The following is a 43,150-nucleotide window of genomic DNA, read 5'->3' on the forward strand; positions in this document are numbered from 1 at the left end:
GGGGGCGCCCCGGCGATGGGCCGCGAGAGCGGCCCCGCTCAACGAATGCCGAGCACTACTGATGCCTTAGAAACTATCACCGGGCACGCGCACCCAGCCCTCCATCAGCACCCGAGCACTTCGGCTCATGATTGCCTTGGTCACGGTCCATTGCCCGTCCACTCGACGCGCCTCGGCCCCGACCCGCAACGTCCCGGACGGATGACCGAAACGCACGGCACTTCGTTCGCCGCCACCGGCGGCAAGGTTGACCAGCGTACCCGGGATCGCCGCGGCGGTGCCGATGGCGACCGCCGCGGTGCCCATCATCGCGTGGTGCAGCTTGCCCATCGACAGCGCCCGCACCAGCAGGTCGACGTCCTCGGCGGCGACAACCTTGCCACTGGAGGAGGCATAGCCGGTCGGCGCCGCGACGAACGCCACCTTCGGCGTGTGCTGGCGCCCAGCGGCCTGGTCGATGTGCTCGATCAGCCCCATGCGCACCGCGCCATGGGCACGAATGGTCTCGAAACGCTGCAATGCCGCGGCATCGCCGTTGATGGCGTCCTGCAGCTCGGTACCGGTATAGCCGATATCGGCGGCATTGACGAAGATGGTCGGGATGCCGGCGTTGATCAGGGTCGCCTTGAAGGTGCCGACACCCGGTACCTCGAGGTCGTCGACCAGGTTGCCGGTGGGGAACATCGCTCCGCCGTCACCGTCCTCGTCGGCGGCCGGATCGAGGAATTCCAGCTGCACCTCGGCGGCCGGGAAGGTCACGCCGTCGAGCTCGAAATCGCCGGTTTCCTGCACCTCGCCGTCGGTGATCGGCACATGGGCGATGATGGTCTTGCCGATGTTGGCCTGCCAGATCCGCACGGTGGCGATGCCATTGCGCGGGATGCGGCTGGCATCGACCAGCCCGCCACTGATGGCGAACGAGCCGACCGCGGCGGACAGGTTGCCGCAGTTGCCGCTCCAGTCGACGAAGGCCTTGTCGATCGACACCTGGCCGAACAGGTAGTCGACGTCGTGGTCGGCCTTGATGCTTTTCGACAGGATCACCGTCTTGCTGGTGCTGGAGGTGGCGCCGCCCATGCCGTCGATCTGCTTGCCGTACGGGTCGGGGCTGCCGATCACCCGCAGCAGCAGGGCGTCACGGGCCGGGCCCGGGACCTGGGCGCGCTCGGGCAGGTCCTGGAGGCGGAAGAACACGCCTTTGCTGGTGCCGCCGCGCAGGTAGGTGGCGGGGATTTTGATCTGGGGTACATGAGCCATTGTCTTGGGCATCCTGATAGTCCGGTGAAGTACCCTGGGGCTGCCCTGCAGCCCTTTCGCGACACAAGGCCGCTCCCACAGGTACTGCGCCGCTCTTTGTGGGAGCGGCCTTGTGTCGCGAAAGGGCCGCAAAGCGGCCCCCGTTTCATGCTCAGGCCGCGCCTTCCAGGAAGTCCTGGGCAAAGCGCTGCAGCACGCCACCCGCCTCGTAGATCGACACCTCTTCGGCGGTATCCAGGCGGCAGGTCACCGGCACCTCGACACGTTCGCCATTGCGCCGCGTCACCACCAGGGTCAGCGTCGCCCGTGGCGTGCGCTCGCCGAGCACGTCGTAGGTCTCGCTGCCGTCCAGGCCCAGGGTCTTGCGGTCGGTGCCCGGCTTGAACTCCAGCGGCAGCACGCCCATGCCCACCAGGTTGGTGCGGTGGATACGCTCGAAGCCTTCGGCGACGATGGCCTCGACACCGGCCAGGCGCACGCCCTTGGCCGCCCAGTCACGGGACGAGCCCTGGCCGTAGTCGGCACCGGCGACGATGATCAGCGGCTGCTTGCGCTCCATGTAGGTCTCGATGGCTTCCCACATGCGGGTCACCTTGCCTTCCGGCTCGAGGCGCGCCAGCGAACCCTGCTTCACGCTGCCGTCGTCCTTGCGCACCATCTCGTTGAACAGCTTGGGGTTGGCGAAGGTGGCGCGCTGGGCGGTCAGGTGGTCACCGCGGTGGGTGGCGTAGGAGTTGAAGTCCTCCTCCGGCAGGCCCATCTTCGCCAGGTACTCGCCGGCGGCGCTGTCGAGCATGATGGCATTGGACGGTGACAGGTGGTCGGTGGTGATGTTGTCCGGCAGCACCGCCAGCGGGCGCATGCCACGCAGGGTGCGCTCACCGGCCAGGGCGCCTTCCCAGTACGGCGGGCGACGGATGTAGGTGCTCATCGGGCGCCATTCATACAGCGGCGCGACCTTAGGCCCCTTGTCTTCCTCGATGGTGAACATCGGGATGTACACCTGGCGGAACTGCTCCGGCTTGACCGAGGCACGCACCACGGCGTCGATCTCTTCATCGCTCGGCCAGATGTCCTTCAGGCGGATCTCCTTGCCGTCGACCACGCCCAGCACATCCTTCTCGATATCGAAGCGGATGGTGCCGGCAATGGCGTAGGCCACCACCAGCGGCGGCGAAGCCAGGAACGCCTGCTTGGCGTACGGGTGGATGCGCCCGTCGAAGTTGCGGTTACCCGACAGCACGGCGGTGGCGTACAGGTCGCGGTCGATGATCTCCTGCTGGATCACCGGGTCCAGCGCGCCGGACATGCCGTTGCAGGTGGTGCAGGCGAAAGCGACGATGCCAAAGCCCAGTTGCTCCAGTTCCTGCTCCAGCCCTGCTTCCTTGAGGTACAGCTGCACGGCCTTGGAGCCCGGCGCCAGCGACGACTTGACCCACGGTTTGCGGACCAGGCCGAGCTTGTTGGCGTTGCGCGCCAGCAGGCCGGCGGCGATCACGTTGCGCGGGTTGCTGGTGTTGGTGCAGCTGGTGATGGCGGCGATGATCACCGCGCCATCCGGCATCTGCCCCGGCACTTCTTGCCACTGGCCGGCGATGCCCTTGGCCGCCAGGTCGCTGGTGGCCACCCGGGCGTGCGGGTTGGACGGGCCGGCCATGTTGCGCACCACGCTCGACAGGTCGAAGCTCAGGGTGCGCTCGTACTCGGCCTTGGCCAGGCTGTCGGCCCACAGGCCGGTGGCCTTGGCGTAGGTCTCGACCAGTTGCACCTGCTGGTCGTCGCGACCGGTGAGCTTGAGGTAGTCGATGGTCTGCTGGTCGATGGCGAACATCGCCGCGGTGGCGCCGTATTCCGGGGCCATGTTGGAGATGGTGGCGCGGTCGCCCAGGGTCAGCGCGCTGGCGCCGGCACCGTGGAACTCCAGGTAGGCGCCGACCACTTTCTGCTTGCGCAGGAACTCGGTGAGCGCCAGCACCAGGTCGGTGGCGGTGATGTTCGGCGCCAGGCGACCGGTCAGCTCGACGCCGACGATCTCCGGCAGGCGCATCCACGAGGCGCGGCCGAGCATCACGTTCTCCGCCTCCAGGCCGCCGACGCCGATGGCGATCACACCCAGGGCATCCACGTGCGGGGTGTGGCTGTCGGTGCCGACACAGGTGTCCGGGTAGGCCACGCCGCGATCGTTGTGGATCACCGGCGACATCTTCTCCAGGTTGATCTGGTGCATGATGCCGTTGCCCGGCTGGATCACGTCGACGTTCTTGAACGCCTGCTTGGTCCAGTTGATGAAGTGGAAACGGTCTTCGTTGCGGCGGTCCTCGATGGCGCGGTTCTTCTCGAACGCCTGCGGGTCGAAGCCGCCGCATTCGACGGCCAGCGAGTGGTCGACGATCAGCTGCACCGGCACCACCGGGTTGACCTGGGCCGGATCGCCGCCCTTGTCGGCGATGGCGTCGCGCAGGCCGGCCAGGTCGACCAGGGCGGTCTGGCCGAGGATGTCGTGGCAGACCACGCGGGCCGGGAACCAGGGGAAGTCGAGGTCGCGCTTGCGCTCGATCAGCTGTTCCAGCGAGGCGTTGAGGGTGGCCGGGTCACAGCGGCGCACCAGGTTTTCGGCGAGCACGCGGGAGGTGTACGGCAGGCCGTCGTAGGCGCCGGGCTTGATCGCCTCGACCGCGGCACGGGCGTCGAAGTAGTCCAGGGCGGTGCCTGGCAGGTTCTTGCGGAATGCGGTGTTCATATCGTTATCGGGCTCGGTCACGGTTTACCTGGGCAGGCATCGGCAGATTCGTGGGAGCGGGCTTGCCCCGCGATTGCGTCGCATGCGCCAGCGAGGTTGAACCTGCTGGCGCAATCGCGGGGCAAGCCCGCTCCCACAACAGACCTACAGCCTGTCTCTTCTAATCAACGCTGCTCGATCGGCACGAACTGGCGCTGCTCGACGCCGACATACTCGGCGCTCGGGCGGATGATGCGGTTGTTGGCGCGCTGTTCGAACACGTGCGCGGCCCAGCCGGTCAGGCGCGAGCAGACGAAGATCGGGGTGAACAGCTTGGTCGGGATGCCCATGAAGTGGTACGCCGAGGCATGGTAGAAGTCGGCGTTGGGGAACAGGCGCTTCTGCTCCCACATGGTCTTGTCGATGGCCTCGGAGACCGGGTACAGGACCTTGTCACCCACTTCATCGGCGAGCTGCTTCGCCCAACCCTTGATCACCTCGTTGCGTGGATCGGACTCTTTATAGATGGCGTGGCCGAAGCCCATGATCTTGTCCTTGCGCTCGAGCATGCGCAGCAGCTCGGCGGTGGCTTCCTGCGGAGTCTGGAAACGTTCGATCAGTTCCATCGCCGCTTCGTTGGCGCCGCCGTGCAGCGGGCCGCGCAGCGAGCCAATGGCGGCGGTTACGCAGGAGTACAGGTCGGACAGGGTCGAGGCGCAGACCCGGGCGGTGAAGGTCGAGGCGTTGAACTCGTGCTCGGCGTAGAGGATCAGCGAGACGTTCATCACCTTGACGTGCAGCGCGCTCGGCTTCTTGCCGTGCAGCAGGTGCAGGAAGTGGCCGCCGAGGGTGTCCTCGTCGCTGGTGCAATCGATACGCACGCCGTGGTGAGTGAAGCGGTACCAGTAGCACATCACCGCCGGGAACAGCGCCAGCAGGCGGTCGGTCTTCTCGCGCTGGGCGTCGAAGGTCAGTTCCGGCTCCAGGGTGCCGAGCACCGAGCAGCCGGTGCGCATCACGTCCATCGGGTGGGCATCGCGCGGGATGCGCTCGAGCACTTCCTTCAGCGCTTGCGGCAGGTCGCGCAGGCCCTTGAGCTTGCGCTTGTAGTCGGCAAGCTCAGCCTTGCTCGGCAGCTCGCCGTACAGCAGCAGGTAGGCCACTTCCTCGAACTCGGCGCCGGCGGCCAGGTCGCGCACGTCATAGCCGCGGTAGGTCAGGCCGGCCCCGGCCTGGCCGACGGTCGACAGCGCGGTCTGGCCGGCCACCTGGCCACGCAGGCCCGCGCCACTGAGTACTTTTGCTTCGGCCATGGTGTTTCTCCTTTCTTGAATTTGTTATCGAAGTCTTGCTGGCTAATCCTGGTGACTTGTACCGGCCCTATCGCGGGGCAAGCCCGCTCCCACGAAGCCGCTACAGGTGTTCGCTTACCCTTTCTTCTGGGCGAACAACGCATCGAGGCTCTGCTCGAAGGCGTGGTAGCCGATGGCATCGTAGAGCTCCATGCGGGTCTGCATGGTGTCGATCACGTTCTTCTGGGTGCCGTCGCGGCGCAGCGCGGTGTAGACGTTCTCGGCCGCCTTGTTCATGGCGCGGAAGGCTGACAGCGGGTACAGCACCAGCGACACGTCGACCGAGGCCAGTTCCTCGGTGGTGTACAGCGGCGTGGCGCCGAACTCGGTGATATTGGCCAGGATCGGCGCCTTCACCCGGTCGGCGAAGGTCTTGTACATCGAAAGCTCGGTGATGGCTTCCGGGAAGATCATGTCGGCGCCGGCCTCGATGCAGGCCGCGGCGCGGTCCAGGGCGGCATTCAGGCCCTCGACAGCCAGGGCGTCGGTGCGCGCCATGATCACGAAGCTGTCGTCGCTGCGGGCATCCACGGCGGCCTTGATGCGGTCGACCATCTCCTGCTGCGAGACGATCTCCTTGTTCGGGCGATGACCGCAGCGCTTGGCGCCGACCTGGTCCTCGATATGGATCGCGGCGGCGCCGAACTTGCTCATCGACTTGACGGTGCGGGCGACGTTGAAGGCCGAGGCGCCGAAGCCGGTGTCGACATCCACCAGCAGCGGCAGGTCGCACACGTCGGTGATGCGCCGTACGTCGGTGAGCACGTCGTCCAGGCCGCTGATGCCCAGGTCCGGCAGGCCCAGGGAGCCGGCGGCGACACCGCCGCCGGAAAGGTAGATGGCCTTGAAGCCGGCGCGCTTGGCCAGCAGGGCGTGGTTGGCGTTGATGGTCCCGACCACCTGCAGCGGATGTTCGGCGGCGACCGCGTCACGGAAACGCTGGCCGGGCGTGCTCTTCACTGTCATGACTCACCTCGTGGGCTATTGTTGTCGGCACCTTGGTAGTGGCGCTCGATATTGCGTTTGGATGCGCCGATGTGGCGACGCATCAGGAGTTCTGCCAGTTCGCCGTCGCGAGCTTCGATGGCATCGAGGATGCGGTGGTGCTCGGCGAAGGCCTGGCGCGGGCGGTTGGGCGTGCTGGAGAACTGGATGCGGTACATGCGCACCAGCTGGTACAGCTCGCCGCAGAGCATCTTGTACAGGGTCTGGTTGCCGCTGCCCTGAATGATCCGGTAGTGGAAGTCGTAGTCGCCTTCCTGCTGGTAGTAGCCCTGGCCGGCCTGGAACGCGGCGTCGCGCTCATGGGTGTCGAGCACATGGCGCAGCTCGTCGATGGCCGCCTGGCTCATGCGCTCGGCGGCCAGGCGGCAGGCCATGCCTTCAAGGGATTCGCGGATTTCGTACAGCTCGATCAGCTCGGCATGGCTCAGCGACACCACCCGGGCGCCGACATGGGGCACTCGCACCAGCAGGCGCTGGCCCTCCAGGCGGTGGATCGCCTCGCGCAGCGGGCCGCGGCTGATGCCGTAGGTGCGCGCCAGCTCCGGCTCGGAGATCTTGCTGCCGGGCGCGATGTCGCCCTTGACGATGGCGGCCTGGATGCAGCGGAAGACGTGCTCCGAGAGGGTCTCGGTCTCGTCCTGGGGCAATGTGGTGGCCGGGGCTGTGTCCAGCATGATTGTCGACACCTTCAAAATCAGTGACGCCAAAACTAGCCAAATAGAGGCATGGAGTCAAAGACAAAAAGAATATTGTCGACAATCGTCTAATAACGAACTTACCCCGCCTTCATGGGGTCTGATCGCGGGCGCGCTGGCGTCAAGACATCGGCGTGATAGAATGCCGCGCTCCCCCGGGAGCATGGATAGTGTGACTGTCATCATTTCATGTTGTTGACAGACCAATGAGGACGCTTGGCCAGTCGCCTTGCCCTGAAACCTGCACAGCACCGCGCCAGGATTATGAGACTCATACCCGTTTCACTGTTGCTCTGCCTGACCCTGCTGCCGGCGCTCGCGCCCGCGGCCGAGAAGACCGTGTACGGTCTGAACGAATACGCCCGCCTGGGCGACCTTGACCTGGAAGTGGCGGCCAAGCTCGACACCGGCGCCAAGACCGCCTCGCTCAGCGCCCGCGACATCAAGCGTTTCAAGCGCGACGGCGAGAGCTGGGTGCGCTTCTACCTGGCCATCGACGCCGCGCACAAGCACCCCATTGAACGCCCCCTGGCCCGCGTCAGCAAGATCAAGCGCCGCGCCGGGGACTATGATGCCGAATCCGGCAAGGCCTACACCGCCCGTCCGGTCATCGAACTCGAGATTTGCATGGGCCAGACGCAACGCACCATCGAGGTCAACCTCACCGACCGCAGCGCCTTCCAATTCCCGCTGCTGATCGGTTCCGAGGCCCTCAAGCACTTCGGTGCGCTGGTCGACCCAAGCCTTAAATACGCGGCCGGCAAACCTGCCTGCGCCACCGAAGCTCCCAAAGCAGAGTAATTCCGATGCGCTCTCTTACCCTCCATCTGAAAGTCCTGATCACCGTCCTGGTAGTGCTGGGCATCGCGATCACGGCCTACCAGATCTTCGCCCTCGGCATCCCGGTGACCGAGGACGAGACCGACGACCTGTGGAACATCGACGCCAAGGTCGAGTTCGTCGCCAGCGCCAAGGATCCGGTCAAGGTGCAGATGTTCGTGCCCCCGCTGAACCGTGACTACGTGAGCCTCAACGAGAGCTTCATCTCCAACAACTACGGGGTCAGCGTCAACCGCGCCGACGGCAACCGCAAGGTGACCTGGTCGGCCCGTCGCGCCAGCGGCAACCAGACCCTCTACTACCGCCTGGTGCTGACCAAGCGCTACAGCAACGAAAAAACCAAGATCAAGGGCCCGACCTTCCGCGACAGCCTGGCCGTCGAGGGCCCGGAGAAGATCGCCGCCGAAGCGCTGATGGCACCGATCCGCCAGCACTCGGCCGACGTCGAGACCTTCGTCAGCGAGACCATCAAGCGGGTCAACAATGTCAACGACGACAACGCCAAGCTGCTGCTGGCCGGCGACAACTCGCCGCTGAAAAAAGCCCAGGTCATCGACCTGCTGCTGTCCATCGCCCACGTGCCACTGGAGAAGGTCCACACCATCCGCCTGGTGGCCGACACCCCGCAGAGCCCCGAACTGTGGCTGCGCAGCTTCAACGGCAACGACTGGCTGTACTTCAACCCGGAGACCGGCGAGCAGGGCCTGCCCAGCGACCGCCTGCTGTGGTGGACCGGTGACGACAACCTGATCACCGTCGATGGCGGCAAGAAGGCCACCGTCACCTTCAGCATGAACAACAGCGAGATGAACGCCATCCGCCTGGCCAAGCTGACCGACGAGAACACCGACGCCGACTTCCTCGAATACTCGCTGTACGGCCTGCCGCTGCAGACCCAGCAGACCTTCATGATCATGGTGATGATCCCGATCGGCGTGCTGGTGATCCTGGTGCTGCGCAACCTGATCGGCATCCAGACCCTCGGTACCTTCACCCCGGTGCTGATCGCCCTGGCCTTCCGCGAGACCCAACTGGGCTTCGGCATCATCCTGTTCACGGTGATCACAGCCCTGGGCCTGTCGCTGCGCTCGTACCTTGAGCACCTCAAGCTGCAGATGCTGCCGCGCCTGTCGGTGGTACTGACCTTCGTCGTGGTGCTGATCGCCGCCATCAGCCTGTTCAGCCACAAGCTGGGCCTGGAGCGCGGGCTGTCGGTGGCGCTGTTCCCGATGGTGATCCTGACCATGACCATCGAACGCCTGTCGATCACCTGGGAAGAGCGTGGCGGCGGCCATGCCATGAAAGTGGCGGTCGGCACCCTGTTCGCCGCCTCCATCGCACACCTGCTGATGACCGTGCCGGAAGCGGTGTACTTCGTCTTCACCTTCCCGGCGGTATTGCTGATCCTGGTGGGCTTCATGCTGGCGATGGGTCGCTACCGCGGCTACCGCCTGACCGAGCTCGTGCGCTTCAAGGCATTCCTGAAGAAGGCTGACGCCTGATGTTTGGCCTGATCAAGACGTGGAAAGCCCTGGAGGCCCGGGGCATCATGGGTATCAACCGGCGCAACGCGGACTACGTGTTGAAGTACAACAAGCGCCACCTGTACCCGATCGTCGACGACAAGATCATCACCAAGGAGCGCGCCCTGGCGGCCGGCATCCATGTGCCGGAGATGTACGGCATCATCGAGACCGAGAAGCAGATCGAGAAACTCGACGAAATCATCGGCGGGCGCAGCGACTTCGTCATCAAGCCGGCCCAGGGCGCCGGCGGTGACGGTATCCTGGTGATCGCCGACCGCTTCGAGGACCGCTACCGCACGGTGTCGGGCAAGATCATCAGCCACGAGGAGATCGAGCACCAGATCTCCAGCATCCTCACCGGCCTGTACTCGCTGGGCGGGCACCGCGATCGCGCGCTGATCGAGTACCGGGTCACCCCGGACCAGATCTTCAAGAGCATCAGCTACGAAGGCGTGCCGGACATCCGCATCATCGTGCTGATGGGCTACCCAGTGATGGCCATGCTGCGCCTGCCGACCCGCCAGTCCGGCGGCAAGGCCAACCTGCACCAGGGCGCCATCGGCGTGGGCGTGGACCTGGCCACCGGCCTCACCCTGCGCGGCACCTGGCTGAACAAGATCATCAGCAAGCACCCGGACACCACCAACGCGGTGGACGGCGTGCAACTGCCGAACTGGGACGGTTTCATGAAGCTCGCCGCCAGCTGCTACGAGTTGTGCGGCCTGGGCTACATCGGCGTGGACATGGTCCTGGACCAGGACAAGGGCCCGCTGATCCTCGAGCTCAACGCACGTCCCGGCCTGAACATCCAGATCGCCAACGACTGCGGCCTGACCCAGCGCACCCACGCCATCGAGGCGCACCTGGAGATGCTGGCCAAGGAAGGTCGCAGCGAGGATGCCGAGCAGCGCGTGAAGGTCTCGCAAGGGCTGTTCGGGCACGTCAATCCGCTGTAACCCAGGCCCTGCGCAATCCCTGTATGAGCGGCCTTGCGTCGCGAAGCGGCCCCAGCAATCTCCGCATCAACGCTGAAACCCCGGGGCCGCTTTGCGGCCCTTTCCGACCGGTCCGACGCCTCGGCAAGGCCGCTCCTACAGGGGAACTGCGCAGAACTGGACGATGAATGTCGTCGCCAGCGCTAGGCGCATTCCCCCCGTAGGTCTACAATCGCCCACCTCGCTTGTTCATCGCCGTCCATCCTGATGCCGACCTGTACGCTCCACCCCCTGCCCTACCAGCCCGACCCCGCCTTCTACTTCGAACGCCTGCGCCGCGCGCCCGGTGCGATCCTGCTCGACAGCGCCCGCCCAGGCGCCGAACGCGGCCGCTACGACCTGCTCAGCGCCTGGCCGCTGCAGCAGTTGCAGGCACACCCCGAGGAAGACGGTCGCGACTACCTGCAGCGTCTGCGCCAGGCCCTGGCCGACCTGGGGACGGCACAACTGCCCGAGGGCATCGAGCTGCCGTTTGCCGGCGGCCTGATCGGCTACCTGAGCTACGACTTCGGCCGGCGCCTGGAGCAGCTGCCGACGCACGCGGTCGACGACCTCGGCCTGCCCGACGCCCGGTTGGGGCTGTATGCCTGGGCACTGGTGTCCGACCATCGGCTGTGCAGCAGCCAGCTGGTGTTCCATCCAAGCCTGCCCGAGGCCGAGCAACAACGGCTCATTGCGTTGTTCGAGGCCAGCACCCCGGGCGATACCGGTGACTTCCACCTGCTCGCGCCCATGACCGGTGATCTTCGCCCCGAGCAGTACCGGGCGGCGTTCGACCAGGTGCAGCGCTACATCCAGGCTGGCGACTGCTACCAGATCAACCTCACCCAGCGCTTTCGCGCACCCTGCCAGGGCGACCCGTGGCGCGCCTACCAGGCCCTGCGCGCCGCCTGCCCGACACCGTTCTCCGGTTACCAGCAGCTGGATGAAGGCACGGCGCTGCTGAGCTTCTCCCCCGAACGCTTCATCCGTGTCAGCCAGGGCGCGGTCGAGACCCGCCCGATCAAGGGCACCCGCCCACGCGCCGCCGACCCGGTCGAGGATGCGCGCAACGCCGCCGAGCTGCTGGCCAGCCCCAAGGACCGCTCGGAAAACCTGATGATCGTCGACCTGCTGCGCAACGACATCGGCCGCACCTGCCAGACCGGCTCGGTGAAGGTGCCGGAGCTGTTCAGCCTGGAGAGCTACCCCAACGTTCATCACCTGGTCAGCAGCGTGGTCGGCCGCCTGGCCGCCGACAAGGACGCCCTGGACCTGATCGCCGGCAGCTTCCCCGGCGGCTCGATCACCGGCGCCCCGAAGATCCGCGCCATGCAGATCATCGACGAGCTGGAGCCGGCGCGCCGGGCGCTGTACTGCGGCTCGCTGCTGTATGTCGATGTGCGCGGCGAGATGGACAGCTCCATCGCCATCCGCAGCCTGCTGGTCAAGGATGGCCAGGTCAGTTGCTGGGGCGGCGGCGCGGTGGTGGCCGACTCGGACTGGCAGGCCGAGTACGAAGAGTCGATCGCCAAGGTGCGGGTGCTGATGGAAACGCTTCAGGCCCTGTAAGACTCCGTGGGAGCGGGCTTGCTCCGCGATCGCCAGGCGTCTACCCCGCCATTTTTTGTTACCATCTGACCACTACGAGCGCACAGCGCCACTCAACCGATGGAAACCGCCTGATGAGCCAACCCTTCGACGTCGCCGCCCTGGCCGCGACCTACGCCAGCAAGTCCCCGCAGGAGATCCTCAAGCTCGCCTTCGAGCATTTTGGCGATGACCTGTGGATCTCCTTCAGCGGCGCCGAGGATGTGGTGCTGGTGGACATGGCCTGGAAGCTGAACAAGCATGTCAAGGTGTTCAGCCTCGACACCGGCCGCCTGCATCCGGAGACCTACCGGTTCATCGACCAGGTGCGCGAGCAGTACAACCTGCCCATCGAGATCCTCAGCCCGGATCGCGACAAGCTCGACCCGTTCGTCAAGGAAAAAGGCCTGTTCAGTTTCTACAAGGACGGCCACGGCGAGTGCTGCGGCATCCGCAAGATCGAGCCGCTGCGCCGCAAGCTGGCCACCGTCAGCGCCTGGGCCACCGGCCAGCGCCGCGACCAGAGCCCCGGCACCCGCAGCCAGGTGGCGGCGCTGGAGATCGACAGCGCCTTCTCCACCCCGGAGCGCACCCTGTACAAGTTCAACCCGCTGGCGCAGATGACCAGCGAGGAAGTCTGGGGCTACATCCGCATGCTCGAGCTGCCCTACAACAGCCTGCACGAGCGCGGCTTCATCAGCATCGGCTGCGAGCCGTGCACCCGCCCGGTACTGCCGAACCAGCACGAGCGCGAAGGGCGTTGGTGGTGGGAAGAGTCGACCCAGAAGGAATGCGGGTTGCACGCCGGCAACCTGATCAGCAAGGCTTGAAATAGCTGGGGCCGCTTCGCGGCCCCAGCTATTTCAGATCAGTGCACCGGCAGTTCAACACCCTCGAACAGCTCTTCCAGCTCCTGCTTGTTATGGCACTGAATCGCCTTGGCCATCACCTCACGGGTCAGGTGCGGCGCGAACTTCTCGATGAAGTCGCACATGAAGCCACGCAGGAAGGTGCCGCGACGGAAGCCGATCTTGGTGATGCTGGCCTCGAACAGCTCGCTGGCATCCAGGCACACCAGGTCGCTGTCGAGCTTCGGGTCCACCGCCATCTTGGCCACGATACCCACGCCCAGGCCCAGGCGCACATAGGTCTTGATCACGTCGGCGTCGGCGGCGGTGAACACCACCTTCGGCGTCAGGCCTCGGTGATTGAACGCTTCGTCGAGCTTGGAACGGCCAGTGAAGCCGAACACGTAGGTGACGATCGGATACTCGGCCACCGCTTCCAGGGTCAGCTTCGGCAGCTTGGTCAGTGGGTGGCCCTGGGGCACCACCACGCAGCGGTTCCACTTGTAGCACGGCATCATGATCAGGTCGCCGAACAGCTCCAGGGCCTCGGTGGCGATGGCGAAGTCGACGGTGCCGTCGGCCGCCATCTCGGCGATCTGCATCGGCGAGCCCTGGTGCATGTGCAGGGCGACTTCCGGGTACTGCTTGATGAAGTTGCTGATCACCGGCGGCAGCGCGTAGCGCGCCTGGGTGTGGGTGGTGGCGATCGACAGGGTGCCCTTTTTCTCGTTGGAGAATTCCTGGGCAATCTGCTTGATGCTTTCGACCTTGCGCAGGATCTCGCCGGCGGTATTGATGATGCGCTCGCCCGCCGGGGTGACACGGGTCAGGTGCTTGCCGCTGCGGGCGAAGACCTCGACGCCCAGCTCGTCCTCGAGCAGGCGGATCTGCTTGCTGATGCCCGGTTGGGAGGTGTACAGGCTCTGCGCCGTCGCGGAAACGTTGAGGTCATGGTGCGCCACTTCCCAGATGTAGCGCAGTTGCTGAAGCTTCATAGATATCCCTCAAAGGCGGTAGGTCACCGGCGCGCCGGCAGCGACGAGTTATAACTATATTAGTGGCTTGAGAAATAAATCTAGAACTATTTTGTTACGTTCGCTGGAAAAAGTCCTACCGCTAGGTTCACGATTTCCTACGTCCAAGATGGTGAGCCAACGGCACCATGTACACCGGCACCGGTGACAGTTGCAGCAGCCGCACCGCCGTGCGACCGATCGGCACATCCACTCCCGCGCCGGCGCTGTGGCTGCCGAAGATCAGCAGGTCGACCGACAACCGCTGGGCCTGCTCGAGGATCACCTGGGCCGGGTCGCCCTGGCGCACCCGCACCGCGCGGATCAATGCCAGGTCGGCCGGCTCGGTCATCTCGTCGCGAAAGTTCTCCAGCACGCGCTGCTCGATATTGGCCATGACCGTGTTGACGCCCTCGCTGTGCAGCGCATCGAGGGTCTGCTCATCGAGGTAGCTCTGCAGCAACGATTCGGCGAACTGGCCCATGGGCTCCACGGCATGGATCACATACAGCTCTGCGTTGAAGGTCCGCGCCAGGGCCAGGGCGTGCTGCATGACAAAGGGCGCATAGACACCGAGGTCAGTGGCAAACAGCATGGAACGGATCATTCGACCTCCTCGACTGCCGCGACGGCAGAGCAAGCTTGAGCTTAGCAGCGCCATCGGCGGTCGCCTGGCCGTCCGGCGCACAGCCGTCGCGGGCTTCAGGCCTGCCGACTGCGCCGGTCGATGAACGCCAGGGCCTGGTACAACGCCTCCATGCGCGGCAACGCGCAACCGGCCGCACGGGCCCGGGCCAGGGGCTCGGCATAGATCGCCTGCAGCTCCAGCGGCCTCTGCTGGACATGGTCGTGGTACATGCTCGGCCAGTAGTCCGGCATCTTCTCGGTGATGCGGAACAGGTGCTCGGCGTAGCCCGCCGGCAGCTCGCGGCCACAGGCCTTGGCGCCAGCCACCACTTCGGCCATCAGCGCCTGGATCAGCGCGCGGCTGTCGGCATCGCCCATCAAGGGCGTGGTGCTGGCCTGCAGTAACACCGAGAGGCCGTTGTAGGGCACGTTCCACACCAGCTTCTGCCAGCGCGCCTGGTCGAGGTCGGCCATGGCCTGGGAATCGATGCCCGCGGCCCGGAACAGCCCGGCGCCCTCCTCCACCACGGCGGCCCCACCGTCCTGCGCCGGGCCACTGTGATAGCCCAGGTTTACCGCGCCCAGCGACTGGTGACGGATCTCGCCGGGGCCCTCGCGGTTGACGCAGATGAAGCACAGGCCGCCGAGCAGGTGCAGGTCCGGGCGCAAGGCCGGGCGCAACTGCTCCTCGACGCCAAGGCCGTTCTGCAGCAACACCACCCGGGCGTCGGGCGCCGCGGCCTGCACGATCAAGGGCGCCAGCTCCGCGTTGCTGGTGGCCTTGGCGCCTACCAGCAGCCAGTCGCAGGGCGGCATGTCGGCGGCACGAGCGTACGCCTGCACCGGCATGTGCACCTGGCCATGCACCGCGCTGTCCAGGCGCAGCCCCTGCTGGCGCACAACCTCGTATTCGCTGCGCAGCAGAAAGTGCACGTCGAAGCCGGCGCGAGCCAGCATCAGGCCGTAGAAGCCACCGATTGCGCCGCTGCCGATGATGCCGATGCGGGGATTGCCAATGCGAGGGTCGAGGGACGCCATGCCGTGCTCCTGGTCGAGAGTCATTGTTGTTGGACAGCCACTATACCTGCGTGCCTGCCCGCATTTGCCAGCCGATGGGCAAAAACCCCGTATCGACGGGCCCCAGCCCATTGTCGCGCCCCCGCTAACGCGCTAAGGTTCGGCCTCCCCGCTGCGAATAATCTGCTGCTGGGCCGCACGGGGAACGCTGGCGGCCGGCACCCGTGACCTGACGAGTAACACGATGGCTGATTTACCGATCGATGACCTTAACGTTGCCTCCAACGAGACCTTGATCACCCCCGATCAGCTCAAGAAGGAAATCCCCCTCAGCGCCAAGGCCCTGCAGACCGTGACTGCCGGCCGCGAAGTGGTGCGCAACATCCTCGACGGCAAGGACCATCGCCTGTTCGTGGTGGTCGGCCCCTGCTCGATCCACGACATCAAGGCCGCCCACGAGTATGCCGAGCGCCTGAAGGTGCTGGCCGAGGAAGTCTCCGACACCCTGTACCTGGTCATGCGCGTGTACTTCGAGAAGCCGCGGACCACCGTCGGCTGGAAAGGCCTGATCAACGACCCGTACCTGGACGACTCGTTCAAGATCCAGGACGGCCTGCACATCGGTCGCCAACTGCTGCTGGACCTGGCCGAGAAAGGCCTGCCCACCGCCACCGAAGCGCTCGACCCGATCTCCCCGCAGTACCTGCAGGACCTGATCAGCTGGTCGGCCATCGGCGCCCGCACTACCGAATCCCAGACCCACCGCGAGATGGCCTCGGGCCTGTCCTCGGCGGTCGGCTTCAAGAACGGCACCGATGGCGGCCTGACCGTGGCCATCAACGCCCTGCAGTCGGTGTCCAAGCCGCACCGCTTCCTGGGCATCAACCAGGAAGGCGGCGTGTCCATCGTCACCACCAAGGGCAATGCCTATGGCCACGTGGTGCTGCGCGGCGGCAATGGCAAGCCCAACTATGACTCGGTCAGCGTCGCCCTGTGCGAGCAGGACCTGGTCAAGGCCAAGATCAAACCCAACATCATGGTCGACTGCAGCCACGCCAACTCCAACAAGGACCCGGCCCTGCAGCCGCTGGTCATGGAGAACGTCGCCAACCAGATCCTCGAAGGCAACCAGTCGATCATCGGCCTGATGGTCGAGAGCCACCTGAACTGGGGCTGCCAGGCCATTCCGAAGAATCTCGACGAGCTGCAGTACGGCGTGTCCGTCACCGATGCCTGCATCGACTGGGCAGCCACCGAGAAGACCTTGCGCAGCATGCACGCCAAGCTCAAGGACGTGCTGCCCAAGCGTCAGCGCGGCTGACTTCTTGCGCAAACGAAAACGCCGGGCAATGCCCGGCGTTTTCATGTGTGGGTAGCTTAGACCTTGCTTGAATGGCGCTGCTGGCGCTCCATGTAGCGCTCGACGTAGGAGCACGACGGAATCACGGTGTAGCCCATCTGCTCGGCATAGGCCAGGGCCTGCTCGGTGAGCGCCGCAGCGATCCCGCGACCGCGCAGGGCGTTGGGCACGAAGGTGCGATAGATGTCCAGCGTCTGCTTGCCCAGGTCCATGTACGTCAGATAGGCCCGGTGACCGTCCACGGTGGTCTCAAACTGATGACCGGCCTGGTCATGGTGGATGGTCAGCGTTTCGCTCATCACTACTCCTCGCAGGTCTTGTCGGCAGACCCTTACCTTACCGATGTGGTTTATCCGGCGGAGGAACCTCTACGCCACCTGTTGCCCGTTGGACAGCAACACGACCGGGATCGTTCTGCGTCGATGGCCCCCTCAAATAGTAGGCGGCACCAGCGAGAATGCTCAAGCTGCACAGCATGAAAATGCTGACGGCCACCCGCCCGAGGCCCGGCAACAGCAACCGGATGTTCTTGGGCTATGACGCCCGCCGACAGTTAAAGTCACCCTTAGTTCAACAAAAAAGTTCCTGTACTACAATCGCTTGCGAACGCTGGCCAGGATTTTCACACTTTGTTTACAAACCCCGTCGCCGGAGGCCTGCGCAGCATTTTTTTTGCAGTTCTTGCGCTCAGTCAGTTTACTTACTACAAGTAATGGGTACTATGTACGCCGGCCAGTTTCTCTTTTCCGAGAGATGGCTATTTAATAGAAAGTCCTTGAAGGGGAACACGATGAACAACGTTCTGAAATTCTCTGCTCTGGCTCTGGCCGCAGTTCTGGCTACCGGTTGCAGCAGCGTATCCAAAGAAACCGAAGCTCGCCTGACTGCTACCGAAGACGCAGCAGCTCGCGCCCAGGCTCGTGCAGACGAAGCCTACCGCAAAGCTGACGACGCCCTGGCAGCTGCTCAGAAGGCTCAGCAGACCGCTGACGAAGCCAACGAGCGCGCTCTGCGTATGCTGGACAAAGCCAGCCGCAAATAATAATCCTCACGGATTGTTATGGAGCCGACCCACTTGTGGGTCGGCTTTTTTATTGCCTGGGAAAAAGCCGGGCGATGCCGACCAAACAACTGGGGCCGCCTGGCGCCCCATCGCGTGACAAGCTTGCTCCTAAAGGCATGGCGTTCACCGTACCTGTAGGAGCGGGCTTGTCCCGCGATGGGCCGCAAGGCGGCCCCAAAGTGCCCCGCTAGTTGCCAGCGGGCAATCGCTTACTGCAGTTCTGGCGGAATGCTCGACACCATAGGCGCGCTTGCACCATTGGTTGGCACCGCGATCTCGACCGGCATGCCGTCTTCGGCCGCCACCACATCGCGAACCATGTCCCAGTTCATGCGCAAGTTGTTGGCCAGGTCTTCACGCTTGAGCAAGGCGTTGATGACCGCGGTGTGCTTGTCGACCACCGATGGGTTGCCATGATCGTCCAGCGGCGTGTGCGCCTCGAGGTAGACCTTGCCGGCACTGATGCCGAACTTGTACGGTTCGTTGATGATGCGCACCGGAGTACCCACCGGGACCATCTTCGACAAGGTCAGCACGTTGTTGTTGAGCATGCGGAAGCAGCCGTGGCTGGTGCGCATGCCGATGCCGAACTTCTTGTTCGAGCCATGGATCAGGTAACCCGGCACACCCAGGGTGAACTTGAATGGCCCCAGTGGGTTGTCCGGCCCGGCCGGCACCACGGCCGGCAGGATGTCGCCATCAGCGGCATGCTCGGCGCGGATCGAGGCCGGCGGTGTCCAGGTCGGGTTCGGCGTCTTGGCGGTGATCTTGGTGTTGGCGATCGGCGAACCCCAACCCTCGCGGCCGATACCCAGCGGGAAGGTGTGCACCACGTTCTGCCCTTTCGGGTAGTAGTACAGGCGGTACTCGGCCAGGTTGATGACGATGCCTTCACGCGGGCCCGGCGGCAGGATGTAGCGAGTCGGCAGGACGATCTCGGTGCCCGCGCCCGGCAGCCAGGGGTCGACGCCCGGGTTGGCGGCGATCATCTCGAGGTAGCCAAGGTCGTTGGCGGTGCCGATGTCGGCAAAGGTGTCTTCGTACTTGGCCTTGATGGTGTGAACCTGGCCGACGACGTCTTCACCGGGAGGTGGCAACGGCAGTTCCAGCGCAACAGCGGGGCCTGTCGCCAGCATGGCGGCCAGGGTCAGGCTACGGGTGACGGCGGGAAAGCGCGGCAACATCCGGGAAATCCTTCGAAAGATCAGTCAAGACAACGATTGTACACCCGCGCCGAAACGAGCGGGAGACGCATGCGTTTCAGATGATGAAAGGCGCTCAGAGTTCCGGCCACACCGGGCGCATGCCACGCCGCTGGGCATCGAGGATCGCCCGGCACAGCGGGCACAGGCGCTCGTCGCGGTAGATCGCCCGCTCCACCCCCGACCAGCGCGGCTGCGCCGGCAGCAGGCCGCCGCACAAGGTACGGTCGACCGGCACGCCCAACTCGAGCTGGCGGGCGGCCAGGTGGATGCGCACTTCCTGGCAGGCAAACAGGTCGAGCTGCTCATCGGGCTCGATCAGTTGGTAGGCGTACAGGGACCAGGCGGGGCGCGGCATCGGGGGCACTCGAAACGGGGGGCGCAACATTAGCCGAAAGCGGCCCCCGATAAAAGCGTCACAGCAAGGGTTTTATCGTCGGCCAGGCATTTTCCAGCAGGCGTGGCTGGGCGGCTGCCGCCGGGTGGATGCCATCGGCCTGCATCAACTCCGGCACCCCGCCCACGCCTTCGAGGAAGAACGGCACCAGCGGCACCTTCTTATCGGCGGCCAGCTGTTCATAGACCTGGGCGAACGCCGTGGTGTAGCGCACGCCATAGTTCGGCGGCAGGCGCATGCCCAGCAGCACCACCTTGGCACCGGCCTGGCGGGACTGGTCGATCATCGCGGCAAGATTCTGTTGCAATTGTTGCGGCGGCTGTCCGCGCAGGCCGTCGTTGCCTCCCAGCTCCAGCACCACCAGGTCCGGCTTGTGCGCCGCAAGCAGCGCCGGCAGCCGCGCCTGGCCACCTGCGCTGGTATCGCCGCTGATCGAGGCATTGACCACCTGATCGTCGAAACCCTCCTTCTTCAACTGCTGTTGCAGCAGGCTGACCCACCCCTGGCGGGTATCCAGGCCAAAACCGGCGCTGATACTATCGCCGACGACCAGCAGCGTTCCCGCCGCCGCGCCCTGGGCCAGGCAACACAGGGCCAGGCCGGCACTCAACCACCACATTCGCATCGGATTCTCCATGGGCCCCAGCATTCTCATTGCGCAGAACCTTAGCAAAGTGGTCCCCAGCGCGGAAGGCGACCTGACCATCCTCCACGCCCTCTCCCTCGACCTCGCCCAAGGCGACAGCCTGGCCATCGTCGGTGCCTCCGGTTCCGGCAAGTCCACGCTGCTGGGCTTGCTCGCCGGGCTCGACCGGCCCAGCGCCGGCAAGGTAATCCTCGCCGGCCACGACCTCGGCCCGCTGGACGAGGACCAGCGCGCCCGGGTGCGCGCCGAGCACGTGGGCTTCGTGTTCCAGTCGTTCCAGTTGCTCGACAGCCTCAACGCCCTGGAGAACGTCATGCTGCCACTGGAACTCGACGGTCGGCGCGATGCCCGCGAACACGCCCGCGATCTGCTCGAGCGGGTCGGCCTGGGCAAGCGCCTGAGCCACACCCCGCGCCAGCTCTCCGGCGGCGAGCAGCAGCGAGTGGCGATCGCCCGCGCCTTCGCCGCGCAGCCGGCGGTGCTGTTCGCCGACGAGCCCACCGGCAACCTCGACAGCCACACCGGCGAGCGCATCAGCGACCTGTTGTTCGAACTGAACCAGGAGCGCGGCACCACCCTGGTGCTGGTGACCCACGACGAGCGCCTGGCCAAGCGCTGTCGCCGCCTGATCCGCCTGGATGCCGGTCGCCTGGTGGCGCCCCTGGAGCCCTGATGACTCGCCTATCGTTCCCGCGACTGTGTGTCCTGGCCCTGCGCCAGTTGCTGCGCGACACCCGCGCCAGCGAAGTGCGCGTGCTGTTCTTCGCCCTGCTGGTGGCGGTGGCGGCCAGTACCGCCATCGGTTATTTCGGCGCCCGCCTCAACGGTGCCATGCAGTTGCGCGCCAGCGAGTTCCTCGGCGCCGACCTGGTCCTGCAGGGCAGCGCCCCGCCCAGCGCACAGCAGATCACCGATGGCACGGTGCTGGGCCTGGGGCATGCGCGGGTGGTGGAATTCACCAGCGTGGTCGGCGGCGACAGCGGCATCCAGCTGTCCAGCATCAAGGCCGCCGACCCCGCCTATCCCTTGCGTGGCCAGCTGCGCAGCGCGGCGGCGCCCTACGCCGAGGAGACGCCCGGCGGCGGCCCCGCGCCGGGCGAGGCCTGGGTCGAGCCGCGCCTGCTCGCGGCGCTCGGCCTGGCCATCGGCGACAGCATCGACGTGGGCATGAAGACGCTGCGCATGAGCCGCGTGCTGACCTACGAGCCCGACCGCGCCAACAATTTCTACAGCCTGACCCCACGGGTGCTGATGAACCTCGCCGACCTAGACGCCACCGGGGTGATCCAGCCCGGCAGCCGGGTCAGCTACCGCGACTTGTGGCGCGGCGATATCGATGCCCTGCAACAGTACCGGCAGACGGCGGAAAAAAGCCTGGCCGCCAACCAGCGCCTGCTCGACACCCGCGACGGCAACCGGCAGATCGGCGGCGCCCTGGGCAAGGCCGAGCGCTACCTGAACATGGCGAGCCTGGTTGCGGTGCTGCTGGCCGGCGTCGCCGTGGCCCTGTCGGCCAGCCGCTACGCCGCGCGGCGCCTGGACGCCAGCGCCCTGCTGCGCTGCCTGGGACTGTCCCGCCATCAGGCCCTCGGTCTCTTCAGCCTGCAACTGGCCATGCTCGGCGGCGTCGCCGCGCTGGCCGGCGCCCTGCTCGGCTGGCTGGCGCAGCTGGGGCTGTTCCGTCTGCTCGAAGGCCTGCTGCCCAGCCAGGTGCCACCCGGCGGCCTCACCCCGGCGCTGGCCGGCATCGGCACAGGGCTGGTGGCCCTGGCCGGCTTCGCCCTGCCGCCGCTGGCGGCCCTGGGTCGCGTGCCACCGCTGCGCGTGCTGCGCCGCGACCTGCTGCCGCTGCCACCGAGCAGCTGGCTGGTATACGGTGCGGCCCTGCTCGCCCTGGGCCTGATCATGTGGCGCCTGAGCCTGGACCTGCTGCTGACCTTCGCCCTGCTCGGTGGCGGGCTGATCACCGCCTTGCTGCTGGGCGGGTTGCTGTTGCTCGGTCTGCGCAGCCTGCGCCGGTTGCTGGCTGGCGCGCCACTGGCCTGGCGCCTGGGGCTCGGGCAGTTGCTGCGCCACCCGCTGGCCGCCGCCGGCCAAGCCCTGGCCTTCGGCCTGATCCTCCTGGCGATGGGCCTGGTCGCCCTGTTGCGGGCGGAACTGCTCGACGCCTGGCAGGCGCAGTTGCCCAAGGACGCGCCCAACCATTTCGCCCTGAACATCCTGCCCGACGAGCGCCAGCCGTTCGCCGAGCGCCTGGCCCAGATCAACGCCAACGCCGCGCCGCTGTACCCGGTGATCCCCGGCCGCCTGACCCATATCAACAAGCAGCCGGTGCGCCAGCTGGTCAGCAAGGAGTCCACCGGCGAGCGCGCCATCCAGCGTGACCTCAGTCTGACCTGGGCCGCCGAACTGCCCCAGGGCAACGCCCTGAGCGCCGGCCAGTGGTGGCAACAGGCGCCCGCCGGCGATGAAGTCCCCGGAGTGTCCGTGGAGGCGGAGCTGGCGCAGAGCCTGCACCTGCAACTGGGCGACCTGCTGACCTTCGACATCGGCGGGCAGCAACGCCAGGCCCGGGTCAGCAGCCTGCGCAGCGTGCACTGGGACAGCTTCCAGCCCAACTTCTACATGATCTTCCAGCCAGGCACCCTGCAAGGCCTGCCCACCACCTACCTCACCAGCTTCTATCTGGCGCCAGGCCACGACCAGGAGATTGTCGCGCTGTCCCGGGCCTTCCCGGCGGTGACCGTGCTGCAGGTCGACGCGTTGCTGGCGCAGCTGCGCAGCATCCTCGCCCAGGTCACCCTGGCGGTGGAGTACGTGCTGTTGTTCGTGCTGGCGGCGGGGCTGGCGGTGCTGTTCGCCGGCCTGCAGGCGACCCTCGACGAGCGCATCCGCCAGGGCGCCCTGCTGCGGGCGCTGGGGGCGGCGCGCCCGTTGCTGGTCAAGGCGCGGCGCATCGAGTTCGGCCTGCTCGGCGCGGCCAGCGGCGTGCTGGCCGCGCTGGGTTGCGAGCTGATCACCTGGGCGCTGTACCGCTACGCCTTCGACCTGCACTGGGCACCCCATCCGTGGCTGCTGGCGCTGCCGCTGGCCGGGGCGGTGCTGGTGGGCGGGGCCGGGGTGATCGGCACGCGTCGCGCGCTCAATGCAAGTCCGTTGGCGGTGTTGCGCGAGGGATAATCCGCCATCATGGGTGAGCACCGAATTTTCGCGGCGCAGTGGCTTCTGGCAATAGCAGCGGATGAGCTGTTTCAGACACCTCGCACGGACGAAGGAAATCTGGTCAGCATCATCCGGCGGCTCTTGCCGGACACCACACATCTGGACACTCTGGATGCCGAAGACTACCCCGAGACATTCAAGTTTGAATTTGAAGGCCCCCTTCAGTTCGATGTCTATGTCGGTCCGATCAAGGTGTGGCTCGATATTTCAGACAACCGGCCCGGCCGTGGGGGATCAGCCGTCTATTCAGGGGTGGCAAGCTTTGCAAGAAACAGTCGACGCGTCTTCATCGGTGATCCGGATGGCTTGTCGGATCTCGCACTGCGTCGACGCACGGATGCCATGCTATCATCGGCCATCAAGTACGGTACCACCGACCATCTGGCGCCCCACCAATATCAGCGCGAGGGGAACTCGACTCTGGGTGTTCCTCCGCTACCCTGGACGCACGGACATACGCTGGACAACATCCAATCCATGATCGAAACTGGTGTCGCATCCTTAGCCTCCTGTGTTCCGGAGATATGCAATGCAATCTATGAATTCGAGTCAAAGACCTTCGTCGACGCTGAGGGCCGACCACTACTGGAAACAGTTCTGGGAGGCTGGAGTGATAAGCTTGCAAGAAGCGGAGAGGCGCGCGCTGGGCTCGCAACGCTTAAAAGAAACATACTCCTCCGATCCCTGGTATGCCAAACAGCAGAATCGCGATCCGCACTTCTGGAGCAAGCTCTACGCGAGCCGCATCAACTCCTAGAGGGTAGCGACCTGTTCGGTATCTTCTATTAGACCGAGGCTCCTGTTAAGGGGCCTTGGCATTTCAGGACACCTAAGACCCAGTCTCATAGCGGATGCTGTTCACATACCAGGTCGCCTCGCCCGTGGGCGTGTGCACCAGCACTTCGTCGCCCTCCCCCTTCTTGAGCAGGGCCCGGGCCATGGGCGAGTCGATGGAGATGTAGTCGTTGCGCCCGTGGATCTCGTCATAACCGACGATGCGAAAGCGCAGCTGCTCGCCGTCATCGTTCTCGATCTCCACCCAGGCACCGAAGAACACCTTGCCTTCCTGCTGGGGCGAGTACTCGACCACCTTGACGTCTTCCAGGCGCTTGCGCAGGTAGCGCACGCGGCGGTCGATCTCGCGCAGCAGCTTCTTGTTGTACTGGTAGTCGGCGTTCTCGCTGCGATCGCCCAGCGAGGCCGCCCAGGTGACCTTCTGGGTGATTTCCGGGCGATAGACCCGCCACAGGTGATCAAGCTCCTGCTTCAGCGCTGCATGGCCTTCTACGGTGATGATGTTGGTGCTCAACGACTGTCTCCTCAGTACATCCACGGCCAGCGCCATGCGCCTACCGGGAGACCGAGCTTAACGAAAAACGACTGGACGCGACACGCCCTCAACGGCGGGTGATCAGGCCCTGGCGAGCGATGCGGGTGAGCTGGCCGATGACCTCGGCGGCCTCTTCTGCCGCAGGCGCCTGGATCACGGCCAGATCGAAGCGATCATTGCCATACTGGTCGAGCTGTTCACAGCTGTCGGAGAACTGGATAAGGAAGGCACAGGCCTGGCCCTTGCGCCGGGAAAAGCCGTCGAGATTGCGCAAAAGCGTGGGTTGATGCTGGCCGCCGAGCAGGATGCGCGGGGTACGGGAAGCCTGGTTCTTGGCCAGGGGGGTCAAGCAGACACTGGTACGTGGGCAACTCATGGAGTCTCTCTCCGCCTCGCTGTTCCCGCTGGGCAGCGGTGGGAGGCGTCACCGAACCAGCGCTTTAGCGGTATTTCGGATGACCCGTCGGGGCCTCTCCTGCGCCCCGCAAGTAGCTGTTTAAATCGGCGCAATCGGTATGCTAGAGGCTGACGCATGAAGTTACAAGCGCTTGTGCAAGCGCAATCGCGGGTCCAGCCCGCTCCCACACGTTTCGTGGGAGCGGGCTGGACCCGCGATCGATGATCAGCGTGCGATCAGGCGGTCCAGCGACAGGCGGCCCGCGCCCTCGATCAGCACCGCCACGGTACCGGCCATCAGCGCCAGGGCGAACTCGTAACCGTTGTTGGACATGAACAGCCCGTTGCCGATATGCACCGAGAATATCGCCACCACCAGGGTCACGCTCAGCGCCAGCGCCGCCGGGCGGGCCAGCAGGCCGACCACCAGGGCCAGGCCGCCGAAGAACTCGGCGCTGCCGGACAGCAGGGCCATCAGGTAGCCCGGGGCCAGGCCGATGCTTTCCATCCACTGGCCGGTGCCTTCCAGGCCGTAGCCACCGAACAGGCCGAACAGTTTCTGCGCGCCGTGGGCCATGAAGATGACGCCGACCAGGATACGCACGACGCTCAGGCCATAACCGGCGCGGGTGGTGAACAGGGCTTTGAGGGAGTTGTTCATGTTTGCTTCCTTGTTTGAGCAGGTGTGTGTTGGATGAGCGCTATCTTAATCAAATCACCGAATAAGAAAATCGCAATAATCACGTAGATTCTATCGAATAATTAGATTTATCTAGCGCTTCGCCACACGCTCCAGGGAAGCCCGCTCACGGTTGAACGCGAGGAAGTACTTGTTGACGCTGTTGACGAAGTTCACCGGCCCCATGCCCACCTGCTCCATGGCGATGCGCTCGGTCTGGAAGAACCACTGGTTGCCATTGAGCCCACGCCGCCGGGCCTCGGCACGCATGGCCTGGACCCGCTCCGGGCCGAGGTTGTAGGCGGCCAGGATGAAGGCCATGCGCTCACGCTCGTTGAGCTGCGGGCTGGCGAAGAACTTGCGGCGGATCAGCGCCAGGTAGCGGGCGCTGGCCTGGACATTGCCGTCCACCGTGGCGGTGTTGCTCACCCCCACCCGCTGGGCCGCCGACGGGGTGATCTGCATCAGCCCGTGAGCGCCACCGGTACCACGCGCCTTGGGATCGAGGGTCGACTCCTTGAACGCCAGGGCGGCCAGGTTGAGCCAGTCGAACTGTTGGTCGCCACCGTGCTTCTGCAGCACCGGGCGCACCGACTCCAGGCGCTGGCGATCCTGGCGGGCCAGCGGGTTGTGCACCCGGTACTGGCGCCGGTAGATGCGCTCGAAGGCCGCGTCCTGGTTGTCCGGCGCGCGGTAGGTGGCGAGGAAGCGATCCACCGCTGCCTGCAGCATCGGCGCGTCCTGGCGCACATACCAGCGCATGGCCTGGGGCGGGGCCAGCTGCAGCTTGCTGTCCACCCGCAGGCGCGGCATCACCCGCGCCCAGCGTTGGGCGATCGGCCGCTCCACCACGGTCAGCGGGTAGATGCCGGCCTGGACCATCTCCAGCACATCCTCCACCGCCAGCGTCGGGTCGACCCATTCCACCTTGATCGGCGCCCGCTTGCGCAAGGCCAGCTGCTGGTTGATCGCCTGGATCGCTGCGCCCGCGGCACTGGCGGTGGTCAGCGCGACGGTGCGCCCGGACAGCTGCTCGGGGCGGTTGTAGCCGCGCTCGCCCTTGCGCCCGACCAGTTGCAGCGGCACCTGGTCGACCACCGGGGCACTGGCGCCGACACCGCGCACCACGCTCGGATCGAGCAGTTCGCCGGGGGCGGCGAGATCGCCCTCGCCGCGCTGCAAGGCCGCGAGCAGTTGCTCCTTGGCACGGGGGATGATCTTCAGGGTGATTTCCTGGCCGTCGGCGACCCGGGCATTGAGGGCGTGCTCCAGGGCGCGCAAACGGTAGTACTCGACGCCCACCGGCTCGCCCTTGACCTCGCCGGAGCTGTTGCGGCTCTGGTTGACCAGCACCCGCAGCACCTTGCTCGAGCGGATCTGCGCCAGGTCGCGCGCCTGGCTGGCCGGTACATGTTGCTGCGGCCCGGCATCAGCGGCAGCGGCAGGCCCGCCGGCCAGCAGCCCGGACAGCAACAGGCAAGTGAAAAAGGTACGCAACATGGGGATAAGGGTCCGAGAGCGGTTGGCGGGCACCATGTGCTGTGATCGATCCGTGATAAATGACCGCAACAGACCACGGCAAACGTTTGAAGTTCTTGGTTTTTTCTCGATATCCCGGTTTTTGCTATGCTGGCCGCCCCGCGGCACGAGGTAGCACCATGCAACTGATCGATATCGGCGTCAACCTGACCAACAGCAGTTTCCACGACCAGCAGGCCGCCATCGTCGAGCGCGCCGTGGAAGCCGGCGTGGCGCAGATGGTCCTCACCGGCACCAGCCTGGACGTCAGCGCCGAGGCCCTGGAGCTGTGCCAGCGCCTGGACGAGCCCGGCCAGCGCCTGTTCAGCACCGCCGGCGTGCACCCTCACGACGCCAGCCACTGGAACAGCGGCAGCGAACGCCAGCTGCGCGAACTGCTCGCCCAGCCACGGGTGGTGGCCGTGGGCGAATGCGGCCTGGACTTCAATCGCGACTTTTCCCCGCGCCCAGCCCAGGAAAAGGCCCTGGAAGCGCAGCTGGCGCTGGCGGTCGAGCTGCGCCTGCCGGTGTTCCTCCACGAGCGTGAGGCCAGCGAGCGCCTGCTGGCAATCCTCAAGGACTACCGCGACCAGTTGCCCGCCGCCGTGGTGCACTGCTTCACCGGCGAGCGCCAGGCACTGTTCGCCTACCTCGACCTGGACCTGCACATCGGCATCACTGGCTGGATCTGCGACGAGCGCCGCGGCACCCACCTGCATCCATTGGTTGGCAACATCCCCGAGGGCCGCCTGATGCTCGAAAGCGACGCGCCCTACCTGCTGCCCCGCAGCCTGCGGCCCAAGCCGAAGAACGGCCGCAACGAGCCGGCCTTCCTGCCCGAGGTGCTGCGCGAAGTGGCGTTACACCGCAATGAATCCGCAGCGCACACCGCCGCCCACACCAGCGCCTGCGCCCGCGCGTTCTTTGGCCTGCCTGAGGTTTCTTGACGCATATCAACAAGGCCCCTGGCCTTGGCGGGCACAATGATGGCACCTTGCCAATAATGTTTCCGCCAACTCAGAGAAGACCTACCATGGGTGCCTGGCTTAGCAACGTTTCCCTCAAATACAAGTTCTGGGCCGTCAATGCCGTGGCCTTCGTCACCACCCTGATGCTGGTGCTCTACGCGGTATACCTGGAGCAGCAGGCCCGCGCCACCGGCGCCCAGGCACAAGTCCAGGCCCAGGCCGAACTGCTGGCGGCCTGGCCCGCCGGGCAGGCCCTGCCCGCCCAGGCCAACCTGATCACCTGGCGCAATGGCCAAACGCCGCAATTCGCCGGCGAACCCCTCGAAGCCCTGCGCGACGGCCAGGGCTGGGTCGAGCTGCCCGGTGCCTGGATCCTCGGCGACAACCCGCTGCGCGGCGCTCAGGTACTGCGCCGGGGCGACCAGCAGCTCGCGCTGATCGCCCAGTCGCCGAGCCTGCGCCAGGTCTATTTCGACCGCTTCAGCAACTACGCCGTGTGCGTGCTGATCCTGATGCTGGCGATGCTCTGCGCCTCGCAGCTGTTGATCCGCTTCCTGCTCAGCCAGCTCAATACCCTCAAGGACGTGATGCTGCACGTGGAGAAGACCGGCGACCTCTCGGCCCGGGTGCCACTGGCCTGCGGTGACGAAGTCGGGCAGATGGCCGGCGCGTTCAACGCCATGCAGACCACCTACCACCGCGTGGTCAGCACCGTGGCGCGCACCGCCGCGCAGCTGGACTCGGGCGCTGCGCGCCTGGCCGGCAGCATGGACGAGGTGCGCCACGGCATGATCGGCCAGCAGAGCGAGACCGACCAGGCCGCCACCGCGATCAACGAGATGACCGCCACCGTCCACCACATCGCCCAGCATGCCGGTGCCACCCGCGACCTGTCGCAGACCGCCGACACCCTGGCCGGCAGCGGCCAGGCCGTGGTCAGCCGGGTGCAGGACTCGATTGCCGGGCTCTCCAGCGGCGTGCAGCAGACCGCCGAGATGATCCGCCAGCTGGCCGACGACAGCCAGAAGATCAACGGCGTGGTCGGGGTCATCCACAGCATCGCCGAACAGACCAACCTGCTCGCCCTCAACGCCGCCATCGAGGCGGCCCGCGCCGGTGACCTGGGCCGCGGTTTCGCCGTGGTCGCCGACGAGGTGCGCAACCTGGCCAAGCGCGTGCAGACCTCCACCGACGAGATCACCACCATGGTCGCCGACCTGCAGGCCGGCACTCGCGATGCGGTGGATTTCATGCAGGAAAGCTCGTACAAGGCCGACGATTGCGTCAAGCAGGCCCGCGAGGCCGGCGAGGCCCTGGCCGAGATCACCAGCGCCGTGGCGCAGATGCGCGAAAGCAACACCCAGATCGCCGTCGCTGCCGAGCAGCAGAGCCAGGTGGCCGAAGAGATGAACCGCGCCGTGGTCAGTATCCGCGACGTGACCGAGGAAACCGTGCAGCAGACCGTGGGCTCGGCCACCACCAGCAGCGAACTGGCGACCCTCGCCGGCGAGCTGAACAAGGCGATCGGCCAACTCAAGCTGTGACCCGCACCGGCTATGATCACCATAGCCAGCCTCGATTGGCCCCCGCCCGGGGGCCGCACTAAGCTTTGGACAGGCCCCCGAGGATCTGTCCATGAGCAAACGACTGCCCAACCTGCCCGCCTGGCAATGGCGCGGCTACCATCATAACCATCGGCACCCCGCCAACCTGGTGCTGCACCTGATCGCCGTGCCGCTGTTCATCCTCGGCGCGCTGCTGGTGCTGTCGGGGTTGTTCGCGCTGGACCTGTCGCAGATCGCCGTGGGCATCATCGCCCTGGCGGCCGGGCTGGGCCTGCAACGCCAGGGGCACCGCCTGGAAGCCGAGCAACCCGAGCCGTTCACCGACCGCAAGGACGCCGTGCAGCGCCTGCTCACCGAGCAGTTCATCACCTTCCCGCGCTTCGTACTGAGCGGCGCCTGGTGGCGAGCTTGGCGCGAGCGTCACAAGCACCGCCACTGACTGAAAACATCACCCGGCGCGGGAGCGGGCTTGCCCCGCGATCGACTTGAAGAAGATGGTTCAGGCGAACACGGTCACCGTCTGCCGGCTCAACGCCAGCAGCTCCCCTTCAGCCGTCCACAATGCGGCGGCCGCATGACCATAGCCATCACGGGCATACTCTGTCTCGACCACATAGCGGCACCAGTCGAGGGTCGACAGCTGCGGCGTGGGCTGCACGAACTCGATGGTCCAGGTCAGCGTGCTGCCGGCAGCGGGCTGCTTGAGGTACGGCAGCAGGCTGGGCGGCCAGGCATCGACCAACGCCAGCAGGTGCGCCACCCCGACCGGCTCCTCGGCGACATCGCGCAGGCGTACCCAACCCCCCATATGGCGCGAGTCGTTGCCACTGAACGGCAGGCCGCCCACCGCCCAGCGAAACGCCACGTGCTGCATGAACTGCGGTGTAATGCCCTTGATGAAGGGCAACTCCGGCGCCGCCTCCTGCAGCGGCTTCATCGGCATCGCGGCGGGCGCATCGACCGCCACCACCGAAGGGCGGCCGGCACCGAAACTGCCCTGCACCAGGGTCACCACCTGGCCATCCTGCACGGCGCGCCCCAGCAAGGTGCTGACCGCCTTGCCCTCGCGCAGCACCTCGACCTCCAGGCTGATCGGCACATCCGGCGCCGCCGGACCGACGAAGGTGATGGCCAGCGAACGCACCGGGCGGTCGTCGCCCAGCTTCTGGCGCATCGCTTCGTGCACCATCGCTGCCATCAGGCCGCCGAATACCGCGCGCCCCTGGGCCCAGCCGGCGGGCACGCTGATGGCCTCAGGGTGCGCGCGGGCGGCTGTCAGCAATTCTGTGAAGTTCATGTGCCAGGGCTCCTGCGGGAAAAGAACCGATAGTAACCAGCGATCACGCCAGCCACAGCCCGCATATCGGTCATTTGCCGGGACTAACGGCGCGCCAGAGCCTTTTGCAGCGCTTCGAGGGTGAGGTCGGAACGCGCCTCGGCGGCATGCAGCTCATGCTCCCAGGCCACCTTGCAGCCGAGCAGGTCGCTGTGCTCGCGCACCTGGAGCAACCACTGCACGCGGTCGTGCCAGTCGCCCAGGTCGCCCTGGGCCGCCTTGAGCAGACGCTGCAGCTTGTTGCCGGCGTGTTCGAGCTGTGGGTAGGCCTGGTCGCCATAGCGCACCCGCTTGATCAGCAGGCGCAGGCGGTGGCGGTCGTGGGCAGGGTCCGCCAGGGCTGCCTGCAGCCCGCGCCATTGCTTGTGCAGGCGCCTGTCGATGCGCTGCCCCAGCTTCGCCGCCAACCCTTCACGGCCGGCGGCACGCAGGAACATCGGAAACGCATCGAGAATCGCCAGCACGCGGTTTAGCTGGGCGCTGGCCGCGACACCGGCATAGGTGCGCGCCCTGCCCTCCTGGCGTCGCTCGCCTGCCTGCACGTGTCCACGGCCGACCAGCTGCGCCGCCAGCACCTCGCGGTCACGCAGCGGCGTGGTCAGCGTGCCCAGCGCCCCGGCCGCCTGCTCGAGCTGTTCGACGCCTGGCAAGCCACGCAACGGTCGCAGCAGGCTGCGCAGACGCCGCAAGGTGATGCGCAGGTCGTGCAACGCCTCGCGGTCGGTGTCGGCGGCCAGGCGTTCGCGGCAGGCCAGCAGACGCACCTGCAGCGTCAGGATCTGGCCGACCACATGATCGAGCATGGCGGACATGGGCAGCTCCTCGGTCAACGCCCGGCGCGGGATTCACGAATGTAGAAACGGGCCTTCTCGGCCTTGCGGGTACAACCCTCGAAGCCCTCGAACTGCTGCTGGGTCTTGGCGCCGGTCAACAGCGACAGCGCCTTGGAGTAACTCACGGTGCCGGCAAAGCCTTCGGCCTTGGCCAGGTCCAGTTCCTTCCAGGCGGCATCGAGCTGGGTCGCGCAACTGTCGCGATAGGCCGTCTTGCCCGCGCAGCCGGCCAGGGCCAGGGCAATCAGAGGAAGGGTGATCCAGGCTTTCATCGGTAATACCTCGAGGGTGAAAAACAAAGGTGGCCGTTCGACGGCAAAGCAAACGAAAAGTGCCCTGCTCAGCGTAGTCCAGCGCGGACTACATTGAAGCACAGGTGGTAATGGGTGCATTGTTGGACCATGGTGGCACAGCGGCGGGGGAAAAGGTCATGGGCAAACGCGTGGCATTGGTGCTGGGCTCCGGTGGTGCCCGGGGGTACGCGCACATCGGCGTGATCGAGGAGATCGAACGGCGCGGCTATGAGATCGGCTGCATCGCCGGCTGCTCGATGGGCGCGGTGATCGGCGGTATCTACGCCGCCGGCAAACTCGACGAATACCGCAGCTGGATCGAGAGCCTGGACTACCTCGACGTGCTGCGCCTGGTGGATGTCAGCTTCCGCCTTGGGGCGATCCGTGGCGACAAGGTGTTCGGGCAGATCCGCAAGATCGTTGGCGAGATCAACATCGAGCAGTTGCGCATCCCCTACACGGCGGTCGCCACCGACCTCACCAACCAGCAGGAGATCTGGTTCCAGGAGGGCTGCCTGCACCAGGCCATGCGCGCCTCGGCAGCCATTCCCAGCCTGTTCACCCCGGTGGTGCAAGGCAACCGCACGCTGGTCGATGGCGGTATTCTCAACCCGCTGCCGATCGTGCCGGTGGTGTCCAGCCATTGCGACCTGATCATCGCCGTCAACCTCAACGCCACCAACCAGAAGCAGTACCAACTGCCGGTGATCGAGCGCCCGGCGGCGTTCAAGATGCGCTTCGATGCCTTGATCAGTTCGCTCGGCTCGCGCCTGCCGTTTCGCCGCAAGCCGGCCGAGCAACTGATCCGCCTGGAGCAGGAAATCACCGCCGAGGGGCTGGCCAGCCCCAATCCGTGGCTCGCTGAAAGCGCCGCCCCCGAGGGCCAGCAGCCGGCCGCCGCGCCGCAGAGCGAGGGGGCGCCGAAATCGGCTACCGGATCCTTCATCGTCGACAACGTCGGCCCCGCTTCCCTGCTCGACCTGATCAACCAGAGCTTCGAGGTGATGCAGACGTCACTGGCGCAGTACAAGATCGCCGGCTACCCGCCGGACGTGCTGATCAACGTGCCCAAGCGCGTGTGCCGGTTCTTCGAGTTCTACAAGGCGCCGGAGCTGATCGCCCTGGGGCGGGAGGTTGCACGGGATACGCTGGACAATCATGAGGGGGTTCGGCGGTAGGCCCGCGGCTGTGCGCGGTCCTTGTAGGAGCGGCCTTGTGTCGCGAAAGGGGTGCGCAGCGCCCCCAGGATTTCGGCATCATACGAGATTGTCGGGGCTGCTACGCAGCCCTTTCGCGACACAAGGCCGCTCCTACACAGGGGATATGCGAAGGTCTTGATCATCGGAAACAAAACAGGCCGCTTACGCGGCCTGTTTCGTGATCAGCGCACTACTCAGTAGCGCGTGATGTCGGCACTGCCTTCAAGCAGCTTGCGATAGGCCGCGAAGTCCTGCGAGCCGGCACGCGAAGCGAGGTAGCGACGGATCTGCGCCTTCTCTTCGTCGGTGGCGGCGGCGCCTTCGTTGACGCCCTTGAGCTGCAGGACCACCAGGCTGCCGTCGCCCAGGACCACGCTGCCATAGACCGGCTTGTCCTTGGCCGCAGGCTTGCCGAGGCGGAACACCGCCTGCAGCTCGGCCGGGTCGATACCGTCCTGGCCGCGGGTGACCGCTTCGTGGACTTTCCAGCCCTGGCCCTCGGCCTTGGCCGAACCTTCGCGCAGGCCGGCGATCAGCTTGTCAGCCTTGGCCTTGAGTTCGGCAATCGCCTTCTCCTTGGCCAGGTGCTCGCTGATGTTCTTGGCCACGGCCTCCAGCGGCAGTTGCTCAGGCTTGCGGTGCTCCTTGACGCGCAGCACCACAACGGTCTCCGGATCCAGCTCGATGGCGTTGCTGTTGGCGCCCTCTTCCAGCACCTGCTCGCCGAACGCGGCCTGGATGACTGCACGGTTGGCGGTGATGCCTTCGCCGCCCTCGCGACCGAAGGCCGCCGAGGTGTGCACCTTCAGACCCAGGTCCTGGGCCGGCTGGGCCAGGTCGGAGGCTTCGAAGGCGGTGTCCTCGAGCTGCTTGGTGGCCTCGACGAAGCGCTGCTCCACCTGCTGGGTCTTCAGCTCGTGGGTCAGCTTGTCCTTCAGGCTGGCGAAGCTCGGCACGTCCGGCGCCTGCACGCCCAGCAGCTTGATCAGGTGGTAGCCGAACTCGGTACGCACCGGTGCGGACACCTGGTCCTTGTTCAGCTTGTACAGCGCGTCCTCGAAGGCCGGGTCATACACGCCAGGGCCAGCAAAGCCGAGGTCGCCGCCAGTATTGGCCGAACCCGGGTCCTGGGAGAATTCCTTGGCCAGCTTGGCGAAGTCCTCACCCTTGTCCAGGCGCTGCTGGATCTCTTCGATGCGCGCCTTGGCCTTGGCATCGTCGGTCTTGTCGTTGACCTCGATCAGGATGTGCGCGGCATGGCGCTGCTCGCCCAGGTTGGCGATCTCCTTCTCGTACAGGGCCTTGAGCTCGCCGTCGTCGACCTTGACCTGGTCGAAGAAGGCCGACTTCTTCAGCTCGAGGTAATCGATGACCACCTGATCCGGGGTCATGAATTCCTTGGCGTGCTGGTCATAGTGCGCCTTGACCTCGTCATCGCTCACCTTGACCGCGGCCGGGTCGGCCTTGAAGGTCTGCGAAGCGAAATCACGGGTCTGCTTCTCGAGGCGGGCGAAGGCCTCGACCTGCTTGTCGGTGACGAAGCTGCTGCCGGCAAGGCCGGTGCGCAGCTGGCCGATCAGCATTTCCTGGGCGAGCATCTCGCGGAACTGCATGCGGCCGTAGCCCATCTGGCGGATGACCGAGTCGAAGCGCTCGGCGCTGAACTTGCCATCGACCTGGAATTCAGGCGTCTGCAGGATCAGCTGATCCAGCGCGGCCTCGGAAAAAGCGAACTTGGCGTCTTCGGCACCCTGCAACAGCAGCTTGCGATCGATCAGCCCCTTGAGCGCGGCTTCGCGCAGCATCTTCTCGTCCAGCAGCGCAGGGTCGAAATCCTTGCCCAGCTGTTGCATCAGCTGGCGGCGCTGCATGTCCACGGCCTGGCTCAGCTCGTTCTGGCTGATGGTCTGGCCGTTCACCTTGGCGGCGTCCTGGCTATGGCTGGCGGCCTGGAAAATGGCCTCGAAACCGGTCAACGCCATCAACACGACGATAAGGCCGATGATGGTCTTGGCAATCCAACCTTGTGAATTGTCCCTGATATTCTGCAGCATGCGTCCCCCAGAAACGGCTGTACCACTGCGTCGACAACCGCGGAGCGTGGGTAGAATCCTGATAGAAGAAAGGCGCATCCAGTGGATGCGCCTTTTCGAAGCGAGCGTGCCAGCGGGAACGTTTGCGACCCGCCGTCACGCGGTCGGCCCTGACGATGCCCGGGCCGGCTGAAAGACGACTTAGTTGACGGCGTCTTTCAGGCCCTTGCCAGCCTTGAAACCTGGAACCTTGGCGGCAGCGATCTTGATCGCCTTGCCGGTTTGCGGGTTGCGGCCGGTGCGCTCGGCGCGCTCCTTGACCGAGAAGGTACCGAAACCAACCAGTACCACATCGTCACCTTGCTTCAGGGCGCCGGTGACGGATTCGATGACTGCGTCCAGCGCACGGCCGGCTACAGCTTTCGGGATGTCAGCAGATGCGGCGATAGCGTCAATCAGTTCCGACTTGTTCACTCTAAGTCCCCTTATTTCTCTATTGAGTTTGTTTCTAAGTATGTAATGAAAAGCTTAATGAAACGAGCGCTGGGTGGCCTGTTGACACTGGCGTGCCGTTTTATAGCAAGGGGCCGAAAATGCTGTCAACCAAAGCCCCCCAGCGAAATACGTACTAATGCGTGCTGATTCTTTCCTTAGCATCGCCGTCGCGCTTCTCATCTTTCGCGACAATCTCCGGAGCCACATCTGGCAAGGGCTCCGGGGCGTATTGCAGCGCAATTTGGAGGACTTCGTCAATCCATTTGACCGGTTTGATCTGAAGATCCTGTTTGATATTTTCCGGAATCTCCTTCAGATCGCGAACATTCTCCTCGGGAATGATCACCGTCTTGATCCCGCCCCGGTGTGCCGCCAGCAGTTTTTCCTTGAGGCCACCGATGGCCAGGACCTGGCCGCGCAGGGTGATCTCACCGGTCATCGCCACGTCGGCGCGTACCGGGATCTGGGTCAGGGCCGACACCAGCGCGGTGCACATGCCGATACCGGCGCTCGGGCCGTCCTTGGGCGTGGCGCCTTCGGGCATATGGATGTGAACGTCGCGCTTCTCGTGGAAGTCTGCGGCGATCCCCAGGCTCTGGGCACGGCTGCGCACCACCGTCTGAGCGGCGGTGATCGACTCGACCATGACGTCGCCGAGCGAGCCGGTCTTGATCAGCTGGCCCTTGCCCGGGATCACCACGGCCTCGATGGTCAGCAGTTCGCCGCCCACCTGTGTCCAGGCGAGGCCCGTGACCTGGCCGATCTGGTCCTGCTGCTCGGCCAGGCCGTAGCGGAACTTGCGCACGCCCAGCAGTTGCTCGAGCTGCTCGCCGCTGACCTTGACCTTCACCTGCTTGGCCCCGGTGTGCTCCTTGACCACCTTGCGGCAGACCTTGGCGATCTGGCGCTCCAGGCCACGCACCCCGGCTTCGCGGGTGTAGTAGCGGATGATGTCGCGGATGGCCGAGACCTCGACCTCCAGCTCGTCCTTCTTCAGGCCGTTGGCCTTGACCTGCTTGGGCACCAGGTACTTGACCGCGATGTTGATCTTCTCGTCCTCGGTGTAACCCGGCAGGCGGATGACTTCCATGCGGTCGAGCAGCGCCGGCGGAATGTTCATCGAGTTCGAGGTGCACAGGAACATCACATCCGAGAGGTCATAGTCGACCTCCAGGTAGTGGTCGTTGAAGTTGTGGTTCTGCTCGGGGTCGAGCACCTCCAGCAACGCCGAGGCCGGATCGCCGCGCATGTCGCTGCCCATCTTGTCGATCTCGTCAAGCAGGAACAGCGGATTGCGTACACCGACCTTGGTCATTTTCTGAATCAGACGACCGGGCATCGAACCGATGTAGGTACGACGGTGGCCACGGATCTCGGCCTCGTCACGCACGCCGCCCAGAGCCATGCGCACGAACTTGCGGTTGGTGGCGGCGGCGATCGACTCGGCCAGCGAGGTCTTGCCCACGCCGGGCGGACCGACCAGGCACAGCACCGGACCACGGATCTTCTTCACGCGTTTCTGTACGGCGAGGTACTCGAGGATACGTTCCTTGACCTCTTCCAGGCCGTAGTGGTCGGCATCGAGGATTTCCTCGGCCTTGGCCAGGTCCAGGCGCACCTTGCTCTGGGCCTTCCACGGCACCTGCACCAGCCAGTCGAGGTACGAGCGCACCACGGTGGCCTCGGCCGACATCGGCGACATCTGCTTGAGCTTGTTCAGCTCGGCCTGGGCCTTGGCCAGGGCGTCTTTCGGCAGGCCGGCGGCGTCGATGCGCTTTTTCAGCTCCTCGACTTCGTTGTGGCCTTCGTCGCCATCGCCGAGCTCCTTCTGAATGGCCTTCATCTGCTCATTCAGGTAGTACTCGCGCTGGCTGCGCTCCATCTGCTTCTTGACCCGGCCACGGATGCGCTTCTCGACCTGCAGCAGGTCGATCTCGGCGTCCAGCAACGCCAGCACGTGCTCGACGCGGGCCTGCAGGTCGACGATCTCGAGGATCTCCTGCTTCTGCTCGATCTTCAGCGCCATGTGCGCGGCCATGGTGTCGACCAGGCGCCCCGGTTCCTCGATGCTGTTGAGCGAGGACAGCACTTCGGCCGGGACCTTCTTGCCCAGTTGCACGTACTGCTCGAACTGCGACAGCAAGGTCCGCACGAACACTTCGGACTCGCGCTCGGCGGTCTCGGCTTCGTCGATCAGGCTGACTTCGGCGCGGATATGGCCGTCGACTTCGTTGAAACGCTCCACGGCGCCGCGCTGCTCACCCTCGACCAGCACCTTGACGGTGCCATCGGGCAGCTTGAGCAGTTGCAGCACGGTGGCGACGGTACCGACGCGATACAGGGCGTCTTCGCCCGGATCATCGTCGGCCGGATTCTTCTGGGCCAGCAGGAGGATCTGCTTCTCGCCCGTCATCGCCGCCTCGAGGGCTTCGATGGACTTCTCACGCCCCACGAACAGTGGGATGACCATGTGCGGATAGACGACAACGTCGCGCAATGGCAAAAGAGGCAAGTCGAGGGTGGTCTTCATGATTTCGCCTCTACAGCGGCCTTGGTGGCCGGAAACCGTTGGAAATGGTGCTTGGGGCTAATGTGGGGGCAGGCCTGGCAAATTACAAGCGCCCAGGCCATGAAATGCAAAAAGGGGCCAAAAAGGCCCCTTCGTGCGTGCTGCCCCTTGCCCGATCAGGCGTCGGGGGCGGCCTTGGCTTGCGGCTCGCTGTTCTCGTAGATGAGCAGCGGCTGAGACGAGCCTTCGATGACGCTTTCGTCGATCACCACCTTGCTGACATCCTTCTGAGAAGGAATCTCGTACATGGTGTCGAGCAGCACGCCCTCGAGGATCGAACGCAGGCCACGGGCGCCGGTCTTGCGCTCCAGGGCCTTGCGTGCCACGGCCTTGAGCGCATCGCTGCGGAACTCGAGGTCGACGTCTTCCATCTCGAACAGCCTGGCGTACTGCTTGGTCAGCGCGTTCTTCGGCTCGGTGAGGATCTGCATCAGCGCAGCCTCGTCCAGCTCGTCCAGGGTCGCCAGCACCGGCAAGCGGCCGACGAACTCCGGAATCAGGCCGAACTTGACCAGATCGTCCGGCTCGACTTCGCGCAGCGACTCGCCGACCTTCTTGCCCTCTTCCTTGCTGCGCACTTCGGCACTGAAGCCGATGCCGCCTTTGGTCGAGCGGTTCTGGATGACCTTTTCCAGGCCCGAGAAGGCGCCACCGCAGATGAACAGGATATTGCGGGTATCGACCTGCAGGAACTCCTGTTGCGGGTGCTTGCGGCCCCCTTGCGGCGGCACGGAGGCCACGGTGCCTTCGATCAGCTTCAGCAGCGCCTGCTGCACGCCCTCGCCCGAGACGTCACGGGTGATGGACGGGTTGTCCGACTTGCGCGAGATCTTGTCGATCTCGTCGATGTAGACAATACCCATCTGGGCCTTTTCCACGTCGTAGTCGCACTTCTGCAGCAGTTTCTGAATGATGTTCTCGACGTCCTCACCGACATAACCGGCTTCGGTCAGGGTGGTGGCGTCGGCAATGGTGAACGGCACGTTCAACAGGCGCGCGAGCGTCTCGGCGAGCAGCGTCTTGCCCGAGCCGGTCGGCCCGATCAGCAGGATGTTGCTTTTGCCCAGTTCGACTTCGTCGCCCTTCTTGTCACGCTGGTTCAGGCGCTTGTAGTGGTTGTACACCGCTACTGCCAGGACCTTTTTCGCGCGCTCCTGACCAATGACGTACTGGTCCAGGATGCCGCTGATTTCTTTCGGCGAGGGTAACTTGTGCGCGCTGCTCTCGGCCTGGGCTTCCTGCACCTCCTCACGGATGATGTCATTGCACAGGTCGACGCACTCGTCGCAGATAAATACCGAGGGGCCGGCAATCAATTTACGCACTTCATGCTGGCTTTTGCCGCAGAAAGAGCAGTAGAGCAATTTGCCGTTGTCCTCGCCGTTACGGGTGTCAGTCATTCGATCGATCCAATCCGGTAGGCTTGAAACACAAGATGAAGGCAATCGCTGGCTTTTTCAAGTCCGCGCACGGGCGCAATCCGCGCCCGCGCGCTCTGGCGCATTGCTTCAGGATGCCAGTTGCCGCTTGTCGTAGACCGAGTCGATCAGGCCGTACTCGGCCGCGCGCGCGGCGCTCATGAAGTTGTCGCGCTCGGTGTCGCGCTTGATGGTCTCGAGGTCCTGGCCGGTGTGATGGGCCAGCAGCTCGTTCAGGCGCGCCTTGATGTTGAGGATTTCCTGGGCGTGGATCTCGATGTCGGTCGCCTGGCCCTGGAAGCCGCCCAGCGGCTGGTGAATCATCACCCGCGAGTTGGGCAGGCAGTGGCGCTTGCCGGCGGCACCGGCCGCGAGCAGGAAGGCGCCCATGCTGCAGGCCTGGCCGATGCAGATGGTCGAGACGTCCGGCTTGATGAACTGCATGGTGTCGTAGATCGACATGCCGGCAGTTACCGAGCCGCCCGGGGAGTTGATATAAAGATGGATATCCTTGTCCGGGTTTTCCGCCTCAAGGAACAGCAGCTGCGCCACCACCAGGTTGGCCATGTAGTCTTCTACGGGGCCGACCAGGAAGATCACGCGCTCCTTGAGGAGGCGTGAGTAGATGTCGTAGGCACGTTCGCCACGGGCGGACTGCTCGATAACCATCGGGACCAGGCCACCTGCGGCCTGGATGTCAGAGCTTTGCTGAATATAAGAATTGCGGGACATGTCCTGCACTCGCTCCCAAATAGTCATGGCTTGAATACGCACAAGCCAGCGCGAAGGCTGGCTTGTGGGGGTTTCCTACGAGAGTAGCCTGTTACTCAGCGGCGGCAGGAGCCTGTGCTGGTTTGACGGCTTCTTCGTACGAGACCGATTTGTCGGTCACAGTCGCTTTCTGCAGGACAGTATCTACAACTTGCTCTTCCAGCACAACCGAACGGACTTCGTTCAGTTGCTGGTCGTTCTTGTAGTACCAGGCGATGACCTGCTCAGGCTCCTGGTAGGCCGAGGCCATCTCCTCGATGACTTCGCGAACCTTGGCTTCGTCCGGCTTCAGGTCGAACTGCTTGACCACTTCGGCGACGATCAGGCCCAGCACGACGCGGCGCTTGGCTTGCTCTTCGAACAGTTCGGCCGGCAGTTGGTCAGGCTTGATGTTGCCACCGAACTGCTGGACGGCCTGCACGCGCAGACGGTTGACTTCGTTTTCCAGCAGGGCTTTCGGCACGTCGACCGGGTTGGCGGCCAGCAGACCGTCCATGACCTGGTTCTTGACCTTGGCCTTGATGGCCTGGCGCAGTTCACGTTCCATGTTCTTGCGAACTTCGGCGCGGAAACCTTCCAGGGTCGATTCCTTGATGCCGAACTGGGCGAAGAAGGCTTCGTTCAGCTCAGGCAGCACAGGGGCGGAAACGCTGTTGACGGTGATGGTGAACTCGGCGGCCTTGCCGGCCAGGTCGAGGTTCTGGTAGTCCTCCGGGAAGGTCACGTTGACTACGCGCTCTTCACCGGCCTTGGCGCCGACCAGGCCTTCTTCGAAGCCCGGGATCATGCGGCCGGAGCCCAGCACCAGCTGGGTGCCCTTGGCCGAACCACCGGCGAAGGCTTCACCGTCGATCTTGCCGACGAAGTCGATGTTGACCTGGTCGTCATTGGCAGCAGCGCGCTCGACGGCCTCGAAACGGGTGTTCTGCTTGCGCAGGACTTCCAGCATGTTGTCCAGGTCGGCGTCAGCCACTTCGGCGCTCAGGCGCTCGACGGCGATCGACTCGAAACCACCAACGGTGAACTCAGGGAAGACTTCGAAGATGGCGACGAACTCGAGGTCCTTGCCCTTCTCGAACGACTTCGGCTCGACGGCAGGCGCGCCAGCCGGGTTCAGTTTCTGCTCGACGATGGCTTCGTAGAAGGAAGCCTGGACCAGGTCACCGAAGGCCTCTTGGCGAGCATCGGCTTCGAAACGCTGGCGGATCACGCTCATCGGCACCTTGCCCGGACGGAAGCCGGCAACCTTGGCGCGCTTGGCAGTCTGCTGCAGACGCTTGTTGACTTCGTTCTCGACGCGCTCGGCCGGAACGGCGATGGTCATGCGGCGCTCGAGAGCGGAAGTGTTTTCAACAGAAACTTGCATGGATATTCCTCGTTGCACAGACGTTAGCCGGCGATAGCCCGACTCCAGAATCAAGGGCAAACATTCTAGTGACTCATCAAGCAGAAGTCACCCCACCCGGATTGTCGGCGGGCCGCGCCGGTCGATTTCCTTGAAAGGCCCGCCCGTCTTGGCGTCGAGCCTGTTTCATTCACGGCCGCGCAGGCCCTGGTGGCCCGCGCAGTTGTAAAACCTTGTCAAACAAACAACAGCCAGAACGATCGTCCGCCTTACTGCGGATCGAGGTCGTTGAACTGGCAGTATTCTTCCCAGGCCATGCCCAGCGCCTCGGCCACCTCGCGATGCGTCTCCAGGCGCATCGCCTGCAGTTGCTCCGGCGACTCGGCGATCAGTTGCAAGGCATACTCCCAGGGCTCGACGCCCTGCTCCTGCGCCGCATCCTCGAACGCCCACTCGATCTGCTGGGCCTGCTCGCGCGCATCCAACTCGCGGACCTCTTCGAGCAGCTGCGGATTGGCCTCGGCGAAACGTTGCAGCGCCAGGGCCTGGCGCGCTTCTTTTGCGATCATCTGCGCTATTCCTCTGCCGGCATCTCGGCCAGCCCTTCAACCGGCTGAAATCTATCAGCTTTTATCGCTCCGCCACCAGTAGCCACGAGGGCCGTACGGCAGAAACGAAAAAGGCGCCCGATCATCCGATCCGGGCGCCTTCTTCAAATATGGGGTGGACGATGGGAATCGAACCCACGACAACCGGAATCACAATCCGGCGCTCTACCAACTGAGCTACGCCCACCATAAAGCAGTGTTGCGGTACAGCCTTACAGAAACATGGTGCGGACGAAGAGACTCGAACTCTTACAGCTTGCGCCGCTGGAACCTAAATCCAGTGTGTCTACCAATTTCACCACGTCCGCATGAAACTCAAAAACAAAGGCGCCGGATCATTCAATCAAGGCGCCCCTGCAGAATCTGGGGTGGACGATGGGAATCGAACCCACGACAACCGGAATCACAATCCGGCGCTCTACCAACTGAGCTACGCCCACC

Annotated in this window: 40 protein-coding genes and 3 tRNA genes; 14 read left to right on the forward strand and 29 right to left on the reverse strand. The window is 64.9% G+C overall.

Translation table 11 applies throughout. The features are described from left to right. Positions 1-66: 66 nt before the first annotated feature. From prpF to HU735_RS24840, 5 genes are all read right to left on the reverse strand, one after another. Positions 67-1,257 carry a 2-methylaconitate cis-trans isomerase PrpF gene (prpF, locus tag HU735_RS24820; RefSeq protein ID WP_186716050.1) on the reverse strand — a complete coding sequence of 397 codons (1,191 nt, stop codon included), beginning with the start codon at positions 1,255-1,257 and terminating at the stop codon, positions 67-69. Between the two features lie 151 nt (positions 1,258-1,408). Next, entirely contained in the window at positions 1,409-3,997 is a 2,589-nt protein-coding gene (acnD, locus tag HU735_RS24825) for a Fe/S-dependent 2-methylisocitrate dehydratase AcnD (protein ID WP_050705073.1), read from the reverse strand. A gap of 164 nt (positions 3,998-4,161) precedes the next feature. Continuing rightward, the gene (prpC, locus tag HU735_RS24830) at positions 4,162-5,289 is read right to left on the reverse strand and encodes a 2-methylcitrate synthase (RefSeq protein WP_028692605.1); all 1,128 of its coding nucleotides are present in this window, start codon (positions 5,287-5,289) and stop codon (positions 4,162-4,164) included. 114 nt (positions 5,290-5,403) lie between these two features. Next, positions 5,404-6,294, reverse strand: a complete 891-nt coding sequence (gene prpB, locus HU735_RS24835) for a methylisocitrate lyase (RefSeq protein ID WP_028692606.1) — start codon at positions 6,292-6,294, stop codon at positions 5,404-5,406. After that, on the reverse strand, positions 6,291-7,007 hold the full coding sequence (locus HU735_RS24840) for a GntR family transcriptional regulator (RefSeq protein ID WP_186716052.1): 717 nt from the start codon (positions 7,005-7,007) through the stop codon (positions 6,291-6,293). Before HU735_RS24840 ends, prpB begins: the two co-directional genes overlap by 4 nt. Before the next feature lie 285 nt (positions 7,008-7,292). Here HU735_RS24840 and HU735_RS24845 point away from each other — a divergent pair, with 285 nt between their 5' ends. The 5 genes from HU735_RS24845 (at position 7,293) to HU735_RS24865 (ending at position 12,788) form a co-directional block, all read left to right on the forward strand. Next, complete coding sequence (locus HU735_RS24845) at positions 7,293-7,829, forward strand: ATP-dependent zinc protease (RefSeq protein WP_186716054.1); 537 nt, start codon at positions 7,293-7,295, stop codon at positions 7,827-7,829. Positions 7,830-7,834: 5 nt separating this feature from the next. Beyond that, entirely contained in the window at positions 7,835-9,370 is a 1,536-nt protein-coding gene (locus tag HU735_RS24850; protein ID WP_186716056.1) for an inactive transglutaminase family protein, read from the forward strand. After that, the gene (locus HU735_RS24855; RefSeq protein ID WP_028692610.1) at positions 9,370-10,350 is read left to right on the forward strand and encodes an alpha-L-glutamate ligase-like protein; all 981 of its coding nucleotides are present in this window, start codon (positions 9,370-9,372) and stop codon (positions 10,348-10,350) included. The genes HU735_RS24850 and HU735_RS24855 overlap by 1 nt, the downstream gene beginning before the upstream one ends. Positions 10,351-10,596: 246 nt before the next feature. Further along, the gene (gene pabB / locus HU735_RS24860) at positions 10,597-11,940 is read left to right on the forward strand and encodes an aminodeoxychorismate synthase component I (RefSeq protein WP_186716057.1); all 1,344 of its coding nucleotides are present in this window, start codon (positions 10,597-10,599) and stop codon (positions 11,938-11,940) included. Positions 11,941-12,053: 113 nt separating this feature from the next. Then, entirely contained in the window at positions 12,054-12,788 is a 735-nt protein-coding gene (locus tag HU735_RS24865; RefSeq protein ID WP_186716058.1) for a phosphoadenylyl-sulfate reductase, read from the forward strand. 38 nt (positions 12,789-12,826) lie between these two features. On the opposite strand, the gene cysB is transcribed toward HU735_RS24865, so the two are convergent. The 3 genes from cysB to HU735_RS24880 form a co-directional block, all read right to left on the reverse strand. Then, positions 12,827-13,801, reverse strand: coding sequence for an HTH-type transcriptional regulator CysB (gene cysB / locus HU735_RS24870; protein ID WP_011533140.1), 975 nt, complete (start codon positions 13,799-13,801; stop codon positions 12,827-12,829). A 127-nt stretch (positions 13,802-13,928) separates the two neighbouring features. Beyond that, positions 13,929-14,426, reverse strand: coding sequence for a universal stress protein (locus HU735_RS24875; RefSeq protein ID WP_028692613.1), 498 nt, complete (start codon positions 14,424-14,426; stop codon positions 13,929-13,931). A 95-nt stretch (positions 14,427-14,521) separates the two neighbouring features. Next, positions 14,522-15,484 carry a putative 2-dehydropantoate 2-reductase gene (locus tag HU735_RS24880; protein ID WP_186716059.1) on the reverse strand — a complete coding sequence of 321 codons (963 nt, stop codon included), beginning with the start codon at positions 15,482-15,484 and terminating at the stop codon, positions 14,522-14,524. Between the two features lie 223 nt (positions 15,485-15,707). Here HU735_RS24880 and HU735_RS24885 point away from each other — a divergent pair, with 223 nt between their 5' ends. Then, positions 15,708-16,784: a 3-deoxy-7-phosphoheptulonate synthase gene (locus HU735_RS24885; RefSeq protein ID WP_028692615.1), complete on the forward strand. Its 1,077-nt coding sequence runs from the start codon at positions 15,708-15,710 to the stop codon at positions 16,782-16,784. Between the two features lie 56 nt (positions 16,785-16,840). Here HU735_RS24885 and HU735_RS24890 read toward each other — a convergent pair whose 3' ends face one another. Further along, on the reverse strand, positions 16,841-17,122 hold the full coding sequence (locus tag HU735_RS24890; RefSeq protein ID WP_028692616.1) for a GNAT family N-acetyltransferase: 282 nt from the start codon (positions 17,120-17,122) through the stop codon (positions 16,841-16,843). A gap of 491 nt (positions 17,123-17,613) precedes the next feature. Between HU735_RS24890 and oprI the strand changes: the two genes are divergently transcribed. After that, on the forward strand, positions 17,614-17,865 hold the full coding sequence (oprI, locus tag HU735_RS24895) for an outer membrane lipoprotei OprI (protein ID WP_003259780.1): 252 nt from the start codon (positions 17,614-17,616) through the stop codon (positions 17,863-17,865). Between the two features lie 230 nt (positions 17,866-18,095). Here oprI and HU735_RS24900 read toward each other — a convergent pair whose 3' ends face one another. From HU735_RS24900 to HU735_RS24910, 3 genes are all read right to left on the reverse strand, one after another. After that, a complete protein-coding gene (locus HU735_RS24900) occupies positions 18,096-19,070 on the reverse strand; it encodes a L,D-transpeptidase family protein (protein WP_050705065.1) in 975 nt (324 codons plus the stop codon). A gap of 94 nt (positions 19,071-19,164) precedes the next feature. Further along, positions 19,165-19,446, reverse strand: a complete 282-nt coding sequence (locus HU735_RS24905) for a hypothetical protein (RefSeq protein ID WP_028692618.1) — start codon at positions 19,444-19,446, stop codon at positions 19,165-19,167. Positions 19,447-19,504: 58 nt separating this feature from the next. Further along, positions 19,505-20,110, reverse strand: coding sequence for an arylesterase (locus HU735_RS24910; RefSeq protein WP_186716060.1), 606 nt, complete (start codon positions 20,108-20,110; stop codon positions 19,505-19,507). Positions 20,111-20,120: 10 nt separating this feature from the next. Here HU735_RS24910 and HU735_RS24915 point away from each other — a divergent pair, with 10 nt between their 5' ends. The 3 genes from HU735_RS24915 to HU735_RS24925 are packed head-to-tail and all read left to right on the forward strand — an operon-like array spanning position 20,121 to position 24,142. Beyond that, positions 20,121-20,804 (forward strand): ABC transporter ATP-binding protein, encoded by a 684-nt coding sequence (locus tag HU735_RS24915; protein ID WP_186716061.1) that lies wholly within the window; start codon positions 20,121-20,123, stop codon positions 20,802-20,804. After that, positions 20,804-23,311, forward strand: a complete 2,508-nt coding sequence (locus HU735_RS24920) for an ABC transporter permease (protein ID WP_186716062.1) — start codon at positions 20,804-20,806, stop codon at positions 23,309-23,311. The genes HU735_RS24915 and HU735_RS24920 overlap by 1 nt, the downstream gene beginning before the upstream one ends. A 9-nt stretch (positions 23,312-23,320) precedes the next feature. Continuing rightward, positions 23,321-24,142, forward strand: a complete 822-nt coding sequence (locus tag HU735_RS24925; protein WP_186716064.1) for a hypothetical protein — start codon at positions 23,321-23,323, stop codon at positions 24,140-24,142. Positions 24,143-24,182: 40 nt separating this feature from the next. Here the strand turns inward: HU735_RS24925 and greB are convergent, their stop codons facing one another. The 4 genes from greB to HU735_RS24945 all read right to left on the reverse strand — a co-directional run bounded on the left by greB (position 24,183) and on the right by HU735_RS24945 (position 27,258). Further along, the gene (gene greB, locus HU735_RS24930) at positions 24,183-24,662 is read right to left on the reverse strand and encodes a transcription elongation factor GreB (protein ID WP_186716066.1); all 480 of its coding nucleotides are present in this window, start codon (positions 24,660-24,662) and stop codon (positions 24,183-24,185) included. A gap of 88 nt (positions 24,663-24,750) precedes the next feature. Beyond that, entirely contained in the window at positions 24,751-25,059 is a 309-nt protein-coding gene (locus HU735_RS24935; protein ID WP_050705060.1) for a hypothetical protein, read from the reverse strand. Between the two features lie 246 nt (positions 25,060-25,305). Next, on the reverse strand, positions 25,306-25,740 hold the full coding sequence (locus HU735_RS24940) for a DoxX family protein (protein WP_028692624.1): 435 nt from the start codon (positions 25,738-25,740) through the stop codon (positions 25,306-25,308). A 111-nt stretch (positions 25,741-25,851) separates the two neighbouring features. After that, on the reverse strand, positions 25,852-27,258 hold the full coding sequence (locus HU735_RS24945) for a transglycosylase SLT domain-containing protein (RefSeq protein WP_186716074.1): 1,407 nt from the start codon (positions 27,256-27,258) through the stop codon (positions 25,852-25,854). Between the two features lie 158 nt (positions 27,259-27,416). Between HU735_RS24945 and HU735_RS24950 the strand changes: the two genes are divergently transcribed. The 3 genes from HU735_RS24950 to HU735_RS24960 all read left to right on the forward strand — a co-directional run bounded on the left by HU735_RS24950 (position 27,417) and on the right by HU735_RS24960 (position 30,248). Next, complete coding sequence (locus HU735_RS24950) at positions 27,417-28,223, forward strand: TatD family hydrolase (protein WP_186716075.1); 807 nt, start codon at positions 27,417-27,419, stop codon at positions 28,221-28,223. Positions 28,224-28,309: 86 nt separating this feature from the next. Beyond that, positions 28,310-29,788, forward strand: a complete 1,479-nt coding sequence (locus tag HU735_RS24955; RefSeq protein WP_186716076.1) for a methyl-accepting chemotaxis protein — start codon at positions 28,310-28,312, stop codon at positions 29,786-29,788. A 91-nt stretch (positions 29,789-29,879) separates the two neighbouring features. Further along, positions 29,880-30,248: an Mpo1-like protein gene (locus HU735_RS24960; RefSeq protein WP_050705055.1), complete on the forward strand. Its 369-nt coding sequence runs from the start codon at positions 29,880-29,882 to the stop codon at positions 30,246-30,248. Between the two features lie 60 nt (positions 30,249-30,308). On the opposite strand, the gene HU735_RS24965 is transcribed toward HU735_RS24960, so the two are convergent. The 3 genes from HU735_RS24965 to HU735_RS24975 form a co-directional block, all read right to left on the reverse strand. Beyond that, a complete protein-coding gene (locus tag HU735_RS24965) occupies positions 30,309-31,106 on the reverse strand; it encodes a thioesterase family protein (RefSeq protein ID WP_186716077.1) in 798 nt (265 codons plus the stop codon). 83 nt (positions 31,107-31,189) lie between these two features. Next, entirely contained in the window at positions 31,190-31,957 is a 768-nt protein-coding gene (locus HU735_RS24970; protein WP_186716078.1) for a CHAD domain-containing protein, read from the reverse strand. Between the two features lie 14 nt (positions 31,958-31,971). Then, positions 31,972-32,250 carry a hypothetical protein gene (locus HU735_RS24975; RefSeq protein WP_046854892.1) on the reverse strand — a complete coding sequence of 93 codons (279 nt, stop codon included), beginning with the start codon at positions 32,248-32,250 and terminating at the stop codon, positions 31,972-31,974. Positions 32,251-32,408: 158 nt separating this feature from the next. Here HU735_RS24975 and HU735_RS24980 point away from each other — a divergent pair, with 158 nt between their 5' ends. Continuing rightward, positions 32,409-33,449, forward strand: a complete 1,041-nt coding sequence (locus HU735_RS24980) for a patatin-like phospholipase family protein (RefSeq protein WP_050705052.1) — start codon at positions 32,409-32,411, stop codon at positions 33,447-33,449. A 215-nt stretch (positions 33,450-33,664) separates the two neighbouring features. Here the strand turns inward: HU735_RS24980 and HU735_RS24985 are convergent, their stop codons facing one another. From HU735_RS24985 to HU735_RS25030, 10 genes are all read right to left on the reverse strand, one after another. Then, complete coding sequence (locus tag HU735_RS24985) at positions 33,665-35,524, reverse strand: SurA N-terminal domain-containing protein (RefSeq protein WP_186716079.1); 1,860 nt, start codon at positions 35,522-35,524, stop codon at positions 33,665-33,667. Positions 35,525-35,704: 180 nt separating this feature from the next. Continuing rightward, on the reverse strand, positions 35,705-35,977 hold the full coding sequence (gene hupB / locus HU735_RS24990; protein WP_011533117.1) for a nucleoid-associated protein HU-beta: 273 nt from the start codon (positions 35,975-35,977) through the stop codon (positions 35,705-35,707). A 154-nt stretch (positions 35,978-36,131) separates the two neighbouring features. Then, positions 36,132-38,528, reverse strand: coding sequence for an endopeptidase La (lon, locus tag HU735_RS24995; protein ID WP_050705050.1), 2,397 nt, complete (start codon positions 38,526-38,528; stop codon positions 36,132-36,134). Between the two features lie 155 nt (positions 38,529-38,683). Continuing rightward, positions 38,684-39,967, reverse strand: a complete 1,284-nt coding sequence (clpX, locus tag HU735_RS25000; RefSeq protein WP_186716080.1) for an ATP-dependent Clp protease ATP-binding subunit ClpX — start codon at positions 39,965-39,967, stop codon at positions 38,684-38,686. A gap of 108 nt (positions 39,968-40,075) precedes the next feature. Further along, positions 40,076-40,717: an ATP-dependent Clp endopeptidase proteolytic subunit ClpP gene (gene clpP / locus HU735_RS25005; RefSeq protein WP_043213484.1), complete on the reverse strand. Its 642-nt coding sequence runs from the start codon at positions 40,715-40,717 to the stop codon at positions 40,076-40,078. A gap of 91 nt (positions 40,718-40,808) precedes the next feature. Beyond that, a complete protein-coding gene (gene tig, locus HU735_RS25010; RefSeq protein ID WP_186716082.1) occupies positions 40,809-42,122 on the reverse strand; it encodes a trigger factor in 1,314 nt (437 codons plus the stop codon). A 248-nt stretch (positions 42,123-42,370) separates the two neighbouring features. Then, positions 42,371-42,670: a DUF6388 family protein gene (locus HU735_RS25015; RefSeq protein WP_186716084.1), complete on the reverse strand. Its 300-nt coding sequence runs from the start codon at positions 42,668-42,670 to the stop codon at positions 42,371-42,373. Between the two features lie 150 nt (positions 42,671-42,820). Continuing rightward, a tRNA-His gene (locus HU735_RS25020) sits at positions 42,821-42,896 on the reverse strand. Positions 42,897-42,932: 36 nt separating this feature from the next. After that, positions 42,933-43,017, reverse strand: a tRNA-Leu gene (locus HU735_RS25025). A gap of 56 nt (positions 43,018-43,073) precedes the next feature. Continuing rightward, positions 43,074-43,149, reverse strand: a tRNA-His gene (locus HU735_RS25030). Between the last annotated feature and the right edge of the window lies 1 nt (position 43,150).

Source organism: Pseudomonas sp. BW16M2 (genome assembly GCF_014268865.1).
Lineage (GTDB): Bacteria > Pseudomonadota > Gammaproteobacteria > Pseudomonadales > Pseudomonadaceae > Aquipseudomonas > Aquipseudomonas peradeniyensis.

Coding starts and splice junctions, on each gene's coding strand:
- lon (WP_050705050.1), bottom strand. CDS start 38,528: ATGAAGACCACCCTCGACTTGCCTCTTTTGCCATTGCGCGACGTTGTC.
- prpF (WP_186716050.1), bottom strand. CDS start 1,257: ATGGCTCATGTACCCCAGATCAAAATCCCCGCCACCTACCTGCGCGGC.
- HU735_RS24910 (WP_186716060.1), bottom strand. CDS start 20,110: ATGCGAATGTGGTGGTTGAGTGCCGGCCTGGCCCTGTGTTGCCTGGCC.
- oprI (WP_003259780.1), top strand. CDS start 17,614: ATGAACAACGTTCTGAAATTCTCTGCTCTGGCTCTGGCCGCAGTTCTG.
- HU735_RS24920 (WP_186716062.1), top strand. CDS start 20,804: ATGACTCGCCTATCGTTCCCGCGACTGTGTGTCCTGGCCCTGCGCCAG.
- HU735_RS24980 (WP_050705052.1), top strand. CDS start 32,409: ATGGGCAAACGCGTGGCATTGGTGCTGGGCTCCGGTGGTGCCCGGGGG.
- HU735_RS24855 (WP_028692610.1), top strand. CDS start 9,370: ATGTTTGGCCTGATCAAGACGTGGAAAGCCCTGGAGGCCCGGGGCATC.
- clpX (WP_186716080.1), bottom strand. CDS start 39,967: ATGACTGACACCCGTAACGGCGAGGACAACGGCAAATTGCTCTACTGC.
- HU735_RS24940 (WP_028692624.1), bottom strand. CDS start 25,740: ATGAACAACTCCCTCAAAGCCCTGTTCACCACCCGCGCCGGTTATGGC.
- HU735_RS24900 (WP_050705065.1), bottom strand. CDS start 19,070: ATGTTGCCGCGCTTTCCCGCCGTCACCCGTAGCCTGACCCTGGCCGCC.
- HU735_RS24945 (WP_186716074.1), bottom strand. CDS start 27,258: ATGTTGCGTACCTTTTTCACTTGCCTGTTGCTGTCCGGGCTGCTGGCC.
- tig (WP_186716082.1), bottom strand. CDS start 42,122: ATGCAAGTTTCTGTTGAAAACACTTCCGCTCTCGAGCGCCGCATGACC.
- clpP (WP_043213484.1), bottom strand. CDS start 40,717: ATGTCCCGCAATTCTTATATTCAGCAAAGCTCTGACATCCAGGCCGCA.
- HU735_RS24905 (WP_028692618.1), bottom strand. CDS start 19,446: ATGCCGCGCCCCGCCTGGTCCCTGTACGCCTACCAACTGATCGAGCCC.
- HU735_RS24955 (WP_186716076.1), top strand. CDS start 28,310: ATGGGTGCCTGGCTTAGCAACGTTTCCCTCAAATACAAGTTCTGGGCC.
- HU735_RS24880 (WP_186716059.1), bottom strand. CDS start 15,484: ATGGCGTCCCTCGACCCTCGCATTGGCAATCCCCGCATCGGCATCATC.
- HU735_RS24985 (WP_186716079.1), bottom strand. CDS start 35,524: ATGCTGCAGAATATCAGGGACAATTCACAAGGTTGGATTGCCAAGACC.
- HU735_RS24890 (WP_028692616.1), bottom strand. CDS start 17,122: ATGAGCGAAACGCTGACCATCCACCATGACCAGGCCGGTCATCAGTTT.
- prpB (WP_028692606.1), bottom strand. CDS start 6,294: ATGACAGTGAAGAGCACGCCCGGCCAGCGTTTCCGTGACGCGGTCGCC.
- HU735_RS25015 (WP_186716084.1), bottom strand. CDS start 42,670: ATGATCGCAAAAGAAGCGCGCCAGGCCCTGGCGCTGCAACGTTTCGCC.
- HU735_RS24935 (WP_050705060.1), bottom strand. CDS start 25,059: ATGAGTTGCCCACGTACCAGTGTCTGCTTGACCCCCCTGGCCAAGAAC.
- HU735_RS24950 (WP_186716075.1), top strand. CDS start 27,417: ATGCAACTGATCGATATCGGCGTCAACCTGACCAACAGCAGTTTCCAC.
- pabB (WP_186716057.1), top strand. CDS start 10,597: ATGCCGACCTGTACGCTCCACCCCCTGCCCTACCAGCCCGACCCCGCC.
- HU735_RS24970 (WP_186716078.1), bottom strand. CDS start 31,957: ATGTCCGCCATGCTCGATCATGTGGTCGGCCAGATCCTGACGCTGCAG.
- HU735_RS24840 (WP_186716052.1), bottom strand. CDS start 7,007: ATGCTGGACACAGCCCCGGCCACCACATTGCCCCAGGACGAGACCGAG.
- HU735_RS24915 (WP_186716061.1), top strand. CDS start 20,121: ATGGGCCCCAGCATTCTCATTGCGCAGAACCTTAGCAAAGTGGTCCCC.
- HU735_RS24845 (WP_186716054.1), top strand. CDS start 7,293: ATGAGACTCATACCCGTTTCACTGTTGCTCTGCCTGACCCTGCTGCCG.
- HU735_RS24875 (WP_028692613.1), bottom strand. CDS start 14,426: ATGATCCGTTCCATGCTGTTTGCCACTGACCTCGGTGTCTATGCGCCC.
- HU735_RS24850 (WP_186716056.1), top strand. CDS start 7,835: ATGCGCTCTCTTACCCTCCATCTGAAAGTCCTGATCACCGTCCTGGTA.
- HU735_RS24885 (WP_028692615.1), top strand. CDS start 15,708: ATGGCTGATTTACCGATCGATGACCTTAACGTTGCCTCCAACGAGACC.
- acnD (WP_050705073.1), bottom strand. CDS start 3,997: ATGAACACCGCATTCCGCAAGAACCTGCCAGGCACCGCCCTGGACTAC.
- HU735_RS24965 (WP_186716077.1), bottom strand. CDS start 31,106: ATGAACTTCACAGAATTGCTGACAGCCGCCCGCGCGCACCCTGAGGCC.
- HU735_RS24960 (WP_050705055.1), top strand. CDS start 29,880: ATGAGCAAACGACTGCCCAACCTGCCCGCCTGGCAATGGCGCGGCTAC.
- prpC (WP_028692605.1), bottom strand. CDS start 5,289: ATGGCCGAAGCAAAAGTACTCAGTGGCGCGGGCCTGCGTGGCCAGGTG.
- HU735_RS24925 (WP_186716064.1), top strand. CDS start 23,321: ATGGGTGAGCACCGAATTTTCGCGGCGCAGTGGCTTCTGGCAATAGCA.
- cysB (WP_011533140.1), bottom strand. CDS start 13,801: ATGAAGCTTCAGCAACTGCGCTACATCTGGGAAGTGGCGCACCATGAC.
- HU735_RS24975 (WP_046854892.1), bottom strand. CDS start 32,250: ATGAAAGCCTGGATCACCCTTCCTCTGATTGCCCTGGCCCTGGCCGGC.
- HU735_RS24865 (WP_186716058.1), top strand. CDS start 12,054: ATGAGCCAACCCTTCGACGTCGCCGCCCTGGCCGCGACCTACGCCAGC.